Annotated in this window: 52 protein-coding genes and 2 pseudogenes (2 of these 54 only partly in view); 26 read left to right on the top strand and 28 right to left on the bottom strand. The window is 70.0% G+C overall.

Annotated elements, in window-relative coordinates; genetic code table 11:
* Positions 1 to 270: the end of a hypothetical protein gene (locus ACV530_RS08915; protein ID WP_494331745.1), read on the top strand. The gene continues 1,107 nt to the left of window position 1, outside the view; the window shows 270 of its 1,377 coding nt (coding positions 1,108–1,377); the start codon falls outside the window, past its left edge; the stop codon is at positions 268 to 270.
* Positions 271 to 2,457: 2,187 nt separating this feature from the next.
* Here ACV530_RS08915 and ACV530_RS08910 read toward each other — a convergent pair.
* From ACV530_RS08910 to ACV530_RS08895, 4 genes are all read right to left on the bottom strand, one after another.
* Complete coding sequence (locus ACV530_RS08910) at positions 2,458 to 2,880, bottom strand: hypothetical protein (RefSeq protein ID WP_494331744.1); 423 nt, start codon at positions 2,878 to 2,880, stop codon at positions 2,458 to 2,460.
* A 386-nt stretch (positions 2,881 to 3,266) separates the two neighbouring features.
* Positions 3,267 to 3,503, bottom strand: coding sequence for a DUF7848 domain-containing protein (locus ACV530_RS08905; RefSeq protein WP_494331743.1), 237 nt, complete (start codon positions 3,501 to 3,503; stop codon positions 3,267 to 3,269).
* Entirely contained in the window at positions 3,500 to 3,736 is a 237-nt protein-coding gene (locus ACV530_RS08900; RefSeq protein WP_494331742.1) for a hypothetical protein, read from the bottom strand. Before ACV530_RS08900 ends, ACV530_RS08905 begins: the two co-directional genes overlap by 4 nt.
* 411 nt (positions 3,737 to 4,147) lie before the next feature.
* Positions 4,148 to 5,332, bottom strand: coding sequence for a helix-turn-helix domain-containing protein (locus ACV530_RS08895; protein ID WP_494331741.1), 1,185 nt, complete (start codon positions 5,330 to 5,332; stop codon positions 4,148 to 4,150).
* A gap of 408 nt (positions 5,333 to 5,740) precedes the next feature.
* Here ACV530_RS08895 and ACV530_RS08890 point away from each other — a divergent pair, with 408 nt between their 5' ends.
* Positions 5,741 to 6,547: a phosphotransferase gene (locus ACV530_RS08890; protein WP_494331740.1), complete on the top strand. Its 807-nt coding sequence runs from the start codon at positions 5,741 to 5,743 to the stop codon at positions 6,545 to 6,547.
* Positions 6,548 to 6,575: 28 nt separating this feature from the next.
* Here the strand turns inward: ACV530_RS08890 and ACV530_RS08885 are convergent.
* The 7 genes and pseudogenes from ACV530_RS08885 to ACV530_RS08855 all read right to left on the bottom strand — a co-directional run.
* Positions 6,576 to 6,969 (bottom strand): annotated as a pseudogene (locus tag ACV530_RS08885) (magnesium-translocating P-type ATPase); the annotation flags it as partial.
* Between the two features lie 66 nt (positions 6,970 to 7,035).
* Positions 7,036 to 7,881, bottom strand: a complete 846-nt coding sequence (locus ACV530_RS08880) for a helix-turn-helix domain-containing protein (protein ID WP_494331739.1) — start codon at positions 7,879 to 7,881, stop codon at positions 7,036 to 7,038.
* A gap of 9 nt (positions 7,882 to 7,890) precedes the next feature.
* Positions 7,891 to 8,415: a DUF6879 family protein gene (locus ACV530_RS08875; protein WP_494331738.1), complete on the bottom strand. Its 525-nt coding sequence runs from the start codon at positions 8,413 to 8,415 to the stop codon at positions 7,891 to 7,893.
* Complete coding sequence (locus ACV530_RS08870) at positions 8,387 to 8,794, bottom strand: hypothetical protein (RefSeq protein ID WP_494331737.1); 408 nt, start codon at positions 8,792 to 8,794, stop codon at positions 8,387 to 8,389. Before ACV530_RS08870 ends, ACV530_RS08875 begins: the two co-directional genes overlap by 29 nt.
* 709 nt (positions 8,795 to 9,503) lie before the next feature.
* The gene (mgtA, locus tag ACV530_RS08865; protein WP_494331736.1) at positions 9,504 to 12,134 is read right to left on the bottom strand and encodes a magnesium-translocating P-type ATPase; all 2,631 of its coding nucleotides are present in this window, start codon (positions 12,132 to 12,134) and stop codon (positions 9,504 to 9,506) included.
* Positions 12,118 to 12,504 carry an ArsR/SmtB family transcription factor gene (locus ACV530_RS08860; protein ID WP_494331735.1) on the bottom strand — a complete coding sequence of 129 codons (387 nt, stop codon included), beginning with the start codon at positions 12,502 to 12,504 and terminating at the stop codon, positions 12,118 to 12,120. Before ACV530_RS08860 ends, mgtA begins: the two co-directional genes overlap by 17 nt.
* Before the next feature lie 124 nt (positions 12,505 to 12,628).
* Positions 12,629 to 13,132 carry a MarR family winged helix-turn-helix transcriptional regulator gene (locus ACV530_RS08855; RefSeq protein ID WP_494331734.1) on the bottom strand — a complete coding sequence of 168 codons (504 nt, stop codon included), beginning with the start codon at positions 13,130 to 13,132 and terminating at the stop codon, positions 12,629 to 12,631.
* Between the two features lie 112 nt (positions 13,133 to 13,244).
* On the opposite strand from ACV530_RS08855, the gene ACV530_RS08850 reads away from it, so the two are divergent.
* A complete protein-coding gene (locus ACV530_RS08850) occupies positions 13,245 to 14,165 on the top strand; it encodes an EamA family transporter (protein ID WP_494331733.1) in 921 nt (306 codons plus the stop codon).
* On the opposite strand, the gene ACV530_RS08845 is transcribed toward ACV530_RS08850, so the two are convergent.
* Positions 14,143 to 15,333, bottom strand: a complete 1,191-nt coding sequence (locus tag ACV530_RS08845) for an MFS transporter (RefSeq protein ID WP_494331732.1) — start codon at positions 15,331 to 15,333, stop codon at positions 14,143 to 14,145. The genes ACV530_RS08850 and ACV530_RS08845 overlap by 23 nt on opposite strands.
* 57 nt (positions 15,334 to 15,390) lie before the next feature.
* Between ACV530_RS08845 and ACV530_RS08840 the strand changes: the two genes are divergently transcribed.
* Positions 15,391 to 16,311, top strand: a complete 921-nt coding sequence (locus ACV530_RS08840; RefSeq protein ID WP_494331731.1) for a LysR family transcriptional regulator — start codon at positions 15,391 to 15,393, stop codon at positions 16,309 to 16,311.
* A 1-nt stretch (position 16,312) separates the two neighbouring features.
* Here ACV530_RS08840 and ACV530_RS08835 read toward each other — a convergent pair whose 3' ends face one another.
* Positions 16,313 to 16,945 (bottom strand): C39 family peptidase, encoded by a 633-nt coding sequence (locus ACV530_RS08835; RefSeq protein ID WP_494331730.1) that lies wholly within the window; start codon positions 16,943 to 16,945, stop codon positions 16,313 to 16,315.
* An 86-nt stretch (positions 16,946 to 17,031) separates the two neighbouring features.
* On the opposite strand from ACV530_RS08835, the gene ACV530_RS08830 reads away from it, so the two are divergent.
* Positions 17,032 to 17,250, top strand: a complete 219-nt coding sequence (locus ACV530_RS08830; protein WP_494331729.1) for a hypothetical protein — start codon at positions 17,032 to 17,034, stop codon at positions 17,248 to 17,250.
* A gap of 376 nt (positions 17,251 to 17,626) precedes the next feature.
* Entirely contained in the window at positions 17,627 to 18,076 is a 450-nt protein-coding gene (locus ACV530_RS08825; RefSeq protein ID WP_494331728.1) for a hypothetical protein, read from the top strand.
* A gap of 39 nt (positions 18,077 to 18,115) precedes the next feature.
* On the opposite strand, the gene ACV530_RS08820 is transcribed toward ACV530_RS08825, so the two are convergent.
* A complete protein-coding gene (locus ACV530_RS08820) occupies positions 18,116 to 18,841 on the bottom strand; it encodes a response regulator transcription factor (RefSeq protein ID WP_494331727.1) in 726 nt (241 codons plus the stop codon).
* Positions 18,838 to 20,055: a sensor histidine kinase gene (locus ACV530_RS08815; protein ID WP_494331726.1), complete on the bottom strand. Its 1,218-nt coding sequence runs from the start codon at positions 20,053 to 20,055 to the stop codon at positions 18,838 to 18,840. Before ACV530_RS08815 ends, ACV530_RS08820 begins: the two co-directional genes overlap by 4 nt.
* A gap of 77 nt (positions 20,056 to 20,132) precedes the next feature.
* On the opposite strand from ACV530_RS08815, the gene ACV530_RS08810 reads away from it, so the two are divergent.
* The 5 genes from ACV530_RS08810 (at position 20,133) to ACV530_RS08790 (ending at position 23,870) form a co-directional block, all read left to right on the top strand.
* The gene (locus ACV530_RS08810) at positions 20,133 to 21,638 is read left to right on the top strand and encodes an alpha/beta hydrolase (RefSeq protein WP_494331725.1); all 1,506 of its coding nucleotides are present in this window, start codon (positions 20,133 to 20,135) and stop codon (positions 21,636 to 21,638) included.
* A gap of 93 nt (positions 21,639 to 21,731) precedes the next feature.
* The gene (locus ACV530_RS08805) at positions 21,732 to 22,325 is read left to right on the top strand and encodes a dihydrofolate reductase family protein (protein WP_494331724.1); all 594 of its coding nucleotides are present in this window, start codon (positions 21,732 to 21,734) and stop codon (positions 22,323 to 22,325) included.
* Between the two features lie 55 nt (positions 22,326 to 22,380).
* A complete protein-coding gene (locus ACV530_RS08800) occupies positions 22,381 to 22,617 on the top strand; it encodes a type II toxin-antitoxin system HicB family antitoxin (protein WP_494331723.1) in 237 nt (78 codons plus the stop codon).
* Entirely contained in the window at positions 22,617 to 22,832 is a 216-nt protein-coding gene (locus ACV530_RS08795; RefSeq protein ID WP_494331722.1) for a type II toxin-antitoxin system HicA family toxin, read from the top strand. Before ACV530_RS08800 ends, ACV530_RS08795 begins: the two co-directional genes overlap by 1 nt.
* 222 nt (positions 22,833 to 23,054) lie before the next feature.
* The gene (locus ACV530_RS08790; protein WP_494331721.1) at positions 23,055 to 23,870 is read left to right on the top strand and encodes an alpha/beta fold hydrolase; all 816 of its coding nucleotides are present in this window, start codon (positions 23,055 to 23,057) and stop codon (positions 23,868 to 23,870) included.
* On the opposite strand, the gene ACV530_RS08785 is transcribed toward ACV530_RS08790, so the two are convergent.
* The 3 genes from ACV530_RS08785 to ACV530_RS08775 all read right to left on the bottom strand — a co-directional run bounded on the left by ACV530_RS08785 (position 23,871) and on the right by ACV530_RS08775 (position 25,840).
* The gene (locus ACV530_RS08785; protein ID WP_494331720.1) at positions 23,871 to 24,101 is read right to left on the bottom strand and encodes a hypothetical protein; all 231 of its coding nucleotides are present in this window, start codon (positions 24,099 to 24,101) and stop codon (positions 23,871 to 23,873) included.
* Between the two features lie 510 nt (positions 24,102 to 24,611).
* On the bottom strand, positions 24,612 to 25,310 hold the full coding sequence (locus ACV530_RS08780; protein WP_494331719.1) for an alpha/beta fold hydrolase: 699 nt from the start codon (positions 25,308 to 25,310) through the stop codon (positions 24,612 to 24,614).
* A gap of 143 nt (positions 25,311 to 25,453) precedes the next feature.
* Positions 25,454 to 25,840, bottom strand: a complete 387-nt coding sequence (locus ACV530_RS08775) for an ester cyclase (protein WP_494331718.1) — start codon at positions 25,838 to 25,840, stop codon at positions 25,454 to 25,456.
* A 142-nt stretch (positions 25,841 to 25,982) separates the two neighbouring features.
* Here ACV530_RS08775 and ACV530_RS08770 point away from each other — a divergent pair, with 142 nt between their 5' ends.
* Positions 25,983 to 26,951: an SDR family oxidoreductase gene (locus ACV530_RS08770; protein ID WP_494331717.1), complete on the top strand. Its 969-nt coding sequence runs from the start codon at positions 25,983 to 25,985 to the stop codon at positions 26,949 to 26,951.
* A gap of 63 nt (positions 26,952 to 27,014) precedes the next feature.
* Positions 27,015 to 27,389, top strand: a complete 375-nt coding sequence (locus tag ACV530_RS08765) for an MmcQ/YjbR family DNA-binding protein (RefSeq protein WP_494331716.1) — start codon at positions 27,015 to 27,017, stop codon at positions 27,387 to 27,389.
* Between the two features lie 219 nt (positions 27,390 to 27,608).
* On the opposite strand, the gene sodN is transcribed toward ACV530_RS08765, so the two are convergent.
* On the bottom strand, positions 27,609 to 28,004 hold the full coding sequence (sodN, locus tag ACV530_RS08760) for a superoxide dismutase, Ni (protein WP_494331715.1): 396 nt from the start codon (positions 28,002 to 28,004) through the stop codon (positions 27,609 to 27,611).
* A 158-nt stretch (positions 28,005 to 28,162) separates the two neighbouring features.
* Between sodN and sodX the strand changes: the two genes are divergently transcribed.
* Positions 28,163 to 28,627, top strand: coding sequence for a nickel-type superoxide dismutase maturation protease (gene sodX / locus ACV530_RS08755; protein WP_494331714.1), 465 nt, complete (start codon positions 28,163 to 28,165; stop codon positions 28,625 to 28,627).
* On the opposite strand, the pseudogene ACV530_RS08750 reads toward sodX, so the two are convergent.
* Positions 28,588 to 29,160 (bottom strand): annotated as a pseudogene (locus ACV530_RS08750) (CGNR zinc finger domain-containing protein); the annotation flags it as partial. The gene sodX and the pseudogene ACV530_RS08750 sit on opposite strands and share 40 nt — an antisense overlap.
* A gap of 194 nt (positions 29,161 to 29,354) precedes the next feature.
* Between ACV530_RS08750 and ACV530_RS08745 the strand changes: the two are divergent.
* Positions 29,355 to 30,122, top strand: a complete 768-nt coding sequence (locus ACV530_RS08745; protein WP_494331713.1) for a class I SAM-dependent methyltransferase — start codon at positions 29,355 to 29,357, stop codon at positions 30,120 to 30,122.
* A gap of 44 nt (positions 30,123 to 30,166) precedes the next feature.
* On the opposite strand, the gene ACV530_RS08740 is transcribed toward ACV530_RS08745, so the two are convergent.
* The 3 genes from ACV530_RS08740 to ACV530_RS08730 are packed head-to-tail and all read right to left on the bottom strand — an operon-like array spanning position 30,167 to position 32,899.
* The gene (locus ACV530_RS08740) at positions 30,167 to 30,934 is read right to left on the bottom strand and encodes an amino acid ABC transporter ATP-binding protein (RefSeq protein WP_494331712.1); all 768 of its coding nucleotides are present in this window, start codon (positions 30,932 to 30,934) and stop codon (positions 30,167 to 30,169) included.
* Positions 30,931 to 31,890 carry an amino acid ABC transporter permease gene (locus tag ACV530_RS08735; protein WP_494331711.1) on the bottom strand — a complete coding sequence of 320 codons (960 nt, stop codon included), beginning with the start codon at positions 31,888 to 31,890 and terminating at the stop codon, positions 30,931 to 30,933. The genes ACV530_RS08740 and ACV530_RS08735 overlap by 4 nt, the downstream gene beginning before the upstream one ends.
* A gap of 52 nt (positions 31,891 to 31,942) precedes the next feature.
* Positions 31,943 to 32,899 (bottom strand): ABC transporter substrate-binding protein, encoded by a 957-nt coding sequence (locus tag ACV530_RS08730; protein ID WP_494331710.1) that lies wholly within the window; start codon positions 32,897 to 32,899, stop codon positions 31,943 to 31,945.
* A gap of 512 nt (positions 32,900 to 33,411) precedes the next feature.
* Between ACV530_RS08730 and ACV530_RS08725 the strand changes: the two genes are divergently transcribed.
* The 3 genes from ACV530_RS08725 to ACV530_RS08715 all read left to right on the top strand — a co-directional run bounded on the left by ACV530_RS08725 (position 33,412) and on the right by ACV530_RS08715 (position 37,083).
* Positions 33,412 to 34,626 carry an NAD(P)-dependent malic enzyme gene (locus ACV530_RS08725; RefSeq protein ID WP_494331709.1) on the top strand — a complete coding sequence of 405 codons (1,215 nt, stop codon included), beginning with the start codon at positions 33,412 to 33,414 and terminating at the stop codon, positions 34,624 to 34,626.
* A 77-nt stretch (positions 34,627 to 34,703) separates the two neighbouring features.
* Positions 34,704 to 35,666, top strand: a complete 963-nt coding sequence (locus tag ACV530_RS08720) for a zinc-binding dehydrogenase (RefSeq protein WP_494331708.1) — start codon at positions 34,704 to 34,706, stop codon at positions 35,664 to 35,666.
* 13 nt (positions 35,667 to 35,679) lie between these two features.
* A complete protein-coding gene (locus ACV530_RS08715; RefSeq protein ID WP_494331791.1) occupies positions 35,680 to 37,083 on the top strand; it encodes a cellulase family glycosylhydrolase in 1,404 nt (467 codons plus the stop codon).
* A gap of 252 nt (positions 37,084 to 37,335) precedes the next feature.
* Here ACV530_RS08715 and ACV530_RS08710 read toward each other — a convergent pair whose 3' ends face one another.
* Positions 37,336 to 38,232 (bottom strand): PadR family transcriptional regulator, encoded by an 897-nt coding sequence (locus tag ACV530_RS08710; protein WP_494331707.1) that lies wholly within the window; start codon positions 38,230 to 38,232, stop codon positions 37,336 to 37,338.
* Positions 38,232 to 39,107 (bottom strand): DUF4097 family beta strand repeat-containing protein, encoded by an 876-nt coding sequence (locus ACV530_RS08705; protein ID WP_494331706.1) that lies wholly within the window; start codon positions 39,105 to 39,107, stop codon positions 38,232 to 38,234. The genes ACV530_RS08710 and ACV530_RS08705 overlap by 1 nt, the downstream gene beginning before the upstream one ends.
* 126 nt (positions 39,108 to 39,233) lie before the next feature.
* Between ACV530_RS08705 and ACV530_RS08700 the strand changes: the two genes are divergently transcribed.
* Positions 39,234 to 40,061 (top strand): hypothetical protein, encoded by an 828-nt coding sequence (locus ACV530_RS08700; protein WP_494331705.1) that lies wholly within the window; start codon positions 39,234 to 39,236, stop codon positions 40,059 to 40,061.
* A gap of 4 nt (positions 40,062 to 40,065) precedes the next feature.
* Here the strand turns inward: ACV530_RS08700 and ACV530_RS08695 are convergent, their stop codons facing one another.
* On the bottom strand, positions 40,066 to 40,248 hold the full coding sequence (locus ACV530_RS08695; protein ID WP_215085132.1) for a DUF6104 family protein: 183 nt from the start codon (positions 40,246 to 40,248) through the stop codon (positions 40,066 to 40,068).
* 144 nt (positions 40,249 to 40,392) lie between these two features.
* On the opposite strand from ACV530_RS08695, the gene ACV530_RS08690 reads away from it, so the two are divergent.
* The 7 genes from ACV530_RS08690 to fxsT all read left to right on the top strand — a co-directional run bounded on the left by ACV530_RS08690 (position 40,393) and on the right by fxsT (position 51,630).
* A complete protein-coding gene (locus ACV530_RS08690; RefSeq protein WP_494331704.1) occupies positions 40,393 to 40,746 on the top strand; it encodes a CU044_2847 family protein in 354 nt (117 codons plus the stop codon).
* Positions 40,743 to 42,719, top strand: a complete 1,977-nt coding sequence (locus tag ACV530_RS08685; RefSeq protein ID WP_494331703.1) for a VMAP-C domain-containing protein — start codon at positions 40,743 to 40,745, stop codon at positions 42,717 to 42,719. Before ACV530_RS08690 ends, ACV530_RS08685 begins: the two co-directional genes overlap by 4 nt.
* A gap of 113 nt (positions 42,720 to 42,832) precedes the next feature.
* Complete coding sequence (locus ACV530_RS08680; protein ID WP_494331702.1) at positions 42,833 to 43,834, top strand: AAA family ATPase; 1,002 nt, start codon at positions 42,833 to 42,835, stop codon at positions 43,832 to 43,834.
* A gap of 23 nt (positions 43,835 to 43,857) precedes the next feature.
* On the top strand, positions 43,858 to 46,968 hold the full coding sequence (locus tag ACV530_RS08675; protein WP_494331701.1) for an SAV_2336 N-terminal domain-related protein: 3,111 nt from the start codon (positions 43,858 to 43,860) through the stop codon (positions 46,966 to 46,968).
* A gap of 82 nt (positions 46,969 to 47,050) precedes the next feature.
* Positions 47,051 to 47,278, top strand: a complete 228-nt coding sequence (locus tag ACV530_RS08670) for a hypothetical protein (protein ID WP_494331700.1) — start codon at positions 47,051 to 47,053, stop codon at positions 47,276 to 47,278.
* A 9-nt stretch (positions 47,279 to 47,287) separates the two neighbouring features.
* Positions 47,288 to 48,604: an aKG-HExxH-type peptide beta-hydroxylase gene (locus tag ACV530_RS08665; protein ID WP_494331699.1), complete on the top strand. Its 1,317-nt coding sequence runs from the start codon at positions 47,288 to 47,290 to the stop codon at positions 48,602 to 48,604.
* A complete protein-coding gene (gene fxsT / locus ACV530_RS08660) occupies positions 48,601 to 51,630 on the top strand; it encodes an FxSxx-COOH system tetratricopeptide repeat protein (protein ID WP_494331698.1) in 3,030 nt (1,009 codons plus the stop codon). The genes ACV530_RS08665 and fxsT overlap by 4 nt, the downstream gene beginning before the upstream one ends.
* 248 nt (positions 51,631 to 51,878) lie before the next feature.
* Here the strand turns inward: fxsT and ACV530_RS08655 are convergent, their stop codons facing one another.
* Positions 51,879 to 55,658: a multifunctional oxoglutarate decarboxylase/oxoglutarate dehydrogenase thiamine pyrophosphate-binding subunit/dihydrolipoyllysine-residue succinyltransferase subunit gene (locus tag ACV530_RS08655; protein ID WP_494331697.1), complete on the bottom strand. Its 3,780-nt coding sequence runs from the start codon at positions 55,656 to 55,658 to the stop codon at positions 51,879 to 51,881.
* Between the two features lie 241 nt (positions 55,659 to 55,899).
* On the bottom strand, positions 55,900 to 55,944 hold the final stretch of the coding sequence (locus tag ACV530_RS08650) for a HAMP domain-containing sensor histidine kinase (RefSeq protein WP_494331696.1). 1,053 nt of this gene lie beyond the right edge of the window; 45 of the gene's 1,098 nt are visible here — the last part of the coding sequence; the start codon falls outside the window, past its right edge; it ends in the stop codon at positions 55,900 to 55,902.

Here is a 55,944-nt window from a genome sequence, read left to right as displayed (position 1 = left end):
GCCGGTCCGGCGTACGGCCCTTGGGCCGGCGGCTACTTCGGCGGCGGCATGCTGCCGGGCCTCCTCATCGGCACGGCCCTCGGCAGCATGCTGAGCTCTCCGGCGTACGCGGCTCCCGCGTACGGCGACATGGGTAACAGCGGCCCGGAGGGCGGCGACTTCAGCGGTTCCGACTTCAACGCCAGTGACTTCGGCGGCGGTTGGGGCGACGGTGGCGGCGGCTTCGGCGGCGGCGACAGCGGTGGCGGCTTCGGCGGGGGCGACTGGTAGTAGCGGTCACTCGCCGTGTGGGGCGGGGTCGGGGTGCGGAAGGCGCCCCGGCCCCGCCCTTTCTCCGTTTCCCAGGATCAAACGCCGGACGACTACAAGCCCGCGGTCTTCGGGGTCCCAGCCGTCCACAGCAACGGCTTCGGCCGCTTACCCGACTCGAGCTCCACATGCCCGGCGGCGTTGAGCGCCGCTCGCAAGGTCGCCCTGACGCGTTGCTTGGCCGCCGGACCGGTGATACGCCGAAACGGCTTCATCTCCACCACTTTGGGCGCTCCTCGGCAAGCTTCGCCCGTTCGATCAACTTTGGCACGTCCGACCTTCCACGCGTGCACTACACCATCTGCTCGCGCCGCGCGGCGTTCCCGGCGGCGATACCTCGTTCTGCTCGTCGATCGCCTCGAACATCGCTTATAGCTGTCCGACACCGAGTCGGTCGAGGCGGAAGTTCCTGAGGTGCGGCTTCAGGTGTACGCAGACGTGAGAGTCGTATCCGTTGTTCGTCATGCCCCTTGTCCTCTTCGATGCGCGCCACGTGTCGAGCCCATTCCCCTGAGGCCATCTTGCCGTCCAGCGGCTCGAAAGTGATCACGTCGAGATCAGCATGGAGAGGGAAAAGGGGTGATACTGCTTCGACGGGCATACGCCTGAATCAAAGTACCGTCCCGCATTAGCCAAAAGTCACCGAGGCGGGACGCAAGAATCTAAACCGCGATCCTCAGCAGCCCTTCGATGCGCCGACTTCAAGGATCGCAGGATGCTCCCATTCTTCCTAGATGCCCTGGCTCCAGTTCGGTGGGACACACATCGGGCTGTCCGATTTATCAATGTTCCGGTGGAGCCATACTCGGCGATTACACTCGTTGTCTATGAAAGTGATAGGCCCCGAAGGGAAGTTCCATTCGCGAGCCACGCAAGGGTAGTGGTGGGTGTAGTCGTGATCGTCGTACGTTGCAATGCCCCCCTGCACCCGGGGTCTTTCCTGCGCTTGGGAATGGAGGGCAACCGCCTGAGACGGTACCGCAACCGCCGGGCACTCTTTCTGGCGATGCCCGGGAATGAATCGCCACACAAAGGTCTGAGTGCAATAGAAGCCATAGGGGTATTCTATGAGGGAATGAAAACTCGTTAGACTGAAGTGGTGGGCCAACTTCCAATTCGAGTGCGCCCTAAATGTGTCTTGCCAGCCAGGATGGTCCTAGGGTTTAAGTAGCCTATCGAGGTGTTCGGTGTGAAAACTTGCAGCCTTCTGATCTGAGGCGATGAGACGTCTGTGGCAAAATTACTTCGGATCAGGTAAGGAGTAATCCCGATGTAGTCCAGGGGCAGTTACAGTCGTCTTCGATGAGCCGGTCCAAGCTCGATGCTTCGTAGCGGCCCGCCGATCGCGCGAGGCAGGCGCCTGGTGTCAACGTTACGGTCCTGGTGACTCGTTGATGCAGGTCAAGGCTTGTTCGTGCAGGGCTACGCAAAGGTCGAGTGCGGACTTCATTGGCAGGAGAAGGGGTGTTCTGCTCGGCTCCGGATCGACGGGGGGATGGATTCACCTTTCGGCCAAACGGTCATGAATGCGCCAAAAATTTAGATGACATTGCTTTGCTGTATTTGATCAATAAGCTTGTATTGCATCATGAGTGGCGAGTGGCAACGTAGGTCGCATCCTCTAATTCCTAAGGGGAAAGCTGTGTTCAGACGACTGGCAGTAGCCCTGGGGGCCTTGGCTCTCGCTTCGTCCACACTGGTCGGGGTGGCTCACGGCTCGGAAAACAAGGGAAGCGTGTTGGGCTGCAATAATCACTCGTGGTCGAACGGTGGACGGAAACAAAGATCGCGGGATTCCGGTACACGTGGGCCCCCACGGGAATTGCGCTCTCGAAGGCGAGACGGAGCAGCCGGCGAAGTTTGTGCTGCATTGTTACGTAGAGAACGAGTCTCACAACACCTGGACGCATGTACTGGCTGATGACAGTCATGGATGGATGGAGGGATGGGTGTTCGACGGGTATCTCTCTGGTGGCGGCAGCTTCAAGAAGTGTTGATCGCCGTCTGACGCTCTCGCGTAGTTCTAGCCCGGTGATCCGATCGCCGCCGTAAAGCGACTGGATCACCGGGCTTTCCGTGGAGCGTTTACCGATTCGACTTCGGTAAACAGAGCTGCAGTCCGCCATAAGTGCCTGAAGGCGCGGGACCTCAAGTTGACGGATATGCGGTCGCCCATTTCCCCCAAGGGGTTAGTGGGCTACGGGCCAACTCTGTGCAGCGACGTTCTGTTTCCGAAAGTTCCTCGTTCTGTGCTCGTGCCAAGAACTCAAGGCTGCCTCCTTCGGCGATGTACGCGCGAAGGGCCCCCTCGCTTGCGCCCTGGATGCGGGACACCAAGCGATCGAAATCGCGAAAGGCCGCAACCCAATCACTTTGCTTAGGTGGTGGATCTCCGGGATCGCGTGAGTTGATCCGCGTGCGAAGCATCGCGGTGATCCAAAGGCAGCTATCGAGTACTTCCGCCATGAGTCGCGCGTCGTCGCCGACCGCTTCAGCTTCAAGTCGGGTCAAAGCTATATTGATCTTCAGCCCGCCGCTGGGGTCATCCTCTTGCTCGTAGGAGACAGCCATTGGCGTCCCTCCCAAGGCTCGATCACGGACTTTGATGGTACGAAGGATGCAACCAGTCCTCAACTGGTTGAGTCTCGCCAAGTGGCGTATTGCGTACCGGACTTAGTGGTGGCTCTGGCAGGAGCGTGATTCGTCGAGTGGAGGGCGTGTGCGGTACGAAGTCCTCACGAAGTGGCCGTCTTGCCACTTCCTTGACCGCTCTCGACTGGAGCCGAGAACAGTCAAGGAAGTGTCTCCAGCATCAACACCCTCGGCGCGGCACAGCCCTGGTCGCTCACCATGACGGCAGGACAGCCGGGGTCGTGTCTGCTGGGGGCGGGAAGCCTGCCCCGGCTGCCCCCATCCTGACCTGTCAGGGACGGGCTAAGTAGATGCTGAGGGTGCGGTCAGTCCAGGAGCATGGCGCGCCAGAATCGGGTGATGTTCTCGCGGTAGCCGGTGTGGGAGGGATTGCGACCGGAGTGCTGGAAAGCCCAGTTACGGGCGTTCTCGAAGTCGCCGCTTGCCTCCGAGGTGGCATTGCATGTGGTGCACTCCAACTCGTGGATGACCGGCGGTGCCTCCGGTGCCGTCTCCGGCCCAATCGTCCAGTCGGCGAACCGGATCACGGTGTGTGCGCTCACTGCGACCACCACCTACCGGAGTTGGCCGCCTGTACCTTCGCGCTCAGCCGCTCCTTGTCGGTGGCCGGACGTACGTCGCCGGGGCGGGCATCCCACTCCAACCCGCCCTTGGCCGGGCGGAGTTGGAGGGTTCTCGTTTGCGGGTCGTAGTCCATCACTTGCCCGATCCGGTCCCGGGCCGTGTCCACCACGAACGATCCCGTCTCGGGCAGCGCGTTGCTGTCGGTGCTCATCGAACCGCCTCCCCACCGCGAGGCTGACGGGGCCGGATGTCGATCCCGTGCGCCGTCACCCACAACGTGCACTCAGAGCTACGGCCGTTGTCCACCGGCCAGTCAGGCAAGCGCGGAGACTTCGGTGCCAGGCGCAGGGACGGGGCGGGTCGCCCCTGTGGCGCGTCGGCGGCGAGACAGGTGTGCGCGTCCGGGCCGAAACCGTCTGGCCGGAAGGCTGCCCTCGCCCACGCGAGGCATCGAAGGATAAGGTCATGCATTGCTTGGCGCTCCAATCCAGCGTCGGGCCACGCCCCCGGACCGCTAGCACGGTTGCGGGGGTCCATGCTGAGTGCATCGTGCCGACATAGCGAGGCCGGAACTATCAGACCTCACTGATAGCTCCGGCCAGCGGTTGACGTTCAGCGATCGCTACATGCCAAGCCAAGCCCCGTAGTTGCTGAAAGTGTCCGGCATTCGCCGCTTCGCGGATTCGAGTCCCGCGTATGTCTCGCGCACCGTCGGGTGGTACCTGGTCTGCTGTGGCGCCAGCTTCCGCGCAAGCTGCAAATTCCTGAACGCCGAGTCCGTGTGCCCCGTCCACATTTGCGCCCGGGCCAACTCGGCATAGTGGTGGGCCATCCGTGACGGTGGCCATCCATCGGGAATCATCATGTCCTTGGCCGCTTGAACGGCTTCCGGATATTGATCGAGTTCCGCGAGGACGCTCACACGGTGTACGCCAACGTTGGTCGGCCCGAACGACAACCAGTGCACTTTCTCGGCGGGGCCGGTGCGTTCCGCGATTCGCTGCGCCTCGCTGAGATGCCCCTCGGCGGTGTCCTGATCCTTGTCGCGACCTGCCAGCACCGCTGCGCCCAGGTGGAGTTGACCGGTGACGACGTCACGGACGTGGCCCGGGTCGGTCTGTTCCAAGAGGGACATGCCCATGTGGACGAGCCGCTTGCCCGTCCGGTAGTCGCTGGCGCGCAGGTAGGCCAGCGCGCGGAGGTACTGCCGCATCCCGCTGAGGACCGGATCCGAAGCACGTTGAGCGGCCCAGTCCATCCGGTCCAGCGCAACCGTACACAGGTCGGGGAAGCCGAGCTTCGTCGTTACGTCGTAGGCGGTGCGGTAGGCGCCGGCAAGAAGTCGCCAGTTCCGGTCGTCCGGGCAGGTATGGGCCGTCGTGGTGGCTTCGTGGATCAGCGTAGGAAGTTCTGAGGCAACCTGTTTGATGTTCGTAGCGCGGACGAGAGCGCAGAGCTTCTCTGTTTGTGCCTCGAGTTCGTCAATTGGGCGGGGGGAAACGTCCGGGTCGGGGCCGAGGTCGTATACGTTCAGCGCTTCGCGGATCGGTTGAATCAGTGCATCGAGCTGATCTTTCCTTAGCTCGTCGAGGTACGGCTGTCCGTTCAATTCGGCCACGGATACCGAGAGGGCGCGGGCCAGAGCGCCGATGACGGAAGGGCTTGCAGGGACGACACCCTGCTCCACCTTGGTCAGGGTGCTGTATGACACGTTTGAGAGGTCAGCCAGTTCGCGTTGGGTCAGCCGGCGGACCTTGCGGGCATGCGCAATGCGTGCGCCGGAGTGGTCACCAACGTGCGTGGGCATACTGTTCTCCGTTCTGCATCGACACGAGGACGGTACCCCTGGCACATCGCAGGGGGACAGCGCAACGGCCCTTCGGGCGAGGGCCGTTGCGCTGCCGCACTGGAACGACGCCCAGGGTCGGCCCCCCGCCGTACCCCGCAACGTCAGGGCCCTGCAGGCTGCGGGTGTCACCATCCTGCTTGGCGACGGCGGATTCGTCCCGCACAAGCCGAGGCAGGGCAGCCTCGACGCCTGCCCCTGGAACGCAGCCATCGACGCTCTGCCGAGGTAGGCCATTCGAAGTCCGTGCTGCCTGCGGGCAAGACAGAGACTCCGCGCCTAACACGCCTGCGTGCGCCAGTACTTTCGGGTGCTCAGTGCCCACGATTGGGTGCAGTGGAGCGGAGCCCAGCGTCGAGAGGAGAACCTGTGATCGAACGAGTCTGCTGGGAAGAACTCCCCGCCGAACTGTGCAGCACAGTGGAGGGACATGCAGGTCGGGTGATCGCGTCGGAGATTGTCGCCGAGGGGCTCAACTGCTCCGCTGCCCTGGTCCTTACCACGGAACACAGCGAACGCCTGTTCTTCAAGGGCGTTCGTGAAACGGACGTTGAAGCCGTCGCGGCACTTGACTACGAGGCGCGTATCAACGGCGCAGTGCAGGAAGTCTGTCCCGCAGTCCGCCACCGCTTCCGGGCCGGCGGGTGGTCCTGTCTCGCCTTCGCGTTTATCGATGGTCGGCATGCTGACCTTGGCCCCGGAACGAGTGATCTGGCAGCCGTGGCGTCCGCTCTACAGCCCATGCAGGCGTTCAGCGGTCCCGCCTTCCCTGTCCCGCCCCTCTCTGACCGGTTCGCGCCGTTCCTGCTCCCCGGTGAGGCCGAGTGCCTGAACGGCTCAAGTCTGCTCCACACTGACACCAACCCGCACAACATCTTGATCGACAACCACGACGGCGCGGCCTACATCGTGGACTGGGCCATGTCGGCAACCGGCCCCGCATGGGTAGACCTGGCATGCACGGCCGTACGGCTCATGGAATGCGGGCAGACACCCGGTGCTGCGCTGGCTTGGCTGAGTGGGTTCACCAGTTGGCAGTACGCCGACCCGAAGTCGGTCGAGACATTCGTGAACGTCACATGCCGACGCTGGACAGCAAAGGTCGGCGAACAAGCCGCGAAGTCGAGCAACACCAGGTTTCGGCACCTGCTCGACTTCGAGCGCGAAGCAGTTTGATGCTGAGACCGGGGCAGGGGCACTCTTCTCACCCCGCCCGACGGTCGTACCACGCCCGCGCTGCCGCCAATCCCACCCCCGTACAGCGCCAGCACAACCCCCAACAGCCCGTAGTACTCCATCGGCAACGCCGACAACGACAACACCGGCCCCAGCGGCGAAAGCGGCAGCAGCATCACCATCGCCTGCGTCAGCAGGTTCTCCGTGAACCACCCGGCGTGGAACGCGACCTGCCCCTGCTCCTCGCCCAACGACCGTACGGCCAGGGCCAGTACGGCGAACGTCGCCAGGTCAGCGGCAGCGTTCAGCACGCCGAAGCCCGTCACGAACCGCGCGAGCGCGCGCGGGCGCAGGACCATCGGGCGCCGCCTCGCCGCGAAGATCCGCCTCGTCCAGACCAACATCAAGAAACTCGTTGTAAACAACTCAAAGTGATACGAACAGGATCACGCGACACTAGGCGGTCATTGGGGGTTTTCGCGTTTTCCTCAACTGTCGCTGTCAAGTTCCCGAAGAGCAGCGGAAATCATCGCTCGCACTTCTTGCCCGTACACCGCCGACTGTTTGAGCATCGAGAACGCCCGCTTGTAAAGCGTGATCTCTCTTGGTTGTGTGACCGTGAGTTCAGCGGAGTACGTTTCGACCACAACCAAGCGGTCGTCGAACATGCTGAATGGGTTACCTGGCCAAATGAGTTGCTGCGCCCTGCGCGGAATGATGCCCAGACTCAGGCGTGGGAGGCTCATTACAGCCAGGAGTCGATCCAGCTGTCCGCGCATCGCATCTGGGCCACCGAAGTTGGTGTATAGGGCTTGTTCTCCAAGGATGACGCTAAATCTACGCTGTCCCTGATACAGGTACTGCTGTCGTTGCATGCGCAACGCGACAGCTTCGTCCGTATCGTCAGGAATTTGCAGGAAGTTGATGACCTGTCGAAAGGTTGCTGCCGCGTAGTCCGCCGTCTGCAGGGTCCCCCACACTACGGCGGGGTGGTAGATACGGAATATCGATGTCTTCTCATACAGAGATAGTGAACGCTTTTGGGGGGTCTTGGCCCCGGAGGTGAACATACGCCGCCATTCCATCCACATGGCTTCAATGTGGCGGGCGGTGGCGATCAGGTCGGGAACTTGGTCCTCTGCCGCAACGATGCGGCACCAGGTTCGAATGTCGTCCTCGCTGGCGTTCTGTTTGCCGTGTTCGATCCGGGAGACCTTGGACAGGTGCCAGCCGGCAGCATTGGCCAGCGCCCGGCCTGTGAGCCTCGCATCTCTGCGGAGTTCCCTGAGCCGGGCGCCGAGTCCTTCACGTGCTTGTTGGGCTTGGTGGGACACGGGCGGGAGTCAGCGGCTGTACTCGTCGTAGGGCGTGGCCATCGACCAGAGCTGATCGCGGACCTGGACAGCGTGGCCGACGACGGCTGGATCGGTGGTCAATTCAGCACCCGCGAACCGTCCGTCAGGACGGAAGTGCGTGATGGCGAGTGTCGCACCGTCGAACAGCCACCAGTCATTTCCGTTGGCTGGGAACTCGAACTCTTCGGGGACTCGGTGCCTCGGCAGCCAGCGGATTTCCTCCCCGGCTTCGTGGTTCATCGGCGTCAGTTCGAGCTCCCACCGAATGTAGTCGGTCACCGGCTCCGAGATGACGCGGACGCGACGAACTTTTTTGCCGGATCCAGTGAGCGAGCGAGTCTGTTCGAGCCACGGCAGGAACCATCCGAAGTCGTCAGGCTCTCCCTTGAGCCACTTCGCATATGGGCCGTCCTCGTAGGAGACGCGGTACTCGTCTTTGAGTTCCAGGTGGAACGCGTCTCGTTGAAATTGTGAGAACAGCTCGTCACGTTTCTCGGCCGTGACCAGATCCATCGGCGTTTTCCTCCAGTAGCGCCTTGATTGCTGCCTTGCCGACCTCTGCGCAGTCTTCATGATCCGGAATGCGCATCTGCCCCAGAGTTTCGGCGTCGCTGACGGTCTTCCCCTGCATGATGAAGTTGCCGGCACTCGTGACGTGCGCGATGGGGTGTGCCCAGGTGGCCACCGTTCCGGCTACTCCGTCGTTGATCAGGTGGTTGAACAGGGCGGCGGGCACCTCGACGATCGTTTCTCCGCTGGGAACGTTGAGCTTGCTCGTGATCTCGGAGTCCGTGACCTTCCACCCTTGGACCACGTACGAGTCCCTGTCCGTCGCGTACAAGGTCGGGGATTCCGTGGGGTTGGACTCCTTGCCGAGGAACGTCAGCCGCATGATCGCTCTCCTGTCCGGAGGGTTGCTGTGGTTTGCGGACCTCGACGAGCCTCCAACGTCTGTTTTTTCTCGTCAAGGTGGCGCGCAAACATGCGCAAACTGCTTGGGCGCCAATCAAGTTGCTCCCTACGGTCGACATGACCAGCATGAACACTCATGACGATCCAGGAGCGTCGCCGTGCACAGCACAAGAAGCGAGCAACCCGCACACGCGACTGACGCACCAGAGGTTGGCGCGTTGGTCGTGGACACGCGGAGCGATGCGGTCGGCGTGGTGATGGGCCACGTAGGCCTGTGCCTGCAACTCCGCCCGCCGGGAGGTGGCCGGGAGTGGGACTGCCCCGAGAACAGCGTCCGGCCCGCCAGTACAGCCGACGAACTCCGCGCAAAGGTCCATCAGATGAACACCGAGAGGAGGCCGAAGCGGTGACCACTGAGACGAAGCGCTGCGCTGAGTGTGCCCGGATCAAGGCAGAACGCGCGGCAGCCGTCGAGCGGGGCGACATGAGCAAGGCATCTGATTGCGCGGTGTTGATGGGGCGCCACCTGCGAGAAGCCCACTCGTGACTGTGAAGGCGGTCATGTGACAGGTGCTGCACAGGATCGTGCAGCACCCTGACACTGATGTGACGTTCGAGGCAGAGTGTCTCTGGTGCATCTGGACGGCTCAGCCGTTCACTGGTGGAACAGCAGTGAACGCTTCCCTCTCTCACCCCGCCCGACGGTCGTACCACGCCCGCGCCGCAGCCAACCCCACCCCGTACAGCGCCAGCACAACCCCCAGCAGCCCGTAGTACTCCATCGGCAACGCCGACAACGACAACATCGGACCCAGCGGCGAAAGCGGCAACAGCAGCCCCACAGCCGCGAGCCCAGCCGTCGCAAACCGGATCGGCCCAGGGATGCGGCCCTCCGCCACGCACCGCCCCGACCGCAACAGCAGCATCACCATCGCCTGCGTCAGCAGGTTCTCCGTGAACCACCCGGCGTGGAACGCGACCTGCCCCTGCTCCTCGCCCAACGACCGTACGGCCAGAGCCAGTACGGCGAACGTCGCCAGGTCAGCGGCAGCGTTCAGCACGCCGAAGCCCGTAACGAACCGCGCGAGCGTGCGCGGGCGCAGGACCATCGGGCGCCGCCTCGCCGCCGCCGGCGGGCGGTCGAAGGCGAGGGCGAGCTGGGCGGCGTCGAAGCAGAGGTTCTGGACGAGTACCTGCGCGGGGAGCATCGGCAGGAACGGCAGCATCAGCCCGGCCGCCAGCATGGCGATGACGTTGCCGAAGTTCGACGACAGGGTGATCCGCAGATAGGCGGCGATGTTGCCCGTACTGCGGCGCCCCGCATCCACCGCCCGCTCCAGCGCGGTGAGGTCCTTCGAGGCGAGTACGACATCCGCCGCCTCCCGGGCCACGTCGACGCCCTCGCGCGGGCAGATGCCGACATCCGAACTCTCCAGCGCGGCGAGGTCGTTGACCCCGTCGCCCAGGAAGCCCGTGGCGTGCCCGCCGGCCCGCAGGGACCGGACGATGCGGGCCTTGTGCTCGGGGGTGCAGCGGGCGAAGACGGTCGTACGGTCGGCGAGGGCGGTCAGTTCCGGCTCGCTCATGGCGTCGATGCGGTCGGCGACGATCACGTCGCCCGGGTCCAGGCCCAGTTCGTGGCAGACGCGGGCGGCGGTGCCCGGGTGGTCGCCGGTGAGCACCTTGACGTCGACGCCGCGCCCGGCGAGCGCGGTGAGTGCCTCCGCCGCCGTGGGCGCGACGGCGTCGCGCAGGGTCACGAAGCCGACGAGGGTGAGGTCGCGCTCGTCGATGTGGCTGTACGGCCGGTTGCGGGCGGGCCGTTCGGCGCGGGCCACGGCGAGGACCCGCAGCCCGTCCGCCGCGAGGCCAGCGGCCCGGGCGGCGAGCTGCGAACGCTCCGGGGCGTCGAGGGCGCAGCGCTCCAGGACGTCCTCGGGGGCGCCCTTGACGATCAGGGTGTGGACGAGCGCCGGCCCGAACCGGGGGCTGCCGGTGCGCCGTACGACGGCGGTGGCCAGCCGGCGGCCCGGACCGCACGGCAGGGCGGCGACGCCCTCGTACGCGTCCCAGTCCGCGCCGACGTCCTCGGCGGCGTCGAGGATGGCCTCGTCCAGGGCGTCGGGGGTGGGGAGTTCGGCGAGCTGGAGGGTCCACAGGGCGTTGGCGGCGGCCCAGTGCAGCACCTCGGGGTCGTCGTGGCCGTCCGCGTCGAGGGCGCGGTCGAAGACGGGCCGGTCCTGGGTGAGGGTGCCGGTCTTGTCGACGCACAGGACGTCCATCGCGCCGAGGTCGTGGAGCGCGGGCAGGCGCCGCACGATGACCTCGCCGCCGCGCGCGAGCAGCGCCGCGCCGCGCGCGAGCGCGGAGGTCACCACGACCGGCAGCATCTCGGGCGTCAGCCCGACCGCCACCGCGACGGCGAAGGGCAGCGTCTCCAGCCCCCGCCCGCGCAGCAGCGCGCTCGCGATCAGCACGACCGGCGCGGTGAGCAGCATGAACCGGATCAGCGTCCAGGCGACGCCATTGACGGAGCGGTCGAACGGGCCGGCCGCGCGCCGCCGTTCGAGCGGGTGCGCACGGCCGCCGGAGACGGCACCGGACAGCAGGGTCCGGGACCCGGTGGCGACGACGACCCCGGTGCCGCTGCCGGAGACGACGCTGCTGCCCTGGAAGCACATCTGGGGCCGGTCGAGCCCGGAGGCGTAATCCCCGTCGCCCTGCGCGGACTTGGCGACGGGAGCGGACTCGCCGGTGAGGGCGGCCTGGTGGACGGCCAGGCCCGTCGAGCGCAGCAGACGCAGGTCCGCGGGGACCAGGTCGCCGGGGCCGAGCAGGACGACGTCGCCCGGTACGAGCTGGTCGACGGGGAGTTCACGGGGCGCCGGCGACGAGGCGTCGGTCGCCCGGCGCCGTACGGTCGCGGTGGTGGCGACCAGCTCGCGCAGCACGGCCGTGGCGCGGTCGGCGCGGTGCTCGCCGGCGGACCGCAGCACGCCACTGACCACGACGAGGACGGCGATCACACCGGCGGTGCCCCAGGAGGCGAGGACCGCCGAGATCAGGCCGAGTCCGATGAGGACGGCGGTGAAGGGGTCGCGCAGGCTGCGGGCGAAGCGGCGGGGCCAGGAGTCGGGGCGGTGCTCGGGGAGGACGTTCTCGCCGTGGTGCGCGAGCCGTTCCTCGGCTTGGGCCTCGACCAGGCCGCGCGGGCCGCTGTCGAGCGCGCGCAGCACCTCCAGGGTGGTGCCCGCGGTGCGTAGTACGGTCTGCGGCTCGGCGGGGCCGGTGGCCGCGCCCGCCTCAGGCGCCCAGACCACGGAGGTGTCCGGCGGCGGCGCGGGTGCCGCCGGTCCGCCGGTCGGAGAGCTGGCCGACCATGAGCCGGACGATGGTCACGACATGGGGGTCGTCCACCAGGTACACGACCCGGCGCCCCTCGCGCCGGGACCGCACCAGCCCGGCGAGTTTGAGCTTCGCCAGGTGCTGGCTGATCGCGGGAAGGGCACCGCCGACCCGTTCGGCGAGCCCGCTCACATCGCTCTCGCCCTGGGCCAGGGCCCAGACGAGGTGGAGCCGGGCCGGTGACGCGAGCAGTCCGAAGGCGCCGGCGGCCTCGGCGAGCACCTCCGCCGACGGGTCGTCGAAGCCCCCTTCGAGCTTCTCGAATCTGCCGACGCGTGCCGCCACTGTTGCTCTCCCGTCCCTGTCCGGCATCCCTCGGGCCCGGGAAAAGAGCCCGGGAACGACCCAGTTTAGGCAAAGACGCCGGAACCACTGGGCGAATGCATGATCGACATGTGGCGGCCGTGGGTCACTTCGGCGGCTGATCCCCGAGCGATTCCAGCAGGGTGCGCAGGGAGTCGGCCAACCGGTCGCACTCCTCGCGGTCCATGGAGGCGAGCAGCCGCTCCTGGTTCGCCACGTGCAGGGCGATCAGTTCGTCGATGACGGTGAGGCCGCGCTCGGTGAGCCGGATGCGTACGGTGCGGCGGTCGCCGGCCTCGTCCCGTACCCGCTCGACGAGCCCCTTGGCGGTCAGCCGGTCGATGCGGTTGGTGATCGCGCCGGAGGTGACCAGGACGACGTTGGTGAGGGCGCCGGCGGTCAGCTCGAACGGCGGGCCGCAGCGCCGGAGCGTGGCGAGTACGTCGAACTCCCAGTTCTCCAGCCCGTGCCCGGCGAAGAACTCCTTGAGCTCCCGGTCGAGCATGCGCGAGAGCCGCTGGACGCGGCCGATCACTCCGGTCGACCACACATCGAGGTCGGGCCGCTCGCTGCGCCACTGTCCGATTGCGGAGTCCACTGCGTCGGCCATGGCCGGTCCCCTCTCCTGGAGCCTTAAGAGTCTCAACGTTGAAATATTTGACGTTCGTCTACAGGCCGTGCTGTTATTTCAACGTTGAGATTATCAAGGTAGGGGGAACTTCATGACGTCCACCGTGACCACCACGACCGCCGCCCAGGCAGCCCCGGCCACGGACCGGACCGACCCGGGCGCATCCCTGCGCGACGTGGCCCTCACGGTGCTGGCCCCCGCGAGCTGGGGCACGGTCTACGCCGTCACAGCCGGGCTGCTCCCCGACAACCGCCCGCTGCTCGCCGCGACCCTGCGCGCCCTGCCCGCGGGACTGGTCCTGCTGGCCGCCAACCGCAGGCTGCCGCGCGGCTCGTGGTGGTGGAAGACCGTGGTGCTCGCGGTCCTGAACTTCGGCGCCTTCCTCCCGCTGGTCTTCTTCGCCGCCTACCGACTCCCCGGCGGCGTGGCCGCCACGATCGCGGCCCTCCAGCCGCTGCTCGCCGCGTTCTTCGCCCTGATCGTGCTGCGGCTGCGCACGCCGCGGCCGGTCCTGCTGGCGTCCGTGGTCGGCGCCGGGGGAGTGGCACTGATGACGCTGAGCGGCGGCGCCCGCCTCGACGGGCTGGGCATCGCGGCGATGGTGCTCGCCACCTCGCTGATGGCCTTGTCCATCTCGCTCGCGAAGAAGTGGAACAGCCCCGAGCGCCCCGTGGTGGTGACCGGCTGGCAGCTCACCGTCAGCGGCCTGCTCCTGGCCCCCTTCACCCTGGCCTTCGAGGGCCTGCCCTCCCACCTGACCGGCCACAACATCCTCGGCTACGCCTACATCGGCGTCGTCGCCACCGCGGTCGCCTACCCGCTGTGGTTCCGCGGCGTCGCCCGTATCGCCCCGGCCTCGGTCTCCCTCCTCAGCCTCTTCAACCCGCTCGTCGCCACGGCCGTCGGCTACCTGGCCTTCGGCCAGACGCTCACCCTCCTGCAGGCGTCCGGTCTGGCCGTCGCCCTCCTCGCCGTCGTCGCGGGCCAGTTCATGACCCGCAAGCGCGGCTGACACGTGCGGGGCGGGCGGCCTTCGCCGCGGCGATCGTCACCAGGGCAGCGACCGCCAGCAGGCCGCCCAGCCACAGTGCACCCGACAGCGAGACGGCGTCCACGGCCCGCCCGCCCAGCAATGCCCCCAGCGCGATGGCCACGTTGAACACGGCGACGTACAGCGCCGACGCCGCCTCCCGTGCCCGGGGCGCCGCCGTCAGCAGCCAGGTCTGCGTGCTGACCGACACCCCTCCGTACGCCAGCCCCCACACGACCAGCAGCACGGCCGCCACGGCCGTACCGCCCGCCCCGGACGCGGAGACCGCCGGGACGACCGCGCCCAGCACCGCCGCGATGACCAGCAGCGCGCGCCGCGGGTTGCGCGCCGCGGCCGTCCCGGCAAGGAAGTTGCCGGCCACACCTGCGACGCCGTACGCCAGCATCAGCGCGCTGATCAGCCCGCCGTCCGCCCCCGGCACCCGCTCCAGCGCGGGACGGACGAACGTGTAGCCCGCGAAGTGCCCGCTCACCAGCAGCAGGATGACCACCAGACCCACCCGTATCCGCCCGTCGCCGAGCAGCCCCCGCACGGATCCGAACGACGCCGACTCCTCGCCCGGAAGCGGCGGCAGCAGCAGCGCGAGCGCCGCCGTCGTGACCGCGGCCACCAGGCCGACGGCCGCGAACGAGGCCCGCCAGCCGCCCAGATCACCGATCAGCGCACCCGCCGGCACCCCCAGGACCGAGGCCACCGCGACACCGCTGAAGATCACCGACGTGGCGGGACCGACGGACTTCTCCGGTACGAGCCGCACCGCCAGCCCGGCCGCGACGGCCCACACACCGCCGATGGACACCCCCACCAGCACCCGCAGCCCCACCAGCACCGTGATGTCCGTGGCAACGGCCGACAGGAGGTTGGCCAGCGTCAGCAGCCCCATCAGGCCGGTCAGCACCCACCGCCGGTCGAACCGCCCCGCCGCGCCCGTCACCAGCGGCGCCGCGACGGCCGCCACCAGCCCCGGAACGGTCATGGTCAGCCCCGCCGTTCCGTCCGACACCTTCAGCGCCGCACCGATCGGGCTCAGCAGACCGATCGGCATCATCTCGCTCGTGACCACCGAGAAGGTGCCTGCCATCACCGCGATCACGGCGGGCCAGCCCCCCGAAGTTCCGTTCTTTCCCATGCGTTTCAGCCTCCGCAGCCGCACCCCCGGGAACAACGGCCGATCCCTCACCCTTCTATGAGCGAGGCTTATCGATCTGAGGAGGGGCGCTGCGTGGACCTGCGTGAACTGGAATGCTTCCTGACCCTCGCCGAGGAACTGCACTTCGGCCGCACCGGTGAACGGCTCTACATCTCACAGAGCCGCGTCAGCCAGCTGCTGCGCTCGCTGGAGAGCCGCGTCGGCGCCCGCCTCGTCGACCGCACCAGCCGCCGCGTCGCCCTCACCCCGCTCGGCGAGCGCCTCCTCACCGGGCTGCGCCCCGCGTACGACGCCCTGCGGGCCACCGTCGACGACGCCCGCGCCGCCGCCCGCGGCATCGAGGGCACCCTGCGCGTCGGCTTCCAGGGCACCGCCGACGGCAAGGTGATGACCGCCGTGGAGGTGTTCCAGGACCGACACCCGGGCTGCGCGCTCGAGATGACCGAGGTCCCGCTGTCCGACCCCTTCGGCCCCCTGCGCCGCGGCGACGTCGACGCGGCGATCGTGCTGCTGCCCGTACGGGAGCCGGACCTGTGCCTGGGCCCGGCGTTCTCCCAACAGCCGCAGAGTCTCGCCGTGTCCGTACGGCACCCCTTCGCGCACCGCGCCTCCCTGTCCGCCGAGGACCTCGCGGAGTGCCCGCTCATCGGCGTCGCCGGCGACGCCCCCGGCTACTGGCGCACCGCGCAGGCCCCGTCCGTCACCCCGGGCGGACGGGCCATCCCCGCCGGGCCGTTGGTGACCACCCTCCAGGAGGGCATCACCCTGATCGCCGCCAACCGGGGCGGCATGCTGCTCTGCCGCCCCACCGCCGACTACCACGGCCGCCGCGACATCGCCTTCGTCCCGGTCACGGGGCTCCCCGACTCGGCCCTCGGCCTGGTCCGGCGCCGCGACGCGGACACCGCCCGGGTGCGGGCCTTCGGGGAGGTACTGACGGAGGTGTGCGCGCCGTGACTCAGCGGCCCGCACCCAGGACGACGCCGCGCCCGGCGTAGAACCGCTCGAAATCCGCCCAGGGTACGTGGGCGAACTCCTGTGAATGGCCGGGGAATCCGGACGGATTGTGGAGAACGACATGTTCCGGCGTCGTCCCCACCACCAGCACCAGATGCCCGCCCCGCCCGGGAGGATTCGTGCCGGGTTCCCTGATGGACGGGTGGACGGAGACCACGACCAGGTGTCCCGCGGCAATCTCCCCGGGAATCGCCTCCGCCGGCAACTCCGGCCGGGATTCGGCGAGAAGCCCCCAGCGCCGCTGTACGTAGGCGGCGAACGGCGCGTAGATGAGCCCGTCCACGCGGTCGGCGTGACGGACGTACGCCCCCGCCTCGGCGCATTCCCCGGCGAGGGTGAGCGCCGTGGGCACCGTATGCCCCCAGTGATCGAGTGCCATACGCAGGCAGGCCACACCGCACAGCCGCCAGGACCAGAACTCGTACTCCTCCGGCGTGTCCGCACCTGACTTCTGCCACAGCGGATCGTCGGCGGCCTTGCGCGTGCCGGCGATGAATTCGGGGACGAGGTCCGGCGATTCCCACTGGGCGTAATACGGGACACGGTGGATGATGCCGGTGCTGTTCGTGACCATGAGGCCAGTATGTACGGAACCGCGACGGGACGACGGGCGTCGAACCGTCACCCAAAAGGTATGCCACAGGCGATGGGAGAGACCTCATGACCCGCAAGTCCCTTGCGTCCGCAGGCGCGTTGCTCGCCGGAATCGCGGTGGTCGGCGCCGTGGCGGCGCAAGGATTCGCGTCGGCGGAACCGGACAGGGCAACTCCTGGTGCCCCTGCGGCGGCGCACCAGGTGGAGAACCCCGGCGGCACGGGCTACTGGACGCCCGAGCGGATGCACGACGCACAGCCCGAGCCGATGCCGAAGGCGCCGTAGAGGCGCCGGCCGGCCGACACGCAATGCCACACGCCTCATGACACTGTGTTCCCCTGTAGCTGCGCTCGCAAATGGCCGGACTGAATCCGGGACACCGCGAAATGTGCCCGACCGTCGCCAACTGTCGCTATCCGCACGAAGATGCATTCGCGTTGCGTTCGGAAAGCAGGATTGATAGACATGGCGGCTGTCCTGCCTGCGATCAACTTGGGGGAATTCCGTGGCGACTCCGCCGCCTCAGCAGCCGTACCCGTCCCAGGGTCCGGGCCCGTACCAGACGCCACCGGCGTCGTCGTCGCCTTACCAGGGACAGAACCCCTACCAGCAGCAGCCGGCTCCGCAGCCGCAGGGCAACCCGTACGGACAGCCGACGGCCATGGCCGCCCCCGCGCCCATGCCCGGCGCCGGCCAGGCGGCCTGGCAGGGCGCCCCGCAGCAGATGACGTGCCGCGTGTGCGGCGCATTCCCCGCGGTCGAGGTGAAGGTCCGGGGACACCAGGGCATTCTGATCATGATGCGGTTCCTGCACCTGAAGGGCCCCTTCTGCCGCAATTGCGGAACCGCCGTACTGCGCGACATGACCGGCAAGACGCTGGTGCAGGGTTGGTGGAGCCCCTTTTCCCTGTTCTTCTTCACGCCGTTCACGCTGATCTGGAATCTGGTCGTGAGAGCCAAGATCAAGAAGCTGGCGCCCCCGGCACCGGGGCAGCCGGGGCAGCAATTGGATCCCGGTGCGCCGCTGCTCCGACGGCCCATCGCGCTGGGGCTGTTGATCCCGGTGGCGTATGCGATATTCCTCGCCATCCAGATCGCCCGCGGCTCATAGAGCCGGGGCTCATAGAGTCGCGGCTCGAAGAACCGCGGCTCAAAGAACCGGCTCCCGTTCCCGGCCGGTGAACCCCGGCACGACCAGACCGGACTCGTACGCGATCACCACCGCGTGAGTCCGGTTCTGCGCGCCGAGCTTGGTCAGCACGTTCCCGACGTGCGTCTTCACCGTCTCCAGGCTCACCGTGAGCGACTTGGCGATCTCCGGGTTGGACAGGCCGGTGGCCATCAGCCGCAGCACCTCTTCCTCCCGGTCCGTCAGCGACGCCGTCGGCAACGCCTCGGCGGAGCCCAGCGGGCGGGCCGCGACCATGCGGCGCAGCGCCGCCGGGAAGAGGATCGCTTCCCCCGCCGCCACGACCCGTACCGCCTGGGCGATCTGCGGGACCGGAAGCCGCTTGAGCACGAACCCGGCGGCCCCCGCGCCGAGCGCCGCGGTGACGTAGTCGTCGTTCTCGAAGGTCGTGATCACCACGACCTTCGGCGGTTCGGCCGCCCCAGCCGCTCCGGCCGCCCTAGCCAGCAACTGCCGTGTCGCTTCGATCCCGTTGCAGCGCGGCATCCGCACATCCATCAGGACCACGTCCGGCCGCAGCAGCCGCGCCTGCTCGACCGCTTCGAGGCCGTCGGCGGCCTCCCCGACCACCTCGATCCGCGGCTGCAGCGCGAGCAGTGTGCGCAGACCGCTGCGGGTCACCTCGTCGTCGTCCGCGATCAGGAGGGTGACGGGAGCGCCGGCCGCGCTCGCTTCGGAGGCGATCATGCCGGCAACCGTACCGGCAGCCGGACCGCCAGCCGCCAGTGGTCCGGCCCGTGCGGACCGGACTCGTACTCGCCGTGCAGCAGCCGCACGCGCTCGGCCAGCCCCGGCAGGCCGTGCCCGGAGGTCGGGAAGGCGCCCGGACTCGCGCCCGCCCCGGCCCGGTTGACCACACTGAGCTCCAGCGCGTCCGGCGCGACGGCAACCCGCACCTCGACCGGACCGCCCGCCCCGTGCCGCAGCGCGTTCGTCAGCCCTTCCTGCAGGATCCGGTACGCCGCCCGCGAGAGCGTCCCCTGCACCTGCGCCAACTCGCCCGACAACTCCGGCTCCACCACCGCGCCCGCGTGCCGCAACCGGTCGAGCAGCTCGGGCAGATCGGCCAGGGTCCGGGCCGGCGCCGCCTCCGCCTTCTCCTCGCGCAGTGCTCCCAGTACGTAGTCCAGGTCCTCCAGCGCCGCCCGGGACGACTCCTCGATGCTGCGCAGGGCGGCCCGCGCCGCCACCGGATCGGCGGAGAGCACCTCGCCCGCCACCGCCGCCTGGATCGTGGTCGCGGTCAGCGTGTGTCCGATCGAGTCGTGCAACTCATGGGCCAGACGGTTGCGTTCGGCCAGCTTCAGCTCCCGCTCGGCCGCCAGCGCGAGCTGCTCCGCCTTCGACGGACCCAGCAGCCGGGGAGCCAGCCACCGCACCACCTTCGTCACCGCCACGCACAGAACCGCCGCCGACAGCAGGCAGCAGAGCGCCGCCACCCAGCTCGGCCATCCGTTCTGCGCCCGCACCGTCCAGCCGTGCACGCTCAGTCCCGCCTCGACACCGGCCCAGCCGCCGGGGAGGGTCAGGCCCGCGATGAACAGCAGAATGCTCGTCTGCACCCCCGTCCACCCCAAGGCCACGTGCAGCAGCAGCCACGCAGGAGTCCGCCAACGGTCGCCGCCCCTGCCCACGGGATCCGGCAACGGCACCCCCAGCATCCGGCGGGCGCACGCGATCAGCACCCGCCGCGTAGTGCGGGCCAGCCCGATCACGCCGATCAGGACGGCCCAGACCAGCAAGGTCAGAACGAGCCACACTCCCACCGGAGCGGACGGCCACACCATCGCCGGCAGCGCTGCAAGAGGCAGCAGCGGAAGGCTCGCCACCGCGCAGCAATAGGCGAACAGTGCACCCGAATACGTGGAGCCGCGCAGCAGCGGCCGGATTGCTTTGACCATGATCCGGTCAGTATGGCCCGGATGGTCCACCGGCGGCCTCCCTCGATCGGGGGAGTAATTCCTCCCGCCTTCCCGCGATGTGCGCCAGGGCCCCCGGAAACCAGAATCGGGGCGTGCGAAACAAGAACACCCGAACAGTGCCCCTTCTTGCCACTGCCGGCATCGCGGCGGCTTCCCTCTCGATACTGACGCCCACAACGGCCCTTGCCGCCAAGGAGCTTCCACAGCAGACGCTCAAGTGGCAGCGCTGCGACGCAAATACGCCGGCCGCTCTCCAGTGCGCGACGCTCAAGGTGCCGCTGAACTACCGCGATCCCAATGGCAAGAAGATTGACATCGCGATATCGCGGCTGAGGGCAAGCAGTACGAAGGAACGCCGTGGCGTGCTGTTGCTCAACCCCGGCGGCCCCGGCGGTCAAGGTCTGCATTTGCCTGTCGACCCAGGCATGAGGATCCCCGGGGAAGTGAAGCGGCAGTACGACCTCATCGGCTTCGACCCGAGAGGCACCGGGCGGAGCTCTCCCGTCAACTGCGGTCTGACCATGGACGAACAGAGCGACAGGCCGTACAAGCCCGGGACCTTCGCGAAGGACGTGGAGCTGGCACGCACGATCGCCGGAAAGTGCCGGGCCAGGGCCGGTGACAAGCTGCCGCACCTCACCACCCGCAATTCCGCTCGCGACATGGACGTCATCCGTGCCGTGCTGGGCGAGAAGAAGGTCTCCTACCTGGGGTACTCCTACGGCACCTACCTCGGAGCCGTCTACATGCAGATGTTCCCGCAGCGGGCCGACCGGTTCATCCTGGACAGTGCGACCGACCCCACGCGGATCTACCGGGGAATGTTCCAGGACCAGGCGAAGGTGGCCGAGCAGGCTTTCACGCGATGGACCGAGTGGACCGCCCGGCGGCACGCGGCATACGGACTGGGCGATACCCCGGCCGAAGTCCGCAAGACCTACTGGGATCTGATCGCGCAGGCGAACCACAAGCCCATCCGATTCGAGGGGCGAACCCTCACCGGTGACGGCATCCGCGCCGACAGCCGTACGTTCGTCCACGTCCGGAAAGCCGCCGAATGGATCGTCGGCCTGAAGAACGCGGCCGAGGGCAAAAACCCCGGTCGGGCTGAACAAGCTTCGGAAGCCGACGACAACGACGACAACTACGCCTCCGCCGCCTGGTCCGTCATGTGCGCCGACACCCGCACCTGGTCGCACGACCCCGAGCAGTACCGCCGCGAAGCGATCCGCGACAAGGCCCGGTATCCGCTGTGGGGCGACTTCGGGGCCGCCATCACGCCGTGCGCTTTCTGGCAGCAGGGCAGCGAGCCGCAGACCAGGATCGACAACAAGGTCCCCGCACTGATCACGCAGAACGAGTGGGACTCCCAGACTCCCCTCTCCGCCGCCCGGGCCATGCACCGGGCCCTGCGCGGCTCCCGGATGCTCACCGTCGCCGGCGGGGAGGGACACGGCGTCGTCTTCGCGCCCGACGGCAACTCCTGCGCGGACAAGGCTGCCACGGCCTACCTGACCACGGGCAGGCTCCCGGCCGCGGACCTGACCTGCCGAGTGGCGTAGGGGGCATTGTCAGTGGCCGATGCGACGATCGCTCATGCGACGGGAGAACCCGCCGCGGCCCTCCTCCCGCAGGACTGACAAGGAGCGAATCCCATGCGCATCGTGATCAGTGAGTTCATGAGCCTCGACGGCGTAGTACAGGCACCGGGCGGAGCCGAGGAGGACACCGACGGCGGCTTCGCCCACGGCGGTTGGTCGCACCCGTTCTTCGACCCGGAGGTGCTCGGCAGCGCCATCGGCGAGGCGATGGCCAGCACCGAGGCGCTGCTGTTCGGCCGCCGCACCTGGCAGACGATGGCCGCGGCATGGCCCGAGCGCGCCGGCGACCCGTTCGCCGACCAGATGAACGCCATCCCGAAGTACGTCGTCTCCCGCACGCTCGGCGACGGCGACCTGACGTGGAACAACACCACCCGCATCGACGGCGACGAGGCCGTGGCCCGCATCCGCGAACTGCGCCGCACCGACGGTGGCGACCTGCTCGTCATGGGCAGCCCCACGCTCGTCCGCACTCTCCTGAGCGAGGGTCTGGTCGACGAACTCCGGCTCATGATCATGCCGGTGCTCCTCGGCGGCGGCAAGAGACTCTTCCCCGACGACGGCACCCTGCGCACGCTCGAGCTGGTCTCCACGACCACCAGCGGCACGACGGGCACGAACGTGTGCGTGTACCGGCCGGTGGCGTAGGCCGGGCAGCGGAAGTGGGCTTCTCTTGCCGCTGATCGCGCCTAGACTCGGCGACATGAGCGAGAGGGTGAGTTTCCAGATCATTTACACACCCGATGAGGGTGGTTACAACGCCCTGGAACCAGTGACCGGTACGACCAGCTGGGGCGAGACGCTCGACGAAGCCCGGGCAATGATCACGGAAGCGCTGGAGCTGTACTTCGCGGAGACCGCGGACGATGCCGATACACGGCGAGACATCGACGCCGCCACTCATGCTGTGACCGGTTCTGTCAGCGTCCAGGTCGCGTGATGCCACCGCTTCCACAGATCAGCAGCAGTGCCCTCATCAAGGCGCTGTGTCGGCTTGGCTTCACCGAGCGTCGGGGCAAGGGATCTCACACCGTCCTGCGCCAGGGCGCGGTGGTGGTCGTCGTCCCTCACCGCAATCCTGTACCGCGCGGGACGCTCGCCAATGTGCTGCGGCAGGCGCAGATCACCCCGGAGGAGCTTCGGAAGGTGCTGTGAGCGTGGGCCCGTCGCCAACTGGTGCATCGCCGGGGAACAAGCGCCTGCCCTTCGGTCACTGGCACGGTGGCCGGTAGGGCCGGTCCGGTAGATCGACGCCCGCGAAGGCCCGGGCGACGGCGAGGAATTCGCTGTCCGGGCTGAAGCCGAGCGAGTAACGACACGATCCGGATCGCCTACGAAGACCTCGGCGGCACGGGCGGTGACCCGCTCCTGCTGGTCATGGGGCTGGGCACCTCGCGCTTCTGGTGGCCGGACGTCCTGGTCGGCGAGCTGGTGCGCCGCGGCTTCCACGTCGTGGCGTACGACCAGCGCGACGTGGGCGAGTCCGACCGCCTCCCCGCCCGTCGCGTCGGCCCGCCGTTCAAGGCCCTGCTGCAACGCAGGGCGCCGTCCTACGGTGCCGAGGACCTGACCGACGGCGCGATCGCCGTCATGGACGCCGTCGGCTGGGAACGCGCCCACCTCTTCGGCCACTCGATGGGCGGACTGGTCGCCCAGCGCACCGCACTGCGCCACCCGCACCGCGTGCTGACCCTGGCCACCTCCTCGGCCGTCCCCAGCGACGCCGGGAACCTGAGCGTCCTGCGCCACCTGCGCCTGTCGGCGATCGCCCGCTTCGCCCGACTGCAAGCCCCTCAAACCCCCTGCGACGACCTGGAGTTGGCGGTCTCCATCGCCCGTATCCTGACCCCGCGTGGCCACCAGGCCGGCGAACAGGACGTATGCGAGTTCGTGGCCAAGGAGGCCGCGCACAACGTCCCCGGCTTCCGTGACCAGCAGGCGCAAAGCAGCCAGATCGGAGCGAAATGGCACGGCGGCCCGCTCGCCGGGATCGCCGTGCCGACCCTGGTGATGCACGGCGCGCAGGACCCACTGGTACGTGTCACCGCCGCGCGCACCATCGCCGCCGCCGTCCCCGGCGCCCGCCTGGTCACCCTGCCCGACGTCGGCCACTTCCTCCCCCGCCACGCCTGGGCCACGTACGCCACCGAACTCCGCGCACACGCGGACAGGCGGGTGCTGCCGCATGGTTGATCAGGCTTCGTCCTCCAGCACGCTCGCGCAGGATTCGCATACCCGGTCGGCGTACTCCGAGGGGTACCACGGGGAATCCGGATGCTCCGCGGGCTGCCACGCGGACCTCTCCATGGCGAAGGTGTCCTTGCCGCAGAACGTCCGAGGGCCGGGGCAAGACGGTTCCTCGGGGGAGCCGGGTGCCGCATGCACCACTGTCCGGTCGAGCGCGTACACGACGATGATCTCCATGCGCCGACCGTAAACGCTCGGCAGCCGCGTCTGCGGTAGCCGACCCGTCAGGCGCGGTCCTTCCGCACCACCAGCCGAAGGCCGCCGGCCTCGTCGGTCACGGTGCGGTCGGCCAACGGCGCGTGCAGTCTTGTGCTGACCGGCATGAGGGCCATAAGCGCAGGACAAGGGTCGCCGTCTCGCCCTAGGTGCTCGGTGCTGAGCGTGAGACGGACCGTCGTGGGCGTCTCGGCGGATACCAGGCGGGGCTTCTGGCATCCGCCGTACTCTTCGGCGACCGTGAGGGTGCGGCCGTCCGCACCCACCATTACGGGGCGTGTTATCGACCTTTCCCGACCGGAGTCATGCGACGCCTGGCTTCGAGCGGCGCCGCCGCATCCGGCTGTTGCGGCCAACAGAACGGTTACACATGCGAGAGTGCGAGTGCGCTTCATACCGCTGAGATGTATGGCGCCCGTTTGCGGTTTCGGCCCGTCCGTCACGAGGCAACAGACAAGCACCAACCAGCAGTTACTCTCCGGCTGCAGCGATGAGGATCCGCGCCAGTTCGCGCGGCTGGGAGAACATCGGCCAGTGACCGGTGTCCATCTCGACAAGCCGCCACCGCTCGCCGGCCAGCAGCTCGGCCACGTCGTCGCCGGGCTCGCCGTCGCCGAGCAGGCATGCGATGTACGTCGCCGGAAGTTCACCGAGCGGCCGCGCCAGCACGGCGGGCTCGGTCAGCGTGGCCCCCGGATGCGGAGTCGAGCCGTCCACGATCCGTGCGATCTGCTCATCGGTGAGGCCCTGGCCGTCGTAATGGGCCGCGGGCACGCACGGCCAGAATCCGCCGTTCTCGGCGATCGATGCCTTCACCATCGCCCCACCGTCCGGCCAGTCGGACACGAACGCCTCGCCATCGGCCGGAACACTGGAGTCGACGAACACCACGCGAGCCAGCCGGTCGCCGATCCGCTCCGCGGCCTGACCGACCGGGATGCCCGCGTAGCTGTGACCCGCCAGGACCACGTCGCGCAGATCCCGGCGTTCAACCTCGTCGACGATGTCCCGGACGTGGGTCTGCTGCCCGGCCGGCACACCCCGCTTGTCGGCAAGCCCGGACAGCGTCAACGGGTGAACGCCGTGGCCGGCCGCACGCAGATACGGCACCACGTCGTCCCACGCCCACGCCCCGAGCCGGGCGCCTGCAACCAGCACGAAATTCGCCATGGCCGCACCGTAGCGGAGCCCCGGGCCACCTCCCCGCCACTGCAGATCGGCGGACGGTCGTCCGGCGGTGGGTCGGCGTTGCTGGAGGGTGATCTCCAGGCTGCGGGCGCCGCAGCCTGTCTCGTGGAGGGGTTGTGGAGGGGTTACTGTCCGCCGAGGTAGTCGGTCTGTGAGGCGATCCGGCCTCCGCGCAGTTGGAGGATGGTGCAGAAGGTGGCGGTGACCGGCTGTCCGGCCGGGGGCAGGGCCGGGTGCGCCCCTGAGCTGGTGCCCGCGAAGTTGTACTCGAGGGCGACGGCGTCCCCCTCGGCGATGACCCGCTTGAGGGTCAGCACCCGGTCCGGAACCGCGCCCGCGTACTCCCGGACATGGTCCACGAAGGCGTCCCGGCCGGTGAAAGCGAGCCCGAAGGCCCCGCAGGTATAGACGACATCGTCGGTGAACACGGCCCCGAACCGGTCGAAGTCCTGCTGGTTGTAGGCGTCCGCCCACTCGTGAACGAGCTCGTTGATGTCCATGGTGCTGCTCATGACTGCCGGCCTTTCCGTACCTCGTGAAGTCGTACGGAAAGGCTGACATCCATATAGGGCGGTTCGCGTCCTATATCCCCGAAGTTACCTATCGGTCGGATATGGGACGTGTCCTGTCCTATATGGAGTCCATGCTTCCGCTATGACTTCTCAGGACAACACCAGGACCACAGGCGGGAGCACGGGCATGGGTGAGGGAAAGACGCTGGCCGGAAAGGTCGCGCTGATCGCTGGAGCGACCCGGGGCGCGGGCCGGGCCATGGCCGTCGAACTCGGGCGGACCGGGGCCACCGTATACGTGACCGGCCGCACCACACACGGCGGCGGGGCGAGCGAGACAGGGCGCCCGGCAGAGACCATCGAGCAGACCGCCGACCTGGTCACCGCGGCCGGCGGCCAAGGCATCGCGGCCGTCGTCGACCACCTCCAGCCGGAGCAGGTGCGGGAGCTGATCGAGCGCATCGACCGGGAACAGGGACACCTGGACGTACTCGTCAACGCCGTCTGGGGCGGCGACGCCCTCGTCGAGCACGGCAAGAAGATGTGGGAATGCGACATGGACAAGGGGCTGCGCATGTGGCGGCTCGGCGTCGAGACCCACTTCGTCACCAGCCGCTACGCCCTGCCGCTGATGATCCGCCGGCCCGGTGGCCTGGTGGTGGAGATGACCGACGGTACGGAGGAGTTCAACCGCCGCTACCGTGCGCCGTTCTACTACGACCTGGCCAAGTACGCGCCGATCAGGATGGCCAAGGCCCTGGCGGAGGAGGCCGGCGAGTACGGCTGCACCGCGGTGAGCCTCACCCCCGGTTTTATGCGGACCGAGGCGGTGCTGGAGATGTTCGGGGTGAGCGAGGAGAACTGGCGCGACGGCTGCAAGACCGACCCCACCTTCGCGATGTCCGAGACCCCCGCCTACGTCGCCCGCGCCGTAGCGGCGCTCGCCGCCGACCCGGATGTGGCCCGCTTCAACGGCAGTTCGCAGTCCGCCGGGGCCCTGGCCAAGGAGTACGGCTTCACCGACGCCGACGGCTCCTCCCCGGACCCCGCACGGTACTTCGAGGAGTTCATGACGACCGGCAAGGCCCCTGACCCTGCCGACTACCGCTGACCACCGCGTGGGCCCCGGAACCCGGGGCTCACGCCGGACCGGAATGCGAAGGAGGTGTCTCCCATGACTCCGGGGGATGTCGCGGAGTTCGCCATGGGGCTGCCGGAGGCGACGGAGGGCGAACCCGGGCCGGGGATGACCCTGTTCAAGGTCGGCGGCAAGATCTTCGCCATCCTGACGGAGGCCAGTGCCTCGCGCCCGGAGCAGGTGACGCTCAAGAGCGACCCCGAGTCCGCCCTGCACCTGCGTGAGCAGTACCCGGCCGTGGGCCCCAGCTTCTACGCGCGCCTGCGGCACTGGAACACCGTGGTCCTGGACGGCACCGTGCCCGACGACGAACTCGCCGACATGATCGAGTACTCCTGGGAACGCGTCGTGGCCGGACTGCCCCGCGCCACCCGCGACCGCCTGCGTACGCTCCATCGGCACCGGCCGTAACTCTCCCGTCGGTCGGAGCCCGGCGTTCGTTCCGGGGTGCGTGGCCGGTGGCGGCGGTGACTCAGCTGAACTCCCGTCGTACGCACCCGCATTGGATACGCGTCCTGAATCGCCACTCAAGACGGCAGCGATCCTGCGGGGCGTGTGACATGGGGAAACAACCCCTTCCCGCCCCGCGAGGTTCGGGGGCCGGGCACGGTCGGCTGCTGCTGGGAGGCGTTACGCCTTCTTGGTCTCCCAGAAGATCTTGTCGATCTCCGCGATCAGCTCCAGCGCCTTCTCGCCCGTCTTCGGGTCGGTGGACGCCTTCGCGGCGCTCAGCGCCTTCAGGGTGTCATTGACCAGCTGGTGCAGCTGGGGGTACTTCTCGAAGTGCGGGGCCTTGAAGTAGTCGCTCCACAGCACGGAGATGTGGTGCTTGGCCAGCTCCGCGCGCTGCTCCTTGATGATCGTCGCGCGGGCGCGGAAATGCTCGTCCTCGTTGGCCTGGTACTTCTCCTGGACTGCCTTGACCGACTCGGCCTCGATGCGGGCCTGGGCCGGGTCGTACACGCCGCAGGGGAGGTCGCAGTGGGCGCTGACCTTTACCTTGGGGGCGAACAGGCGGGAAAGCATGAATACGCTTCCTTCCTCGTGATCGTCTTCTCAGGTGCGAGATTACTCGGTGTGGGAAGGCTTTTCCCGGGCGCCCCGGGGTGCTTAGGGCAAAAGTCCAATGCCAGCCTGGGACCAAGGGACTGGGTGCGAGAACGGACCGGGAGTGAGGTGCCGAGGTGCAGGAGCAACTGGACGAACGCGGACAGGAGCTGGACCGCGAGCGTCGTGGTCTGCTGCGGATCGGACTGGCCGAGGTCTACAACCCGTCGATGGTTCCGACGCTGAACCCCGGGGACCAGCTGGTGGTGCAGTACGGGGCGGCGGTGCGGCCGGGTGACGTGGTCGTGGTGCGGCATCCGTTCCGGCAGGATCTGCTGATCGTCAAGCGTGCGGTGGAGCGGCGCGACGGCGGCTGGTGGGTGATGGGGGACAACCCGTTGGTCGAGAACGACAGCCGCGAGTTCGGCACGGTGCCGGACGAGCTCGTGGTGGCCCGGGGCTGGATCCGGCTGCGGCGGCCGCCGCAGCCGGGGCAGCGGTCGGCGGGGGCGCTGCTGGCGTGGGTGCTCACGGCCGTGCGGCCGGTGCGGGGCGTCGGCTATGCCGGGCGTTCGCTCTCGCGGCGCTTGCGGGCGCGGTAGGCGGCGACGTTGGCGCGGGTGGCGCAGCGGTCGGAGCAGTAGCGGCGCGAGCGGTTGGTCGAGGTGTCGAGGTAGGAGTTGCGGCACGGTGCGGCCTGGCAGATGCCGAGGCGGTCGACGCCCAGTTCCGTGAGGTGGACGGCGAGGCCCATCGCGGCCGTCGCCGTGTAGCCGGCCGCGGCGCTGGTGGCGTGGTCGGCGATGTGCATGTGCCACTTGGGGCGGCCGTCCTCGTCGCGGAACTCGTGCCCGGAGATCTGGGGGCTGACGGGGAACTCCATCAGCACCGCGTTGAGCAGGTCCACGGCCCGTACCTCGTCGTCCTCGTCCGCCGCCTCGAAGACGGCGCGCAGCCGGGTCCGTACGGCGCGCAGCCGGGTGACGTCGCTGTCGGTCAGGCGCCGGGCCATCTGCGAGCTCTCGCCGAAGAGTTCGCGGGCGGCGTCGACGGAGGTGAGCGTGTCCGTGCCGCGGGCGGGTTCCTCGGTGTTGACCAGCCGCACGGCGTAGTCCGAGTAGAGGGACAGTTCCATGTGGGGTCCGTATCAGTAAGGGACGTTGTAGAAACGAGGGTATTACGTTTCGGGACGAAACGGGGAGGGTGCCGGCGGTAATGGGTCTATGGCTATTGCGGTCGTTACTCGGCCGGGGTTACCGTCCTGGGTAATGGGTGAATGCCTATTGGGGGCATTACCGCGTTACCCGATGACGAGTGGGAGGCATCGCCATGACGGAGACCATCCCGGGCGCGGACTGGGGTCGGTGGCAGGCCAGTTGGGACCGTCAGCAGGAGTGGTACCTGCCCGACCGCGAGCAGCGGTTCGGGGTCATGCTCGACATGGTCGAGGCGTTCGCCGGTACCGAGCCGCGGGTGCTCGACCTCGCCTGCGGTACGGGGTCGATCTCGGCCCGGGTGCTGAAGCGCTTCCCGGGGGCCGACTCCACCGGGGTCGACCTCGACCCCGCGCTGCTGACGATCGCCCGCGGCACCTTCGCCGGTGACGGCCGGGTGCGGTTCGTGGCGGCGGACCTGACGGACCCGGCCTGGCCGGAGAAGCTGCCGTACGACAGCTACGACGCCGTGCTCACGGCGACCGCCCTGCACTGGCTCTACGCCGACCCGCTGCGCACGCTCTACGGGCAACTGGCCGGCCTGGTGCGCGAGGGCGGCGTCTTGATGAACGCCGACCACATGCCCGGTGGGTCCACCCCGCGCATCGACGAGGCCGTGGGCGCCTTCCGGCATGCGAGGCGGGAGTGGGGGCGGCAGGAGGAAGGAGCGCTCACCTGGGAGAAGTGGTGGGAGCTCGCCGCCGCGGACCCGGTGCTGGCCGGTCCCACGGCCGAACGCATGGAGATCTACGGCCAGTTGCACGCCGATGGCGACATGCCGTCCGCCGAGTGGCATGCGTGTGCGCTCCGCGAGGCGGGTTTCGGCGAGGCACGGCCGGTGTGGTGCTCGCCGGCGGACACGATGGTGCTGGCGGTGAAGTAGCGAAGGCGGTACGGGTCCTCCGGGCCCGTACCGCCACCGCCCGCTCACAGCACCTTGGACAGGAACGCCTGCGTCCGCTCGTGCTGGGGGTTGGCGAGGACGTCGCGCGGGGCACCCGACTCGACGACGACGCCGTTGTCCATGAAGACGAGCGAGTCGCCGACCTCGCGGGCGAAGCCCATCTCGTGGGTGACCACGATCATCGTCATGCCTTCCTCGGCGAGGCGGCGCATGACGTCGAGGACCTCGCCCACGAGCTCCGGGTCGAGGGCGGAGGTCGGCTCGTCGAAGAGCATCAGCTTGGGCTCCATCGCCAGCGCGCGGGCGATGGCGACGCGCTGCTGCTGGCCGCCGGAGAGCTGGGAGGGGTAGTTGCCCCCCTTGTCCCCGAGGCCGACGCGGTCGAGCAGTTCGGCGGCGCGTTCACGGGCGACGGACTTGCTCTCGCGCTTGACCTGGACCGGCGCCTCCATGACGTTCTCCAGCGCCGTCATGTGCGGGAACAGGTTGAAGCGCTGGAAGACCATGCCGATGTCGCGGCGCTGGGCGGCGACTTCGCGGTCCTTGAGCTCGTAGAGCTTGTTGCCCTGCTGCCGGTAGCCGACCAGGTCGCCGTCGACGTACAGCCGGCCGGCGTTGATCTGCTCCAGGTGGTTGATGCAGCGCAGGAAGGTCGACTTGCCGGAACCGGACGGGCCGATCAGGCAGAAGACCTCGCGCGGGGCGACTTCGAGGTCGATGCCCTTGAGGACTTGGACAGCGCCGAAGGACTTGTGGACGCCCTCGGCCTTCACCATCGCGGTGGCGGTCATGCGGTACCTCCGGCGCTGCGGTTGCCGAACGAGAGCAGGTTGGCCTTGACGATCTTCTGCCAGGGCGTGGGCGGCAGCTGCCGCAGCGATCCGCGTGCGTAGCGCCGCTCGAGGAAGTACTGGCCGACGCTGAGCACGCTGGTGAGCACCAGGTACCAGGCGGCGGCGACGAAGAGCATCTCCACCGTCGCACCGGACGTCTGGCCGATGTTGGTGGCGGCCTGGAGCAGGTCGTAGTACTGCACGGCGATGACCAGCGACGTGGTCTTGAGCATGTTGATGAACTCGTTGCCGGTCGGCGGCACGATGACCCGCATCGCCTGCGGCAGGACGACCCGGCGGAGCGTCTTGGTGTGGCTCATGCCGAGCGCGTGTGCCGCCTCGGTCTGGCCCTCGTCGACGGACTGGATGCCGGCCCGGCAGATCTCCGCCATGTACGCCGCCTCGTTCAGGCCGAGCCCCAGCAGGGCGGCCAGGAACGGCGTCATGAAGTGGGACCAGTAGTCCTTGTAGAACGGCATCAGGTTGATGTACTCGAAGACCAGGCCGAGGTTGAACCAGAGCAGCAGCTGCACATAGACGGGCGTGCCGCGGAAGAACCAGATGTAGCCCCACGCGATGGAGGACGTGACCGGGTTCTTGGACAGACGCATCACGGCCAGGATGATGCCGAGGACCACACCCACGACCATGGAGAGAATCGTGATGGTGATGGTGTTGCGGACGCCCTTGAGGACATTGCCGTCGAAGAAGTAGTCCGGAACGGCATTCCAGTTGATCTTGCCCTGGGCGAAGGCGTTGATCAGCGCCGCCAGTACGGCGAGTGCGATGACCGCGGCGATCCAGCGGCCGTAGTGGCGTACCGGGATGGCCTTGATGGCCTCTGGAGGTGCGGTGGCGGAAGGGGCGGAGGGGGTGTCCTCCGGCTTATCCGCGGGGTCGTTGTTCGTGGTCACGGGCGTGGCCTTTCAGCGGGCGATATGCGCGATACGGGGCTTGAAACGCCGGTCAGGAACCGCCGTTGACCTTGGCTTCCTTGATCGCGCCCGCGTTGACGCCCCACTTGTCGAGGACCTTCGCGTACTCGCCGTTCTTGATGATGTTGTCCATGGCGGCCTTGATCGCGTCCCGCAGCTGCGTCTTCTCCTTGGGCACGGCCATGCCGTACGGGGCCGCCTCGACCTGGTCGCCGACCATTTCGAAGTCGTTGCCGCCGCCGGAGGTCTTCACCGCGTACGCGGTGACGGGGAAGTCGCTGAGCCCGGCGTCCGCGCCGCCGCTGCGCAGGCGGGTCTGGGCCAGGATGTCGGTGTCGTACGCCTCGTAGGAGAGCTTCTTGTCGCCGCACTTGGCCTGCTGCTTCTTGAGCATGTCCTCGGAGACCGTGCCGCGCTGCGCGACGACCTTCTTGCCGCACAGGTCGTCGAGGCTCTTGATGCCCTGGGTCTTGCCCTTCGGGGTGTACATCGAGACGCCGGCCTGGAAGTAGTCGACGAAGTCGACGCCCGGGCCGACCTTGGCCTTCTTCTCCGGGTCGACACCGTTCTGGCGGTCCTTGGTGTCGGTCATCGAGGACATCGCGATGTCGTACCGACTGGAGCGCAGGCCCGCCATCAGCGAGTCGAACTTGGAGTTGTTGAACTCGAACTTGACGCCCAGCTCCTTGCCGAGGGCGTCGGCGATGTCCGGGTCCACGCCGGCGGTCTTGCCGTCCTTGACGAATTCCATCGGCGGGTAGGCGATGTCCGAGCCGACCTTGATGACCTTCGAGGACTTGATGTCCTGGGGCAGCTTGTCGAAGAGGGGCGCCGAGGCACCGCTCGACGCCTCGCTGCCGCCGCCGTCGGACTTCTTGGTCTGGTCGCCACAGCCGGTCAGCAGCAGGGCGCCTGCGACCGCTATCGCGCCGGCGGCGGCCAAACGACTCCTGGCGGCAGCCGGGCGGGGGGTGGTGCTTGCGGTCATTGCTGGTTCCTCCTGCGGGTGAGGGGATTAACCGACTCTCGAACACTGCACGCGAAACGTCCGTTCCCAGGCCGAAAGCACACTTCGACGTGTACCGCGACCTCGGTGGTTTCGGGCATCTTGCCATCCGGACGGCCCCGTTCGGAGGGCCAACCATGTCAAAATCGGATAACGGGTGATCCCCGTACGGCGCAGGCCCGTTCGGGTCCCGCCATTTCCGGCAGTCGCTGTGATCGTCTTCGTGGCGAGATGTATCTCACGAGCCGTGTGTCTCACCGATTGGACGGGTACGTCGGCCGAGCCGGAACTCGTTCGTCGACCGCGACGCCCATCCGGTAGAAAGACGAGTCACACCCCTACCCGGGGCCAGGGCGCGCAAGTGCGGCGTGCCCGTCGTCCGTACTGCGATGCGCAGCGACCGCTCACCGGCCGGTCGAGGACATGCGCCCGATCCGTCCTTGAGCAGGGACGGCTACCCTCGATGGCAATTACTGACAAAGGGGTCAACAAAAGTGGCAGCGGAGATCGTGAATCCTCGCAGTGAGAGCGGCATGGACGACGAGGGGCGGGGCGAGCTCTTCGACCCGGCCTTCGCGCTCCACCGGGGCGGCAAGATGGCCGTCCAGGCAACCGTTCCAATGCGGAACAGGGACGACCTGTCCCTCGCCTACACGCCGGGCGTCGCCCGGGTGTGCAGCGCGATTGCCGAGCGTCCGGAGCTCGTCCACGACTACACCTGGAAGTCCCAGGTCGTGGCCGTGGTGACGGACGGCAGCGCGGTGCTCGGACTCGGGGACATCGGCCCGGAGGCATCCCTGCCCGTGATGGAGGGCAAGGCCATCCTCTTCAAGCAGTTCGGCGGCGTCGAGGCGGTGCCGATCGCGCTCGACTGCCGGGAGGTCGACGAGATCGTCGAGACGGTCGCCCGGCTCGCGCCCTCCTTCGGCGGCATCAACCTGGAGGACATCTCCGCGCCGCGCTGCTTCGAGGTCGAGCGCAAGCTCCAGGAGCGCGTCGACATCCCGGTCTTCCACGACGACCAGCACGGCACCGCCGTCGTCACGCTCGCCGCACTTCGCAACGCCGCGAAGCTGACGCAGCGGACGCTCGGCGACCTCCGCGCGGTGATCTCGGGCGCGGGCGCGGCCGGAGTCGCGATCGCCCGCATCCTGGTCGGGGCGGGCATCGGCGACGTGGTCGTGTGCGACCGCAAGGGCATCGTGTCGGCCGACCGTACGGACCTGACCGACGTCAAGCGCGAGCTCGCCTCGTTCACCAACAAGGCCGGCCGCTCCGGTTCCCTGGCGGCCGCCCTGGACGGTGCCGACGTCTTCATCGGCGTCTCCGGCGGCACGGTGCCGGAGGAGGCCGTGGCCACCATGGCGAAGGACGCGATGATCTTCGCGATGGCCAACCCGAATCCGGAGATCCACCCGGACGTGGCCCACAAGTACGCGGCGGTCGTCGCCACGGGCCGGTCCGACTACCCGAACCAGATCAACAACGTCCTCGCCTTCCCCGGCATCTTCGCCGGCGCGCTCCAGGTGCGGGCCTCGCGCATCACCGAGGGCATGAAGCTCGCCGCCGCCGAGGCGCTGGCGGCGGTGGTCGCGGACGAGCTGAGCGCGGACTGCGTCATCCCGTCGCCGTTCGACGAGCGGGTCGCCCCCGCAGTGACCGCCGCCGTCGCCGAGGCGGCACGCCGGGACGGCGTGGCACGCCGCTGAGGCTGATGCGCCGCTGAGGCGTACGGGGCCGGAGTGCGTCCTGGACGGTACGCGGCGGGCGGGGCTAGGTTCGGATCATGTTCGCCGCCTATGCCGCCCGCATCGACCGTGACCAGCCGCTCTCCGGCCTCGAGTTGGGGGAGCGTCCCGAGCCGGAGGTGCGGCCCGGCTGGATGAAGGTCACCGTCAAGGCCGCCGCTCTCAACCACCACGACCTCTGGTCGCTGCGCGGCGTCGGGCTCGACGAGGAGGCGCTGCCGATGATCCTCGGCTGTGACGCCGCCGGGATCGACGAGGACGGCAACGAGGTCGTCGTGCACCCCGTCATCGGCCAGACCGGCCACGGCGTGGGCCCGCGCGAGCCGCGCTCCATCCTCACCGAGCGCTACCAGGGCACGTTCGCCGAGCGCGTCGCCGTGCCCGTGTGGAACGTACTGCCCAAGCCGAAGGGGCTGTCCTTCGAGGAGGCGGCCTGCCTGCCGACCGCGTGGCTGACCGCCTACCGGATGCTGTTCACCAACGCGGACGTCCGGCCCGGCCAGTCCGTCCTGGTGCAGGGCGCCGGTGGCGGCGTGGCCACCGCGGCCATCGCGCTGGGCGCGGCGGCCGGGCTGCGGGTGTTCGCCACCAGCCGGGATGCCGTCAAGCGGGCGCGTGCGGTGGAGCTGGGCGCGGAGGCGGCGTACGAGCCGGGTGCGCGGCTGCCGCACCGTGTCGACGCCGTCATCGAGACTGTGGGCGCCGCCACGTGGTCGCACTCGGTCAAGTCGCTCAAGCCGGGCGGCACGCTCGTCATCTCCGGTGCGACGAGCGGTCCCAACCCGCCCTCGGCCGAGCTCAACCGGATCTTCTTCCTGGAACTCAAGGTCGTCGGCTCGACCATGGGTACGAAGGAGGAGCTCGCCGATCTGCTGAGCTTCTGCGCCGCGACCGGCGTACGGCCGGTCATCGACTCGGTGCTGCCGCTGGACCGGGCGCGCGAAGGCTTCGAAAAGATGGCCGAGGGCGAGCTGTTCGGCAAGGTCGTGCTGACGGTATGAACCGTGCATGCGGATGCCGCGTGCGCGATGGGTCGTGTCGGGGGTCGTTCTCGCACTGCTGACGTTTGCCGTGCCGCGGGTTGAAGCTGTCGCGGGTGGGATCCCGCCGTTGACCGATGACTCCGGTCGGATCCTCACCCTGCGCGGCTGGAACCTCGCCGACAAGACGCACCGTGGTGCGGAGGCCTTGAACGACATCACGGAGCGCCATCTGCGCGACATGGCCGCACACGGCTTCAACTTCGCGCGGCTCGCGGTCTTCTGGGACGACCTCGAGCCGCGGCGGGGGCGGTACAGCGAGCACTACCTGCGGAGGATCAGGCGCGTCCTGGACTGGGCCGCCCGCTACCGGATCCGGGTCGTCCTCGACGCGCACCAGGACGTCTACGGGCCGGCGTTCGGCTCGCACCGCGGCATCCCCGAGTGGGCCACGCGGAGCGAGGGGCTGCCGTATGAGCCGCATCCCGGGGACTGGTTCTCCGAGTACTACGAGCCTTCCGTGCAGGCCGCGTTCGAGCACCTCTACGAGGACGCGGATCTCCGGCGTGCGCAGGAGCGGATGTGGCAGGTGCTCGCGCTGCGGTTCCGGCACCATCCGGCTGTCCTGGGGTACGACCTGATCAACGAGCCGATGGGCAGGCTGCGTTCGGGCGAGGACCTGCCGGCGGCTGCGCGCCGGATCGAGACCACGCAGATCACGGCGATGTACGGACGTCTCGCGTCCGCGATCCGCCGGGTGGACCGCAGGCACTGGCTGTTCGTGGAACCCACGCCGATCGTGGGCGAGGGCTTCCCGACGGCACTCGGCCGGATCCGCGACCCCAAGGTCGTCTACTCCCCGCACTTCTACAACACCGCGATGGAGGTCGGGGCCGACTACGACCCCGGTGCGGGGTGGATCGAGGCCTACGAGGCGGCTGTGGTGCGGTATCCGCGGGAGCGGCAGGTTCCGGTGGTGGTGGGGGAGTGGGGTCCGCCGGACAGCACGTTGCCGCACATGCGGCGCTACTACGCGGACGCGATGGCCTCGCTGGGGCGGTACGGCTCCGGGTGGGCGGGGTGGCTTTGGTGCTACGGCGGTGCGTACTGCGCGCTCGACGGTGCCGGGCGCTTCCAGCGGCACAAGGAGACCACGGCACGGCCGTACGCGGCTGCGGTCGCGGGGGTGGTGCAGGGGGAGTCGTACGAGCCGGGGAGATATGAGCTTCAGTACGAACTGGGGCGTGGTGTCACGGAGTTGTCGCTGCCGCCGGTGGGGCGGGGGTGGCGGGTGACGGTCGCCGGCCCGGCGTGGGCGAGTGCGGAGATTGTGCGGCCAGGGGTGCGGGGTGTGGTGTGGGTGCGGGGGGTTGGGGTGGGTGGCGTGGTGCGGGTGGTGGCGGAGGAGGTTTCTCCCTCACCCCGCCCCTTCCCGTAACCGGGGGCTTCGCCCCCTGGGCCCCCCGCAACGCGGCTCCGCCGCGTTGGTCCTCAATCGCCGGACGGGCTGGTTTTTCGCGCCCGCGCTGGATTTTCGGCGCGAGCCACAAAATCCCGCGAGCTATGCAATCCAGCCGGGCCCGGCACTATCAAGCCCGTCCGGCGATTGAGGACGAGCGGCGAAGCCGCGACAAGCGGGGTCCGGGGGCGGAGCCCCGGGGAACGGTGGAAGGGCGGGACCGGGGCACCCTCACCCAGCCGGCGGACGGAGCACACCCGCCACCTTCTCCGCCGCCTCCGCCAAATGCCCCCGTACCTCCGCCAGTTGCGCAGGCGTCAGCCCGCCGTCGCGTGCCGCGTCGCGGATCTCGTCGCGGAAGCGGTCGAGGAGGCGGTCCAAGTCGCGGGCCGGGTCCTTGGAGAGGGTGTCGTCGGCCGTGGCCCACTCGGGGCGGGTGGTGCGCGCGCCGCGGGCCTGGCCCGCGAGGGAACCGAGCTCGCGGGCGAGGGCGTTGACGCCCTCGGCCAGGCCTGTCGGCCAGTCGCCGCGCTGCGCGTGCTCCTTGACCTGGTCCTGCACCCGGTCCTTGATGCGCAGCACCTCCTCGCGCAGATGGTCCTGCACCTCCCGCGCCTGCCGGCGCGCCTGCTGCGCGTCCTGTCGGGCGCGGCGGCTCTCCTCCTTCGCCCGGCGGGCCTGCTCCTTCCAGGAGCCGGTGAAGTAACCGGAGCCGGACCCGGAGCCGGAACCGGTATCCGTGCGGGCCACACGCGCGGCCTCCCGCATCTCGCGCCGCAGATCGCCCGCCGCACCGCGGACGTCCTCGCGGATGTCAGCGGCGAGGGCGGAGACGGAGTCCTGGATCTCCAGCTCCAGCTCGGCCAGTTCGCCCTGCCGGTCGGCGAGTTCGGCGCGGCCGGCCTCGGTGATGGAGTACACCTTGCGGCCGCCCTCGGTGGCATGGGTGACCAGGCCCTCGGCCTCGAGCTTGGCGAGGCGCGGATAGACCGTGCCGGCGGACGGCGCGTACAGCCCCTGGAAGCGCTCCTCGAGCTGGCGGATGATCTCGTAGCCGTGGCGCGGGGTCTCGTCGAGGAGCTTGAGGAGGTACAGGCGCAGCCGGCCGTGGGCGAAGACGGGAGGCATCAGAGGACCTTTCCCTGGGCAGGGGAGTCGGGGGCGTCGTCGGGCTCGTCCTGCGCCGGGGGCCTGCGCAGCAGCGCGAGCGCGCCGGAGACGGTGGTGACCTTGAGGCTGCCGTTGCCCTCGCCGAGCCGCCCGGTGATCCGGCGGGCGCCCCACGCGCCGGTGACGCGCAGGTCGTCGAAGGAGCAGGAGACCGCGCCGCTCGTGGTGTTGGCGTCCACGCTGGCGTCGGCGGACTGGGGCAGCCGGATGGCGACGTCGCCCGAGACGGTGGTGAGGCCGAGGGAGGGGCTGCGCCCGGAGGCGGACAGGTCGACGACCATGTTGCCGCTGACGGAGTCGGCCCGCACCGCTCCGCCCGCGCTGTCGACGAGCGTGAGGTCGCCGGAGACGGAGTTGAAGCGCAGGTCGCCGCCGAGGGCCTGGGCCTCGAGGCCGCCGGAGACGGTATTGGCGTTGACGTCCCCGGTCAGGCGGACGAGCGTGGTGTCGCCGGAGACGCTGCGCACCTTGGTGGGCGCGGTGATGCCGGAGATCACCGCCGCCGCGCGGACGACGCCGACCTCGACCCTGGCGTCGGTCGGCACGGCGAGGGTGACGTCCACGCTGCGGCGCCAGTTCCTGCCGTCGAACCACCCCCAGTTGAGGAAGTGCTGCCAGGTGACGTCGTCATAGCCGACGTCGATCCGGCCCTCCTCATGGGTGACGACTAGCGGGGGGCCGTCGATGGCGGACAGTTCGAGCCGGGCGGGACCGCTGTCCGTACCCACGACATTGACCGTGCCGTTGACAAGGCGCACGTTCAGCGCCGTGACCGGGCCTTCGAAGGCGAGTTTCTGCGGTTCTGCGAGCGACCACTGCGACGGGGTGGGCATGAGGGCCTCCTGGTGCGCTGTACGACTGCGCTGTACGACTAGGACGCAACATATCGCGTTTCCCATCAACACGATATATCGCGGATTGGGGAAGTCAAGGCCGACGGTGTGGCTTAGCGTTGACGCATGTCCGCTATCGATCACACCCCCGCGGCGGGGATCCTGCTGCTCTGCCGGGCCACGCCCGACCGTGTCCGCCCCGCCGCGCAGCTGTTGCGCCGGCCGCTGCTCCTGGCCCCGGCGGGGGAGGGGTGGAGCGTGCTGGTGCCCGCGGAGGAGTCCTGGCGGGAGAACGGCTCGAACCTCGCCGCGGTCACGGCGGACTGGGCGAGCGCCCTGACCACGGCCGAGACCTGGCCCGCGGTCGGGCTGTGGTGGGACGCGGACGGCGCCGGCTTCGTGGTGGCGGCGGGCTTCCGCCGCACCGTCGGCTACACCTGGCTCGCGGACGGCACCCCGCTCGGAGGCGACGAGGCGATGACCGCGCTGCGCGCCCGCCTCGGCCTGGACCCCGTGCTCGACGGCGCCGCCTTCGACCGGCTGAGCCTGCCGGACTCCGACGCCGACGCCCCCGCCCGGGTGCTCGGCCTGATCGCGGTCCTCGCCCGTGCGGGACTCTCGCTCGGCCAGGGCCTGGGCCCCGGCATGAGCGCCACGCGGCTGTGCGAGGCCGCCGGGGCGCTTCAGGACGCGGAAGCGGTGGACTGGCCGGGCTGGCGCACCGCCGTACGGTCCGGCCTGGCGACGGACCACAGCGTCCTCGGCACCTGGACCCAGGGGCCGCGCGCACGGGCCATCGGCGCCGCGGAGATCGCCGCGGGCGTCGGGGTGCTGGTGTACGCCCGCCGCGGCGGCGGCACACGGCGGCGCTGGCGCGCGGTCGGTGCCGCGCTCGTCGCGGACGGGGTGCTGACGCTCGCGTACGACCGGTGGCGGCAGGCCGTCCGCTCGTAAGCCGTTACTCGTCGTCGTCCTCGTCGTCGAGTCGCGCCAGCCACGTGGCCAGGCGCTCGACCGGGACCTCGAAGTCCGGGTTGAGGTCGACGAACGTACGCAGCTGTTCGGCCACCCAGCCCAGGCTGACCTCCTCCTCGCCCCGCCGGTTCTCCAGCTCTTCGATGCCGCGGTCGGTGAAGTACAACGCTCTCTCCGTCAGATGTGCAGGTGCTCGGCCGGACCTTCGTCCCCAGGATAGAGGCGGCGTTTGCCAAGACCTCTCGCGCCCGTCGAACCCGGGGACTACGCTGCTTCCCCAGCCGGTGACCGCGGATGACGGGGGTGGCGCGTGGCCGACGGGATCACTCAGGTGCGGCTCGACGACGGCACGGTCGTCTGGGCGCGGATCAGCGAGCCGGACGAGCTGTGGGAGGACGGCCAGGGGTTCGAGGACTCCAGCGCGGCCGGAGCCGTGCGCCGGGTCGCCGACCTGGCGGGCGGGATGTCCGACGTGGTGCGCGGTGTCGTCGGATCGCTCCGCTCCGGCCTCGAGGCGGCCAGGCCCCAGGAGGTCGAGGTCGAGTTCGGCATAGAGCTCTCCGCGCAGGCAGGCAAGGTCATCAGCCTCCTCGCCGACGGCGAGGGCAAGGCCTCGATCAAGGTGAAGCTCAAGTGGACCGAGCCGGCGGAGCAGCCGGCTTGAGCCCCCTCCAAGGCGCCGTGAGCCGCTCCGTGGTGCGCATCTCCGCACCCGGAGGCGACTTCTGGGGCAGTGGCTTCTTCATCGCCCCGGGCTGGGTCCTGACCTGTGCCCACGTGGTGGGCAACGGAGGCCGCGGCGTCCTCGGCGGCGACACCGGCATCGGCGTCACCGACTGCCACGGGCGTACCACCGAGGGCCGGGTCGCCTGGGCGCTGCCGTACCCCGACGACCCCGACTCCCCGCCCCGCCACTGGCCGGTGCCCGACCTCGCCCTGGTGGAGGTCGCGGACGCCGGCGACGCGGAGTGCCTGTGGCTCGGCGACCGTTCGGTGGTCGTCCCCGCCGAGGTCAGCCTGCACGGCTGGTCCCGCGATCTCGGCGAGCTGTCCCTGCGCTACGGCACAGGGAGGACCGAGGGCGGGTACGGCGGGGGCAGCGCCGTGCTGCTGCGCGGCGAGATACCCCCCGGCTGTTCGGGCGGGCCCGTCGTCGACACCCTCCGGGGTGCGCTGATCGGGGTGGGCAAGGGCCGCGGCGAGGGCGGTACGGGCCTCGCGGTGCCCGTCACCGCGCTGCGCCGGATGGCCGACGACCTGCCCGGCCGCCACCGGCTGCACGCGATCGTCCGCGCCCACGACCGCCACCACCGGGCGCACGGCGGCTGGACGGACCTGCAGCGGGAGCTGCGTTCCCCCGACGGGGACTTCACGCCCGTCCTGCGCGCCCAACTCTTCGCCCTCCTGGCCGAGTTGCCGCCTCCCGGCACGCCCGGCGAGGTCATGGCCCTGGTCGACGAGGTCAAGCGGCGGCTCCTCCAGGGCCCGTACCAGCCGGGGGTCGAGCACGACCCGCGCAGCTGGCGCGAGGGCGTGGGCCTGCTCTACGACCTGCGGGCGGCCCACGTCGAGGTCCGGGACCTGGAGGCGGTGCTGTTGTACGCCGCGTGGGTCATGGCGTACGTCGGCCGGCCACGCCGGCCCGAGGGCACGCGGCCACTGAGCGAGCTGCGCACCTGGCTGGCCCTGCACGTCGGGCTGCTTCCCGGTGTCCTCCGCGATGAGATCGACGAGATCCTGGGCGGTGCCGGCGCGGAGGCCGCCGCGCCCCGCGCCCGCGCCGACGTGGTCGTCGAGATCGACACCCGGCTGTACGACCGCTACAGGTGGCGGGTCAAGCTGCTGTACGAGGACAACGACGTCCGTGCACTGTGCGGCGACGAGGAAGAGGGCGTGCCTCGCGCCGGGTTGCGCGAGGCCCTGCGCGAGCCGGTCGCCGAGGCGCTGCGGCAGGCCGATGTCGGCGACCATCTCGCGGCCGTCCAAGTGGTGCTGCCGCGCGAGCTGTTCGACGAGCCGCTGGATTCCTGGCGGCTCACCCCGCCCGGTGTCGAAGGGGAGTCCGGGCCGCACACCGTGCCGCTCGGTCAGCGCCGCATGGTGTACGTGCGCGACCGGCGCCGCCGTGACGAGCCCGCGATCCCGGAGTGGCACTGGCGCTGGACCGGCGCGGCCGAGGGCCCGATGACCGCCGTACCGCTGCGGGCCAAGGTGCTCAAGCAAGGGCACGAGGGTGACGGTGAGAGCTGGGACGCGGCATACGGCCGGCTGGCCAACGCGCCCGACGCCGCCGTTCCCGTCTTCTGCGGGCCGGTGGGGTGCGGAGCGGGTGCCACCGCGATGGACGCGGCGCTCGCGGCCGGGCACGGAGTGGTGATCTGGCGCCGGGGCGCGGCGGGGCACTCCGATTGCGCCGAATTCCACGAGAAAATCGAGAAGTTCGTGAGTTCCGTGCGCAAAGCCGGGGAACTTCACTGGCACATACGCAGCTTGCGCCGCCGCTGTGCCGACCCCGAGTCGTCGGACGAGGAGGTCCTGTGGGCACGGTCGATCGCCCTGCTGTACGACAGCCCGGACGGCGACGGCCCCGCCGAGCCGCTATATGCCCCGGGCACAAGGCCGTTGGGCGCGCCGTGACGGCGGATGTCAAGTACGTGACAGCGGCAGGCCGGAAGGGCTCGGCAGGCCGGTCGCGGGACGGTACCTTCGTGCGGGAGCCGCAATCGACAGACGGCAACGAGGAGTCCAGCGTGAACGATTGGCGGATCTACCGGGGAGCGGGCCTGCCGCACGACGGCATACGCCGACTGCCGCCGCCCCCGCCCTGGCGGGACTTCGCCGCGGCCGGGCCCGACGCGGGGGCCTCGGCCGATCCGAGCGCGGCCCGCAGGCTCGGGGTCAAACGGCGGCTGGTGGAGAACCACCACCCGCGCCCCGAGGAGGTGGAGGCCGTCAACGCAGCCCTCTATCTGCGCCGTCCGCTCCTCGTCACCGGCAACCCCGGCAGCGGCAAGTCCACGCTCGCCCACGCCGTCGCGTACGAGCTCGGCCTCGGCCGGGTGCTGCGCTGGCCCATCGTCAGCCGCTCCGCCCTGCGTGACGGGCTCTACCACTACGACGCCATCGCCCGGCTCCAGGACGTCCAGCTGGAGCGGGCGGGCGGCGCCGAGGCGCGGCACTCGATCGGCTCGTACATCCGGCTCGGACCGCTGGGCACCGCGCTGCTGCCCGCCGACCAGCCGCGCGTGCTGCTGGTCGACGAGCTCGACAAGAGCGACCTCGACCTGCCCAACGACCTCCTCAACGCCCTGGAGGAGGGCGAGTTCCAGCTGCCCGAGCTGGAGCGGATCGCCGACCTCGAACCCGAGGTGGAGGTCGGTACGGACGACGGCGGCCGGGCCCTGATCCGCGGCGGGCGGGTGCGCTGCACCGCCTTCCCGCTGATCGTGCTCACCTCCAACGGCGAACGGGACTTCCCCGCCGCCCTGTTGCGCCGCTGCATCCAGCTCGACCTCAAGCCGCCGGGCGAGGAACAGCTCACCGCTATGGTCCGGGCCCACCTGGGGGACGACGCGGTGACGGAGGGTGACGCGCTCATCCGGCGGTTCCTCGATCGGGAGCCCGGCGAGGTCATCGCCGCAGACCAACTCCTCAACGCCCTCTTTCTCACCCAGCACGCCCCGCGCACCGAACCCGTCACGCGTGAACGGCTCGCCGCCATGCTGATGCAACCGCTGGACCGCCCGAGGTGATGAGGCATGACGGGTGATGGGGTATGACGGCGCCGCCGCCCGAGCCGCCACTGGAGCAACTGATCGGCAGGCTGCGGGCCGTGACCCCGGAGATCACGGCCGAACAGATCGCCGACGCCTTGTGGCTCGCCCGGCGGATGACGCCTGCCCCTGCCCCTGTCCCGTCGCGGGACCCGGCAGCCGAGCCGTCGGCCCTCCCGCCGCGGGGCAGCCTGCCGGCCGCGCCGCCCGCGCCGGCTCCCGCACCGGTGCAACGCCGTGACGAGCGGACGGGCCCCGTCTCGCTCTACGCGGGCAGCCGCGCGGCGGAGGAACCGGCCGGGACCCCGGAGACGTTCACCGTCCGGGTGCCGACGGCCGCCTCCCTGCCGGGCCTGCTCGGCCTCCAGCGGGCGCTGCGCCCCCTGCGCGGCTACCGTTCGCTCGCCGCCCCGCTCCGGGGGCCGCTCGACGAGGAGGCCACCGCGGAGCTCGGCGCCCGGACCGGTGTGCTGAGGCCCGTCCACCGCCGGGGCGTACGGCAGGCCGCGACCATGCAGCTGCTGATGGACACCTCGTCGTCCATGGTCGTCTGGGAGCGGATGCTGGAGGAACTCCGGCAGGCCTGCGCACAGTTGGGCGTCTTCCATGATGTCCGGGTGCGCTATCTGCACCGCGCCCCGGACGGCACCCCGCTGATCGGCACCGCGCCGGGCCGGATACCGCGCCCCGCCGATCAGTTCCGCGACCCCACGGGCCGCCGTCTCACGCTGGTCGTCAGCGACTGCGTGGGACCCCTGTGGCAGGAGGGCGGGGCTCAGCGGCTGCTCCACCACTGGTCGAAGACCTCGCCCCTCGCCGTCGTCCAGCCGCTGCCGCCCCGGTTGTGGCCGCGCACCGCGCTGCCCGCCGAGACCGGCCTGCTCGTCCGCGACCCCGCGGCGGGCGGCAGACTGCATTTCGTCCCCGACGGCTTCCGCCCCCAACCGGGCGCGGGCGCGCTGCCGGTGCCCGTACTGCTGCCCTCCGCCGAGGCGCTCGGCGCCTGGGCCCGGCTGCTCGCCGGACCGGGCCGCACGGCCGTACGCGGCGTCGCGGGGCTGCTGCTGCCCGACCACCCGGCCCGCCCCGGCCCCGCGTCCGCCGACGGCGGCGGCCGCAGCGCCGACGAGCGGCTCCGGAGTTTCCGGGCCAGTGCCTCGCCCGGGGCGCTCCGGCTCGTCGTGCTCCTCGCCGCCGCGCCGTCGACGCTGCCGGTGATGCAGGTCGTCCAGCGGGCGATGCTGCCCGACACCGGGCCCATGGAACTGGCCGAAGTGCTGCTGAGCGGGCTGCTGTGGCGGCTGCCCGACCCGGCCGCCGCCGGTGCGGCGGCCGGGCCCTGGTACGAATTCGCCGACGGCGTGCGCGAATTGCTGCTCCAGTCGCTCGGCCGGAGCGAGGCCGCGCTCGTGCTCAAGCACTGCTCGGACTACGTCGAACGCCACTTCGGCAAGAGAGCCCGCAACTTCTCGGCGCTCGCCGTCGCCCAGCTCACCGACAGCCCCGCCGTGCGCACGGACCTCCCCGGCACGACGGAACCCGAACTCTTCGCCCAGGTGCCCGCCCGGGTCGTCCGTTGGTACCGGCGGCCGCCCGCCGGCGCCGGGCCGCTCGCCGAGGCCGAGGAACTGCTGCGGCTGTGGCACGTCCAGGCCGACCCCGCCCTGCTGCACCAGGCCCGCGCCCTCGCGGAAGAAGCCGTGGGGGAGGAAGGGGTGCGGGCCCGGATCGTCCTCGGCACGGCACTGCGGGCACTGGCCGGCACCGAGTCCGTACGCCACGACCCCACCGCACGGGGCGAGTTGCTGGACCTGGCCGTCACCGTCCTCGCCGAGGCCCACGGACACGCGGAGCCCGGCACCCCGCGGCATGTCGATGCGGGCCTCGAACTGGCCGCTGCGCGGCACGCGGCCTGGGAGGCCGACGGGGATCCCGCACAACTCCGCGAGGCCGAGCGCGTGTTGCGCGCCCTGCCGGGCGGCGTACGGCGTCATCTGCAGCTGGGCCGCGTCCTGCTCGCCCTCGCCGGGGCCGACCCGGGGCGTGCCGCCGAGGCTGCCGCCGAGGCCTCCGCCGAACTCCGTGCCGCCTGCGCCCTCCTGGAACCCGGCGACCCCCGCCTCGGCCCCGCCCTCCTGGACCTCGCCCGCTCCCTCCGCCTCACGGGCGACCCGGGCCCCGAGGCCCTCGACGCCCTCGCCCGTGCCGAACACGAGGCCACGGACGACCTCCGGCGCGTGGAGTGCCGCACCGAACTGGCCCGCGTCCACGCCGCCGTACCCGACTGGCCGCTCGCGGACGCCGCGTACGAGTCGGCGGTCTCCCTCATGGACCGCGACACCCTCGCCCGCGCGGAACTCCTCGCGGAGTGGGGTGAGTCGCTGCTGACGCGGGCGGAGGATGCCGCCGCGGCCGGCCCGGGCGAAGGCCGCTCGCGCTCCGGCCCCGACGCCGGGCCCGATCCCCACGGCGGCGACGCCCCGGGTGGGGACGCGGGGTCTGCCCTGCGGGCCGCGGACGACCACGGCGAACAGGCCACCCCCGCACGGGGGAACGGCGCCGAACCGGCCGCCCACGCGGCCGACCCGCAGCGGGCCGAGGCCGTACTGCGCGAAGCCTTCACCGTGGCGCCCGGAAGAGCACCGCTGCACTCGCGGCTCCAGCTCCTCCTCGGCCGCGCCCTCGTGCTGCGCTACGCGCAACTCCGCTTCCTGCCCGACCTCTACGAGAGCTGTCACCTGCTCGAGCAGGCCGCGCGCCGGTCGCCGGACGGTGCCGTACGGGCCGAGGCCTGGCTGGTGCTCGGCACCGCGCGGCTCACGCTGCGGGAGAACGCCGTGGGGATGCCGCTCACCGACGCCGCCGCGGCGTTCGCCGCCGCGGCCCGGGAGGCGCGCGAGCACGACGGGGGCGCACCGGGCTCGGTGACCGCCGCCCGCGCCTCGCACCGCTACGGCGAGGCCCTGGAACGGATGGGCCTGCCCCGGCAGGCGCTGAGCGCCTACCGCGCCGCCGCCCGCGAGTGGCGCGATCTGACGGCCAGGCTCGCGGAGGTGCCATGGGACGAGGTCGCGGCGACGCGGGAGAGCGTCGCGCGCCTTTCCGGATCCTGACCGGACCTCGACCGGACCTTGACCGAACGGGTTTCCGGATTACGGCGCATGGGAAGAACCGAGCAGCTGCGGGAGCCGCCTCATGGCGGACAGCGGCAGGGAGGAGAAGAGGGTGCCGAAGCACAACGCGGGCACGCCCGCGCTGCCCGACCTCACCGGCGTCGGCCTGCGCAGCCTGCGCGGGATGACCGACCCGGGCCTGGCGGCCGCCGTGGAGAGCGCGCTCCTGCGCCCGGGGGAGTTCGGGGAGACCTGGTACTCGAGCGGGGCCGAACAGCAGCCGCCGTCGCGGCCCCCCCAAGGCGGCTGAGGACGGGACGTGACCCGCGTGGACCCGGAGTGTCACCGATCGGTATTCGGACAGAATCCGACGGGTCGGCCCGTACCGTCCGCCGCCCTGGACCGCCTCGCCCGCACGCGGTCCACGCCCGACGACATCGCCCTGCTGCGCCGCGGACTGCACAGCAGACGGCTGGTGTTGTTCAAGTCGCTGCTCACCCGCGTGGAAAGGCAACCTGCTGCGCTCACCGGTGAACGGTTCGAGGAACACTGGCGGTTGCTCGAGCAGGCCGAGGCCCGCGACCCGTTCCGGACCCGCGAGGTCCTCGACTACCCGGCCGTCGGCAACTGGCTGGTCCTCGCCCTGTCCGCGCCCGAAGGGCCGCCGCTCGCCCGGCTCCTCGACCACTTCGGCGCCGTCGCCGTTGCCGCCGCGCTGCGCTCGGGCGCCTCCTTCACCGCCGAACTGGCCACCCCCGACGGGGTCCTGGCCCTGCCCGGCATCGGGCTCGTGGAGACCCGCGCCCCGCTGGTGCGGATCATCGCCCGCGCCCGTACGGCACACCTGACCGCCGAGGGCCACCGCACCGAAGCCGCCCTGCTGTTCACCGCGGGCCGCGTGGCCGGGGCCGGTACGGGCTGGCGCGGGCTGCGGAGACTGCCCGGCACCGGGGCCGTACTCGACGACCTCGACCCCTTCCGGGTCCCGCCCGGGGGCGTGGGCCGCGCCGCCCTGCCCGCCGCCGCCCGCACCCGGGCCGGCGGCGAGCCCTGGGGGCGGCGCTGGCGGGCCGCCCTCGCGCTGCTGCGCGCCGCCGACCCCGGACGGGCCGCCGAGACAACGGCCCTGCTGCGCTGCCTGGTACCGCTCGCGCACGCCCCCGGCACCAAGGTCAGCGCGACCTTCCGCGCGGCGCCCGGCGCGGTGCTGGCCACGCCGCCGAGGACGGCCGCCGACCTCGCCGAGGTGCTCGTCCACGAGACCCAGCACAGCAAGCTGTCGGTCCTGCACGACCTGCTCCCGCTGCACGACGCCGGCCCCGAGGCGGTCCACCGGGTGGCCTGGCGCAGGGACCCGCGCCCCTTCGCGGGGGTCCTCCAGGGCACGTACGCGCATCTGGCCCTCGCCGACTTCTGGCACCGCGCGGCCCTGCGGCAGACGCTGCCGCCCGGTGTCCGGCGGGACGCCCGCGAGCGGCGCGATTCATACCGCCAACAGGTCGCGGAAGCACTGCCCGTGCTGCTTGAATCCAATGAACTGACTCCCGAAGGACGGGAGTTCACCCTGGGCATGCGGCGCCTCCTGGCTGCACTGGGGCCGAGCGGCCGGATGTCCTTGACCGAGGGAAGCGCATGAACACGCAGCGGGTGCCGGGCGCCACCGGCGCACAGGACCGGGACGACGAGCACTGCCTCGTCGTCTTCGCCGGGTTCTACCGGGCCTGGGCCACCTGGATCGGGCACCGGCTGGAGAGCCACGGACAGCGGGTCACGCTGCTGCGCTGGGACCCGCCGCGCGAGGTGCCCCTGGAGCGCGCCCTGGGCGACCTGCTGCTCGCCAGGGGGCGCGTCCTGCTCGTACTGAGCGACTGGTTCTTCGAACTCGGGCCGCGCAACGAGGGGGAGTGGGCCGAGGCCCTGCGCGGCATCGTCGCCGCGAACGCCGACCGGTTCGCCGCCGTCAACCTCACCAACCGTGTCCTGCTGCCCGCCACGGCCGTCCTCGAACCGGTCGACCTGTGGGGCGTCGGCGCCCAGGAGGCCGAACGCAGGCTGCTGAGCCGCCTGGGACTGCCGGACCGCCCGCCCGTACGCACCCTGCCCGCCGGGCCCGGCACCCGCTACCCCAACGACCCTCCGGCGGTCTGGGGCAGCGACGTCCCCCGCCGCAACCGCCGCTTCACGGGCCGCGACGAACTCCTCAACCGGCTCCAGCAGCAGCTGACGGACGCCGATACGGGCACCGCCGTCTGCGCGCTGCTCGGCATGAGCGGCATCGGCAAGACGCAGATGGCCGCCGAGTACGCCCACCGTTTCTGCTCCGACTACGACGTCGTCTGGTGGGTCAACTCCGATACCCGCGGCACCCAGCGCGAGCGCCTCGGCGAACTGGCCCCCGAACTCGGCCTGGCCGTCGGCTCCGAGCCCGGCGAGCGCATCCGCGCCGTGCGCGAGGCGCTGCGCCGCAGCGAGCCCCACGGCCGCTGGCTGATCGTCTTCGACGGCTGGGACGACCTCGACGGCGCGGAGGAGCTGCTGCCCGCCGGCCCCGGGCACGTACTGATCACCTCGCGCAACCGCAGCTGGGACGAGGCGGGCGCGACCGTCCTGGACGTCCCGGGCTTCGACCGCACCGAGAGCACCGCCTACCTGCTGCGCCGCGCACCCCGGCTGTCCGCCGCGGAGGCCGACGAGGTCGCCGTCGAACTCGGCGACATCCCGCTGGCGCTCGTCCAGGCCGCGTCCTGGCTGGGCGAGTCGGACATGGAGGTCTCCGAGTACCTGCGCATGGTGCGCGACGGCGAGATGTCCGGGCTGCTGGCGGGCCAGGGCGGCTTCGACGGGGTGCCCCGCTCCTCCCTCACCTCCTGGTCGATACTGATCAACCGGCTGCGCGAGACCCAGCCCCACGCGGTCGAACTCCTCAACCTGTGCACCTCGTTCGCACCCGGCCGCATCCCTATCGGCCTGGTCCGGCTGCTGCCGCCCGAGCAACTGCCCGACCACCTCGGCTGGCTCGCCGCCGACCTGCCCGCCTGGACACGGGCCCTGGACACGCTCGTCAACTACTCGGTCTTCACCCGCCGCGACATCCGTATCTCGGCGGGCCAGGGCGGTGACACCGGCCCCGAGCAGGAGGCCGTGCACATGCACCGGCTGGTGCACGACATCGTCACCCGCCTCACCACGCCGCAGGACCGGCAGGCGCACCGCCGCATCGTCCGCCGGATGGTCGCCGCCGCCGACCCCGGCAACCCGCAGGACAGCAGACTCTGGCCGCGCTACGCCGAGTTGCTGCCGCAGCTCGAGCCCTCCGGCGCCCTCGGCAGCCACGACTACCGGGTGCAGGAGACGGTGCTCAACGTGCTGCGCTACTGCTACCACAGCGGCGAGTACGACATCGGCGCGGAACTCGGCGAGAAGATCCGCGAGAACTGGTCCGAGCTCTTCCCGCTCGAGCACCCGCGCATGCTCGAACTCACCACCCACCAGGGCAACATCCTGCGCCTGCGCGGGGCGTTCCGCGCCGCGTACGAGCTCGACCGGTCGACACTGGACCGGCTGCGCGCGCTCCCGGACGCCGACCCGGCCAGCACGATGACCGCCCTCGGCTGCCTCGCCGCCGACCAGCGCTACCTCGGCCAGTACGCCGAGGCCCTCGACAGGCAGTGGGAAGTCCTCGACTCCGCACGGCAGTTGCTCGGCCCGGACGACTACACGGCCCTCCTCGCCCAGCACAACCTCGGCGTGGGCCTGCGCCTGCTGGGCCGCTACGCCGACGCGTACGACCTCGACCTGAAGACCCTGCGCAAGCGGGAGAGCATGCTGCGCTCCCGCCACGCCGCCACCCTCGCCTCCGGCATCGCCTGCGCCCGCGACCTGCGGCTGCTCGGCCACTACGGCGACGCGCTGGCCCGCCAGGAACTGGGCGTACGCCTCCACCTCCAAGTCCTCGGCCCCCAGCACCCCCAGACCCTGCGCGCCCGCCACAACCTCCTGCTGTGCGAGCGCCGGGCCGGCTCCCACCAGGACGTCGGCAGCGCCATGGTGAGCCTGCTGGAGCAGATGGAGCAGGTGCACGGGCGCGACCACTACGCCACCGTCGGGCTGGTCGTCGACTACGGCAACTACGCGCGCGAGCACGGCGATCTGCGGCAGGCCCGCGACCTGATCGCGGAAGGCGAGAACGCCTTCCGGTCGTTGCTGGGGCCCGCCCACCCCATCAGCACCGGCATGCTCTCCAACACCGGCCTCGTCCTCCAGGCCGCCGGCGAACGCGCCGAGGCCCTCGCCGTGTTCGAGGCCTCGTACGCCGGCCTGGCCGCCACGCTCGGTGCCGACCACCCCTGGGTACTGGGCTGCGCCCTCAACGCCGCGGCGGGCCGCAACTTCACGGGGCTCCTGGACAGCGCGACGGAACTGAGCCGGGACACCCTGTCCCGGGCCCGCCGTGCCCTGGGCCAGGACCACCCCTTCACCCTCTCCTGCGAGATCGCCCTGGCGGCGGACCTGCGGGCGCTGCGCGAGCACGAGGAGGCGGGCAAGGTCGAGGAGGACGCCCTCCAGCGCCTCGCCCGCACGCTGGGTGCGCAGCACCCGCATGCGATGTCGGCGCGCCAACGGGTACGGCCGTACTGGGACTTCGAGCCGTATCTGGGGTAGGGGGTGGAGGGTGCCCCGGTCCCGCCCTTTCACCGTTTCCTGGGGCTGCGCCCCAGACCCCCTTTGTCGCGGCTTCGCCGCTCGGCCTCAAACGCCGGCCGGGCTTGATAGTGCCGGGCCGGGCGAAAATCCAGCCCGTCCGGCGTTTGAGGACAACCGCGCGGAGCGCGGTTTCGGGACCGGGGCACACGAAAAGGCCCGCACCACCGAAGTGGTGCGGGCCCCTTCACACGCCCGGCCGGAAGGCCTTACGCGTCGAAGACCTCGGCGACCAGAGCCGCCTGCTCCGCCTGGTGCCGCTTCGCGGAGCCGACCGCCGGGGAGGAGGAGTGCGGGCGGGAGATCCGCCGCAGCCGCTCCGAGGCGGGGACATCCGCGCCGACCGCCAGGTCCAGGTGGTCGATCAGGTTGAGCGCGATGAACGGCCACGCACCCTGGTTCGCCGGCTCCTCCTGCGCCCAGAGGTACTTCTCGGCGTTCGGGAACTTGGCGATCTCCGCCTGGACCTCCGCACCCGGCAGCGGGTACAGACGCTCGAGGCGGATGAGGGCGGTGTCGTTCGCACCGCGCTTGTCCCGCTCGGCGGCCAGGTCGTAGTAGACCTTGCCGGAGCAGAAGACGACCTTGCGGACGTCGGCCGGGTTGACGGTCTCGTCACCGATGACGGGACGGAAGCCGCCCGAGGTGAACTCCTCCACCTTCGACGCCGCGGCCTTCAGACGCAGCATCGACTTCGGCGTGAAGACGATCAGCGGCTTGTGGTGCGGGTTGTGGACCTGCCAGCGCAGCAGGTGGAAGTAGTTCGACGGCAGCGTCGGCATGGCGACCGTCATGTTGTTCTGCGCGCACAGCTGCATGAAGCGCTCGATGCGGGCCGAGGAGTGGTCCGGGCCCTGGCCCTCGTAGCCGTGCGGCAGCAGCAGGGTGACGCCGGAGGTCTGGCCCCACTTCTGTTCCGAGGAGGAGATGAACTCGTCCGTGATGCTCTGGGCACCGTTGACGAAGTCACCGAACTGCGCCTCCCACAGCACCAGCGCGTCCGGGCGGGCCAGCGAGTAGCCGTACTCGAAGCCCATCGCCGCGTACTCGCTGAGCAGCGAGTCGTAGACGTTGTAGCGCGCCTGGTCCTCGGAGAGGTACATCAGCGGGGTGTAGTCCTCGCCGGTCTGCCGGTCGACGAGCACCGCGTGCCGCTGGCCGAAGGTGCCGCGGCGGGAGTCCTGGCCCGCCAGGCGGACCGGGGTGCCCTCCATCAGCAGCGAGCCGAAGGCGAGGGTCTCGCCCATGCCCCAGTCGATCGTGCCGTCCTCGATGCTCGCCGCGCGGCGCTGCAGCTGCGGCAGCAGACGCGGGTGCACGGTGACGTGCTCGGGGGTGTTGACCTGGGACTCGGCGATCCGCTTGACGACCTCCTGGGAGATCGCGGTCTGCACCGGCACCGGGAACTCGGCCTGCGGTGCGGGCACCTGGGCCGGAACCTCGGCCGTGTCGGCCTCACGGACCTCGATGAAGACCTTCTCGAGCTGGCCCTGGTAGTCCTGCAGCGCCTGCTCGGCCTCTTCCAGCGTGATGTCGCCGCGACCGATGAGGGACTCGGTGTAGAGCTTGCGCACCGAGCGCTTCTTGTCGATCAGGTCGTACATCAGCGGCTGGGTGAAGCCCGGGTTGTCGGACTCGTTGTGGCCGCGACGGCGGTAGCAGATCAGGTCGATGACGACGTCCTTGTTGAACGCCTGGCGGAACTCGAAGGCCAGACGGGCAACGCGGACGACCGCCTCCGGGTCGTCACCGTTCACATGGAAGATCGGCGCCTCGATCATCCGCGCGACGTCGGTGCAGTACATCGACGAGCGCGAGGACTCCGGCGGCGCGGTGAAGCCGACCTGGTTGTTGATGACGATGTGCACGGTGCCGCCGGTGCGGTAGCCGCGCAGCTGCGACATGTTGAGGGTCTCGGCCACGACGCCCTGGCCCGCGAAGGCCGCGTCGCCGTGCAGCTGGATCGGCAGGACGGTGAAGTCCGTGCCGGCCTTGCCGATGATGTCCTGCTTGGCGCGGGCGATGCCCTCGACGACCGGGTCGACCGTCTCCAGGTGGGACGGGTTGGCGGCCAGCGAGACCTTGATCTGCTCGCCGTCCAGGCCGGTGAAGGTGCCGTTCGCGCCCAGGTGGTACTTCACGTCGCCGGAGCCGTGCATCGACTTCGGGTCGAGGTTGCCCTCGAACTCGCGGAAGATTTGCGCGTAGGACTTGCCGACGATGTTGGCCAGCACGTTCAGACGGCCACGGTGGGCCATGCCGATGACGGCCTCGTCCAGACGGGACTCGGCGGCCGCGTCCAGCACCGCGTCCAGCAGCGGGATGACGGACTCGCCGCCCTCCAGCGAGAAGCGCTTCTGGCCGACGTACTTGGTCTGCAGGAACGTCTCGAACGCCTCGGCGGCGTTGAGGCGGCGCAGGATCCGCAGCTGCTCCTCGCGCTCCGGCTTGGAGTGCGGGCGCTCGACGCGGTCCTGGATCCACTTGCGCTGCTTGGGGTCCTGGATGTGCATGAACTCGATGCCGGTGGTGCGGCAGTACGAGTCGCGCAGCACGCCGAGGATGTCGCGCAGCTTCATCAGCGACTTGCCGGCGAAGCCGCCGACCGCGAAGTCACGCTCCAGGTCCCACAGGGTGAGGCCGTGCTCGGTGATGTCGAGGTCGGGGTGCTTGCGCTGGCGGTACTCCAGCGGGTCGGTGTCGGCCATGACGTGGCCGCGGACCCGGTAGGAGTGGATCAGCTCGAAGACGCGGGCGGCCTTGGTGACGTCGTCGTCGTGCGAGGCGTCGATGTCCCTGAGCCAGCGGACCGGCTCGTAGGGGATGCGCAGGGCCTCGAAGATCTCGTCGTAGAAGCCGTTCTCGCCCAGCAGCAGCTGGTGCATGATGCGCAGGAACTCGCCGGAGGCGGCGCCCTGGATCACCCGGTGGTCATACGTCGAGGTCAGGGTCATGACCTTCGAGATGCCCATCTTGTTCAGGGTGTCCTGGGAGGTGCCCTGGAACTCGGCGGGGTAGTCCATCGCGCCGACGCCGAGGATGAGGCCCTGGCCGGGCATCAGGCGCGGCACGGAGTGCACGGTGCCGATGCCGCCGGGGTTGGTCAGCGAGGCGGTGACGCCGGTGAAGTCGTCCATCGTCAGCTTGCCCACGCGGGCGCGCTTGACGATGTCCTCGTAGGCCTGCCAGAACTCGAAGAAGTTGAGGGTCTCGGCCTTCTTGATGGCCGCGACCACGAGCTGGCGGTCGCCGTTCGGCTTCACCAGGTCGATCGCCAGGCCCAGGTTGACGTGCGCGGGCTTGACGAGGGTCGGCTTGCCGTCCTTCTCCGTGAAGGAGTGGTTCATCGACGGCATCAGCTTCAGCGCCTGCACCATGGCGTAGCCGATGAGGTGCGTGAAGGAGACCTTGCCGCCGCGGGCGCGCTTGAGGTGGTTGTTGATGACGATGCGCTGGTCGAACAGCAGCTTCACCGGGACCGCGCGGACCGAGGTGGCCGTCGGCAGCTCCAGGGAGGCGTTCATGTTCTTGGCGACCGCGGCGGACGGACCGCGCAGCGTCACGAACTCCGGGCCTTCGGGGGCCTCGGCCGCCGGCGCGGCGGCGGGCTTCGGCCTCGCGGCCGGGGTGACGGGCTTCGCGGGCGCCGGAGCGGCCGCGGCCGGCTTCGCCTGCGGCGCGGCGGGCGCCCGGGGCGGGGCGGGCGGCGCCGGGGGAGCGGCGGGGGCCGGGGCGGCGACGGGCGCCGGAGCCGCGGCGGGGGGCGCTACGGCTGCCGGTGCCGCTGCGGCCTGCGGCGGATTGGCGCCCGGCTTGTAGTCGGCGAAGAAGTCCCACCAGGCTCGGTCGACCGAGTTCGGGTCCTGGAGGTACTGCTGGTAGATCTCGTCGACGAGCCACTCATTGGGACCGAAAACGTCGGCAGGGGTCTTCCCCTGCCTGGTTTGGTCGGTCGAGATGCTCGATGAGTTCGGGGACTGTGGCGACACGGCGGCAACCGCCCTCTTCCGCTTACCTAAGGTGGTGGACAGCGGGAATAAAGGCTACGCCTGTCAGGTGCTCTCATGCAGGTCGCCGGGGCCAGTCGTCGCGCAAGTCACACTCGCTCCGTGGTTTCGGGGCATGCGAGGGCGGGAAACACACCGGGTTTACCTTGTCCCGTGCGTTTCCGGGTGCGCGGAAACACGCCCCGCATTCGGAGGAATGCGTGCGTCCGCCAACGACCCTACGTCAACTTCTGGTAACGGACCCCTGCCCCGGAAGAGTGACCCGGAT

It is taken from the genome of Streptomyces sp. SX-6, from assembly GCF_059089585.1.
This window is presented reverse-complemented; position numbering and strand designations above follow the sequence as displayed.

Excerpts from the sequence above, each read along its gene's own strand:
- ACV530_RS08910 (WP_494331744.1), bottom strand. The coding sequence starts at position 2,880 with ATGGCTGTCTCCTACGAGCAAGAGGATGACCCCAGCGGCGGGCTGAAG.
- ACV530_RS08900 (WP_494331742.1), bottom strand. The coding sequence starts at position 3,736 with ATGAGCACCGACAGCAACGCGCTGCCCGAGACGGGATCGTTCGTGGTG.
- ACV530_RS08895 (WP_494331741.1), bottom strand. The coding sequence starts at position 5,332 with ATGCCCACGCACGTTGGTGACCACTCCGGCGCACGCATTGCGCATGCC.
- ACV530_RS08875 (WP_494331738.1), bottom strand. The coding sequence starts at position 8,415 with ATGGATCTGGTCACGGCCGAGAAACGTGACGAGCTGTTCTCACAATTT.
- ACV530_RS08870 (WP_494331737.1), bottom strand. The coding sequence starts at position 8,794 with ATGCGGCTGACGTTCCTCGGCAAGGAGTCCAACCCCACGGAATCCCCG.
- ACV530_RS08855 (WP_494331734.1), bottom strand. The coding sequence starts at position 13,132 with ATGGCCGACGCAGTGGACTCCGCAATCGGACAGTGGCGCAGCGAGCGG.
- ACV530_RS08850 (WP_494331733.1), top strand. The coding sequence starts at position 13,245 with ATGACGTCCACCGTGACCACCACGACCGCCGCCCAGGCAGCCCCGGCC.
- ACV530_RS08845 (WP_494331732.1), bottom strand. The coding sequence starts at position 15,333 with ATGGGAAAGAACGGAACTTCGGGGGGCTGGCCCGCCGTGATCGCGGTG.
- ACV530_RS08840 (WP_494331731.1), top strand. The coding sequence starts at position 15,391 with ATGAGCGAGGCTTATCGATCTGAGGAGGGGCGCTGCGTGGACCTGCGT.
- ACV530_RS08835 (WP_494331730.1), bottom strand. The coding sequence starts at position 16,945 with ATGGTCACGAACAGCACCGGCATCATCCACCGTGTCCCGTATTACGCC.
- ACV530_RS08830 (WP_494331729.1), top strand. The coding sequence starts at position 17,032 with ATGACCCGCAAGTCCCTTGCGTCCGCAGGCGCGTTGCTCGCCGGAATC.
- ACV530_RS08825 (WP_494331728.1), top strand. The coding sequence starts at position 17,627 with ATGGCCGCCCCCGCGCCCATGCCCGGCGCCGGCCAGGCGGCCTGGCAG.
- ACV530_RS08820 (WP_494331727.1), bottom strand. The coding sequence starts at position 18,841 with ATGATCGCCTCCGAAGCGAGCGCGGCCGGCGCTCCCGTCACCCTCCTG.
- ACV530_RS08815 (WP_494331726.1), bottom strand. The coding sequence starts at position 20,055 with ATGGTCAAAGCAATCCGGCCGCTGCTGCGCGGCTCCACGTATTCGGGT.
- ACV530_RS08810 (WP_494331725.1), top strand. The coding sequence starts at position 20,133 with ATGTGCGCCAGGGCCCCCGGAAACCAGAATCGGGGCGTGCGAAACAAG.
- ACV530_RS08805 (WP_494331724.1), top strand. The coding sequence starts at position 21,732 with ATGCGCATCGTGATCAGTGAGTTCATGAGCCTCGACGGCGTAGTACAG.
- ACV530_RS08800 (WP_494331723.1), top strand. The coding sequence starts at position 22,381 with ATGAGCGAGAGGGTGAGTTTCCAGATCATTTACACACCCGATGAGGGT.
- ACV530_RS08795 (WP_494331722.1), top strand. The coding sequence starts at position 22,617 with ATGCCACCGCTTCCACAGATCAGCAGCAGTGCCCTCATCAAGGCGCTG.
- ACV530_RS08790 (WP_494331721.1), top strand. The coding sequence starts at position 23,055 with ATGGGGCTGGGCACCTCGCGCTTCTGGTGGCCGGACGTCCTGGTCGGC.
- ACV530_RS08785 (WP_494331720.1), bottom strand. The coding sequence starts at position 24,101 with ATGGAGATCATCGTCGTGTACGCGCTCGACCGGACAGTGGTGCATGCG.
- ACV530_RS08780 (WP_494331719.1), bottom strand. The coding sequence starts at position 25,310 with ATGGCGAATTTCGTGCTGGTTGCAGGCGCCCGGCTCGGGGCGTGGGCG.
- ACV530_RS08775 (WP_494331718.1), bottom strand. The coding sequence starts at position 25,840 with ATGAGCAGCACCATGGACATCAACGAGCTCGTTCACGAGTGGGCGGAC.
- ACV530_RS08770 (WP_494331717.1), top strand. The coding sequence starts at position 25,983 with ATGACTTCTCAGGACAACACCAGGACCACAGGCGGGAGCACGGGCATG.
- ACV530_RS08765 (WP_494331716.1), top strand. The coding sequence starts at position 27,015 with ATGACTCCGGGGGATGTCGCGGAGTTCGCCATGGGGCTGCCGGAGGCG.
- sodN (WP_494331715.1), bottom strand. The coding sequence starts at position 28,004 with ATGCTTTCCCGCCTGTTCGCCCCCAAGGTAAAGGTCAGCGCCCACTGC.
- ACV530_RS08745 (WP_494331713.1), top strand. The coding sequence starts at position 29,355 with ATGACGGAGACCATCCCGGGCGCGGACTGGGGTCGGTGGCAGGCCAGT.
- ACV530_RS08740 (WP_494331712.1), bottom strand. The coding sequence starts at position 30,934 with ATGACCGCCACCGCGATGGTGAAGGCCGAGGGCGTCCACAAGTCCTTC.
- ACV530_RS08730 (WP_494331710.1), bottom strand. The coding sequence starts at position 32,899 with ATGACCGCAAGCACCACCCCCCGCCCGGCTGCCGCCAGGAGTCGTTTG.
- ACV530_RS08720 (WP_494331708.1), top strand. The coding sequence starts at position 34,704 with ATGTTCGCCGCCTATGCCGCCCGCATCGACCGTGACCAGCCGCTCTCC.
- ACV530_RS08715 (WP_494331791.1), top strand. The coding sequence starts at position 35,680 with ATGCCGCGTGCGCGATGGGTCGTGTCGGGGGTCGTTCTCGCACTGCTG.
- ACV530_RS08710 (WP_494331707.1), bottom strand. The coding sequence starts at position 38,232 with ATGCCTCCCGTCTTCGCCCACGGCCGGCTGCGCCTGTACCTCCTCAAG.
- ACV530_RS08705 (WP_494331706.1), bottom strand. The coding sequence starts at position 39,107 with ATGCCCACCCCGTCGCAGTGGTCGCTCGCAGAACCGCAGAAACTCGCC.
- ACV530_RS08700 (WP_494331705.1), top strand. The coding sequence starts at position 39,234 with ATGTCCGCTATCGATCACACCCCCGCGGCGGGGATCCTGCTGCTCTGC.
- ACV530_RS08675 (WP_494331701.1), top strand. The coding sequence starts at position 43,858 with ATGACGGCGCCGCCGCCCGAGCCGCCACTGGAGCAACTGATCGGCAGG.
- ACV530_RS08670 (WP_494331700.1), top strand. The coding sequence starts at position 47,051 with ATGGCGGACAGCGGCAGGGAGGAGAAGAGGGTGCCGAAGCACAACGCG.
- fxsT (WP_494331698.1), top strand. The coding sequence starts at position 48,601 with ATGAACACGCAGCGGGTGCCGGGCGCCACCGGCGCACAGGACCGGGAC.